This window comes from Citrobacter sp. Cpo069, from assembly GCF_030332785.1.
GTDB classification, from domain to species: domain Bacteria; phylum Pseudomonadota; class Gammaproteobacteria; order Enterobacterales; family Enterobacteriaceae; genus Citrobacter; species Citrobacter portucalensis.
This window is the reverse complement of sequence record NZ_JAOWHD010000042.1, coordinates 345851-401862: the sequence shown is the minus strand read 5'-3', so window position 1 is coordinate 401862 and position 56012 is coordinate 345851. Positions and strand designations below refer to the sequence as shown.

57 protein-coding genes and 6 tRNA genes (2 of these 63 running past the window's edge) are annotated in these 56012 nt (G+C 52.8%); 40 read left to right on the top strand and 23 right to left on the bottom strand.

The window, feature by feature from the left end; translation table 11 throughout:
- The 10 genes from OGY08_RS06400 to eutR all read left to right on the top strand — a co-directional run.
- On the top strand, nucleotides 1-806 hold the 3' portion of the coding sequence (locus OGY08_RS06400; protein WP_003835050.1) for an aldehyde dehydrogenase family protein. 598 nt of this gene lie to the left of the window's left edge; only the last 806 of its 1404 coding nucleotides appear in the window; its start codon lies off the left edge, out of view; it ends in the stop codon at nucleotides 804-806.
- A 12-nt stretch (nucleotides 807-818) separates the two neighbouring features.
- Nucleotides 819-1658, top strand: a complete 840-nt coding sequence (eutJ, locus tag OGY08_RS06395) for an ethanolamine utilization protein EutJ (RefSeq protein WP_048234757.1) — start codon at nucleotides 819-821, stop codon at nucleotides 1656-1658.
- Entirely contained in the window at nucleotides 1648-2835 is a 1188-nt protein-coding gene (eutG, locus tag OGY08_RS06390) for an ethanolamine utilization ethanol dehydrogenase EutG (protein WP_125363146.1), read from the top strand. The genes eutJ and eutG overlap by 11 nt, the downstream gene beginning before the upstream one ends.
- A gap of 119 nt (nucleotides 2836-2954) precedes the next feature.
- Nucleotides 2955-4187 (top strand): ethanolamine utilization protein EutH, encoded by a 1233-nt coding sequence (gene eutH, locus OGY08_RS06385; protein ID WP_003835043.1) that lies wholly within the window; start codon nucleotides 2955-2957, stop codon nucleotides 4185-4187.
- Nucleotides 4184-5587: an ethanolamine ammonia-lyase reactivating factor EutA gene (eutA, locus tag OGY08_RS06380; RefSeq protein ID WP_219013484.1), complete on the top strand. Its 1404-nt coding sequence runs from the start codon at nucleotides 4184-4186 to the stop codon at nucleotides 5585-5587. The genes eutH and eutA overlap by 4 nt, the downstream gene beginning before the upstream one ends.
- A gap of 11 nt (nucleotides 5588-5598) precedes the next feature.
- On the top strand, nucleotides 5599-6960 hold the full coding sequence (gene eutB / locus OGY08_RS06375) for an ethanolamine ammonia-lyase subunit alpha (protein WP_003038029.1): 1362 nt from the start codon (nucleotides 5599-5601) through the stop codon (nucleotides 6958-6960).
- A 20-nt stretch (nucleotides 6961-6980) separates the two neighbouring features.
- Nucleotides 6981-7877 carry an ethanolamine ammonia-lyase subunit EutC gene (gene eutC / locus OGY08_RS06370; protein WP_008785418.1) on the top strand — a complete coding sequence of 299 codons (897 nt, stop codon included), beginning with the start codon at nucleotides 6981-6983 and terminating at the stop codon, nucleotides 7875-7877.
- Between the two features lie 9 nt (nucleotides 7878-7886).
- Nucleotides 7887-8546, top strand: a complete 660-nt coding sequence (gene eutL, locus OGY08_RS06365) for an ethanolamine utilization microcompartment protein EutL (RefSeq protein ID WP_003838537.1) — start codon at nucleotides 7887-7889, stop codon at nucleotides 8544-8546.
- An 11-nt stretch (nucleotides 8547-8557) separates the two neighbouring features.
- Entirely contained in the window at nucleotides 8558-9088 is a 531-nt protein-coding gene (eutK, locus tag OGY08_RS06360; protein ID WP_003835033.1) for an ethanolamine utilization microcompartment protein EutK, read from the top strand.
- A gap of 48 nt (nucleotides 9089-9136) precedes the next feature.
- A complete protein-coding gene (gene eutR, locus OGY08_RS06355; protein ID WP_008785417.1) occupies nucleotides 9137-10189 on the top strand; it encodes an HTH-type transcriptional regulator EutR in 1053 nt (350 codons plus the stop codon).
- Between the two features lie 95 nt (nucleotides 10190-10284).
- Here eutR and hemF read toward each other — a convergent pair whose 3' ends face one another.
- Entirely contained in the window at nucleotides 10285-11184 is a 900-nt protein-coding gene (hemF, locus tag OGY08_RS06350) for an oxygen-dependent coproporphyrinogen oxidase (protein WP_057066925.1), read from the bottom strand.
- Nucleotides 11185-11186: 2 nt separating this feature from the next.
- Nucleotides 11187-12056, bottom strand: coding sequence for an N-acetylmuramoyl-L-alanine amidase AmiA (amiA, locus tag OGY08_RS06345; protein WP_003038046.1), 870 nt, complete (start codon nucleotides 12054-12056; stop codon nucleotides 11187-11189).
- Nucleotides 12057-12268: 212 nt separating this feature from the next.
- On the opposite strand from amiA, the gene OGY08_RS06340 reads away from it, so the two are divergent.
- The 10 genes from OGY08_RS06340 (at nucleotide 12269) to cysM (ending at nucleotide 20671) form a co-directional block, all read left to right on the top strand.
- Nucleotides 12269-12694, top strand: a complete 426-nt coding sequence (locus OGY08_RS06340; RefSeq protein WP_003038048.1) for a GNAT family acetyltransferase — start codon at nucleotides 12269-12271, stop codon at nucleotides 12692-12694.
- Nucleotides 12681-13130, top strand: a complete 450-nt coding sequence (locus OGY08_RS06335) for a DUF2919 domain-containing protein (protein ID WP_008785415.1) — start codon at nucleotides 12681-12683, stop codon at nucleotides 13128-13130. Before OGY08_RS06340 ends, OGY08_RS06335 begins: the two co-directional genes overlap by 14 nt.
- A 59-nt stretch (nucleotides 13131-13189) precedes the next feature.
- Nucleotides 13190-13765 (top strand): RpoE-regulated lipoprotein, encoded by a 576-nt coding sequence (locus OGY08_RS06330; protein WP_032944164.1) that lies wholly within the window; start codon nucleotides 13190-13192, stop codon nucleotides 13763-13765.
- A gap of 93 nt (nucleotides 13766-13858) precedes the next feature.
- Nucleotides 13859-14758 (top strand): porphyrinogen peroxidase, encoded by a 900-nt coding sequence (yfeX, locus tag OGY08_RS06325; RefSeq protein WP_003835022.1) that lies wholly within the window; start codon nucleotides 13859-13861, stop codon nucleotides 14756-14758.
- 172 nt (nucleotides 14759-14930) lie between these two features.
- Nucleotides 14931-15722: an SDR family oxidoreductase UcpA gene (gene ucpA / locus OGY08_RS06320; protein WP_003835020.1), complete on the top strand. Its 792-nt coding sequence runs from the start codon at nucleotides 14931-14933 to the stop codon at nucleotides 15720-15722.
- A 157-nt stretch (nucleotides 15723-15879) separates the two neighbouring features.
- Nucleotides 15880-16896: a sulfate ABC transporter substrate-binding protein gene (locus tag OGY08_RS06315; protein ID WP_286565844.1), complete on the top strand. Its 1017-nt coding sequence runs from the start codon at nucleotides 15880-15882 to the stop codon at nucleotides 16894-16896.
- Complete coding sequence (cysT, locus tag OGY08_RS06310) at nucleotides 16897-17730, top strand: sulfate/thiosulfate ABC transporter permease CysT (protein ID WP_003038061.1); 834 nt, start codon at nucleotides 16897-16899, stop codon at nucleotides 17728-17730. It abuts the gene before it with no gap.
- Nucleotides 17730-18605 (top strand): sulfate/thiosulfate ABC transporter permease CysW, encoded by an 876-nt coding sequence (cysW, locus tag OGY08_RS06305; protein ID WP_003038064.1) that lies wholly within the window; start codon nucleotides 17730-17732, stop codon nucleotides 18603-18605. Before cysT ends, cysW begins: the two co-directional genes overlap by 1 nt.
- Nucleotides 18595-19692, top strand: coding sequence for a sulfate/thiosulfate ABC transporter ATP-binding protein CysA (cysA, locus tag OGY08_RS06300; RefSeq protein WP_100272048.1), 1098 nt, complete (start codon nucleotides 18595-18597; stop codon nucleotides 19690-19692). Before cysW ends, cysA begins: the two co-directional genes overlap by 11 nt.
- 67 nt (nucleotides 19693-19759) lie before the next feature.
- The gene (gene cysM / locus OGY08_RS06295; RefSeq protein WP_048215810.1) at nucleotides 19760-20671 is read left to right on the top strand and encodes a cysteine synthase CysM; all 912 of its coding nucleotides are present in this window, start codon (nucleotides 19760-19762) and stop codon (nucleotides 20669-20671) included.
- Between the two features lie 81 nt (nucleotides 20672-20752).
- On the opposite strand, the gene OGY08_RS06290 is transcribed toward cysM, so the two are convergent.
- Together OGY08_RS06290 and ptsJ are read right to left on the bottom strand one after the other, a co-directional pair.
- Nucleotides 20753-21469, bottom strand: a complete 717-nt coding sequence (locus OGY08_RS06290; protein ID WP_071446817.1) for a type 1 glutamine amidotransferase — start codon at nucleotides 21467-21469, stop codon at nucleotides 20753-20755.
- Between the two features lie 13 nt (nucleotides 21470-21482).
- Nucleotides 21483-22775 (bottom strand): MocR-like B6 salvage transcription factor PtsJ, encoded by a 1293-nt coding sequence (gene ptsJ / locus OGY08_RS06285; RefSeq protein ID WP_125363148.1) that lies wholly within the window; start codon nucleotides 22773-22775, stop codon nucleotides 21483-21485.
- Nucleotides 22776-22857: 82 nt separating this feature from the next.
- On the opposite strand from ptsJ, the gene pdxK reads away from it, so the two are divergent.
- Both pdxK and OGY08_RS06275 read left to right on the top strand, forming a co-directional pair.
- Nucleotides 22858-23724, top strand: a complete 867-nt coding sequence (gene pdxK / locus OGY08_RS06280; RefSeq protein WP_125363149.1) for a pyridoxine/pyridoxal/pyridoxamine kinase — start codon at nucleotides 22858-22860, stop codon at nucleotides 23722-23724.
- Nucleotides 23721-23960 carry a hypothetical protein gene (locus OGY08_RS06275; protein ID WP_008785406.1) on the top strand — a complete coding sequence of 80 codons (240 nt, stop codon included), beginning with the start codon at nucleotides 23721-23723 and terminating at the stop codon, nucleotides 23958-23960. Before pdxK ends, OGY08_RS06275 begins: the two co-directional genes overlap by 4 nt.
- A 148-nt stretch (nucleotides 23961-24108) precedes the next feature.
- Here OGY08_RS06275 and crr read toward each other — a convergent pair whose 3' ends face one another.
- From crr to cysZ, 5 genes are all read right to left on the bottom strand, one after another.
- Entirely contained in the window at nucleotides 24109-24618 is a 510-nt protein-coding gene (gene crr / locus OGY08_RS06270; RefSeq protein ID WP_000522253.1) for a PTS glucose transporter subunit IIA, read from the bottom strand.
- 40 nt (nucleotides 24619-24658) lie between these two features.
- Nucleotides 24659-26386, bottom strand: a complete 1728-nt coding sequence (gene ptsI, locus OGY08_RS06265; protein WP_008785405.1) for a phosphoenolpyruvate-protein phosphotransferase PtsI — start codon at nucleotides 26384-26386, stop codon at nucleotides 24659-24661.
- 45 nt (nucleotides 26387-26431) lie between these two features.
- Nucleotides 26432-26689 (bottom strand): phosphocarrier protein Hpr, encoded by a 258-nt coding sequence (gene ptsH / locus OGY08_RS06260; protein WP_002913505.1) that lies wholly within the window; start codon nucleotides 26687-26689, stop codon nucleotides 26432-26434.
- A 383-nt stretch (nucleotides 26690-27072) separates the two neighbouring features.
- Nucleotides 27073-28044, bottom strand: a complete 972-nt coding sequence (gene cysK / locus OGY08_RS06255) for a cysteine synthase A (protein ID WP_003038091.1) — start codon at nucleotides 28042-28044, stop codon at nucleotides 27073-27075.
- Nucleotides 28045-28207: 163 nt separating this feature from the next.
- Nucleotides 28208-28969, bottom strand: coding sequence for a sulfate transporter CysZ (gene cysZ / locus OGY08_RS06250; RefSeq protein ID WP_057066948.1), 762 nt, complete (start codon nucleotides 28967-28969; stop codon nucleotides 28208-28210).
- Between the two features lie 230 nt (nucleotides 28970-29199).
- Here cysZ and zipA point away from each other — a divergent pair, with 230 nt between their 5' ends.
- The 3 genes from zipA to OGY08_RS06235 all read left to right on the top strand — a co-directional run bounded on the left by zipA (nucleotide 29200) and on the right by OGY08_RS06235 (nucleotide 32520).
- On the top strand, nucleotides 29200-30213 hold the full coding sequence (gene zipA, locus OGY08_RS06245; RefSeq protein WP_219013483.1) for a cell division protein ZipA: 1014 nt from the start codon (nucleotides 29200-29202) through the stop codon (nucleotides 30211-30213).
- A gap of 71 nt (nucleotides 30214-30284) precedes the next feature.
- Nucleotides 30285-32300: an NAD-dependent DNA ligase LigA gene (gene ligA / locus OGY08_RS06240; RefSeq protein WP_125363151.1), complete on the top strand. Its 2016-nt coding sequence runs from the start codon at nucleotides 30285-30287 to the stop codon at nucleotides 32298-32300.
- Between the two features lies 1 nt (nucleotide 32301).
- Entirely contained in the window at nucleotides 32302-32520 is a 219-nt protein-coding gene (locus tag OGY08_RS06235; protein ID WP_003038102.1) for a DUF3820 family protein, read from the top strand.
- Here the strand turns inward: OGY08_RS06235 and OGY08_RS06230 are convergent.
- A complete protein-coding gene (locus OGY08_RS06230) occupies nucleotides 32517-33515 on the bottom strand; it encodes a bile acid:sodium symporter family protein (RefSeq protein ID WP_003038103.1) in 999 nt (332 codons plus the stop codon). The genes OGY08_RS06235 and OGY08_RS06230 overlap by 4 nt on opposite strands.
- An 89-nt stretch (nucleotides 33516-33604) precedes the next feature.
- Here OGY08_RS06230 and OGY08_RS06225 point away from each other — a divergent pair, with 89 nt between their 5' ends.
- The 8 genes from OGY08_RS06225 (at nucleotide 33605) to OGY08_RS06190 (ending at nucleotide 41895) form a co-directional block, all read left to right on the top strand.
- A complete protein-coding gene (locus OGY08_RS06225) occupies nucleotides 33605-34531 on the top strand; it encodes a LysR family transcriptional regulator (protein WP_125363152.1) in 927 nt (308 codons plus the stop codon).
- A 428-nt stretch (nucleotides 34532-34959) separates the two neighbouring features.
- Nucleotides 34960-36051, top strand: coding sequence for a YVTN family beta-propeller repeat protein (locus OGY08_RS06220; RefSeq protein ID WP_020996699.1), 1092 nt, complete (start codon nucleotides 34960-34962; stop codon nucleotides 36049-36051).
- A 77-nt stretch (nucleotides 36052-36128) separates the two neighbouring features.
- Nucleotides 36129-36524 (top strand): DUF302 domain-containing protein, encoded by a 396-nt coding sequence (locus OGY08_RS06215; protein WP_008785397.1) that lies wholly within the window; start codon nucleotides 36129-36131, stop codon nucleotides 36522-36524.
- Nucleotides 36525-36754: 230 nt separating this feature from the next.
- Nucleotides 36755-37024 (top strand): YdgH/BhsA/McbA-like domain containing protein, encoded by a 270-nt coding sequence (locus tag OGY08_RS06210; protein WP_008785396.1) that lies wholly within the window; start codon nucleotides 36755-36757, stop codon nucleotides 37022-37024.
- A 325-nt stretch (nucleotides 37025-37349) separates the two neighbouring features.
- Nucleotides 37350-38183 carry a xanthosine phosphorylase gene (xapA, locus tag OGY08_RS06205; RefSeq protein WP_008785395.1) on the top strand — a complete coding sequence of 278 codons (834 nt, stop codon included), beginning with the start codon at nucleotides 37350-37352 and terminating at the stop codon, nucleotides 38181-38183.
- A 56-nt stretch (nucleotides 38184-38239) separates the two neighbouring features.
- Entirely contained in the window at nucleotides 38240-39496 is a 1257-nt protein-coding gene (locus tag OGY08_RS06200; protein ID WP_286565843.1) for a nucleoside permease, read from the top strand.
- A gap of 98 nt (nucleotides 39497-39594) precedes the next feature.
- Nucleotides 39595-40479, top strand: coding sequence for a LysR family transcriptional regulator (locus OGY08_RS06195; RefSeq protein ID WP_125363154.1), 885 nt, complete (start codon nucleotides 39595-39597; stop codon nucleotides 40477-40479).
- 435 nt (nucleotides 40480-40914) lie between these two features.
- On the top strand, nucleotides 40915-41895 hold the full coding sequence (locus OGY08_RS06190; RefSeq protein ID WP_125363155.1) for an IS110 family transposase: 981 nt from the start codon (nucleotides 40915-40917) through the stop codon (nucleotides 41893-41895).
- 218 nt (nucleotides 41896-42113) lie between these two features.
- On the opposite strand, the gene OGY08_RS06185 is transcribed toward OGY08_RS06190, so the two are convergent.
- The 4 genes from OGY08_RS06185 to OGY08_RS06170 all read right to left on the bottom strand — a co-directional run bounded on the left by OGY08_RS06185 (nucleotide 42114) and on the right by OGY08_RS06170 (nucleotide 42514).
- Nucleotides 42114-42189, bottom strand: a tRNA-Lys gene (locus OGY08_RS06185).
- A 4-nt stretch (nucleotides 42190-42193) separates the two neighbouring features.
- Nucleotides 42194-42269 (bottom strand) — tRNA-Val (locus OGY08_RS06180).
- A 47-nt stretch (nucleotides 42270-42316) separates the two neighbouring features.
- Nucleotides 42317-42392, bottom strand: a tRNA-Val gene (locus OGY08_RS06175).
- Nucleotides 42393-42438: 46 nt separating this feature from the next.
- A tRNA-Val gene (locus OGY08_RS06170) sits at nucleotides 42439-42514 on the bottom strand.
- A 258-nt stretch (nucleotides 42515-42772) separates the two neighbouring features.
- Here OGY08_RS06170 and gltX point away from each other — a divergent pair.
- A complete protein-coding gene (gene gltX / locus OGY08_RS06165) occupies nucleotides 42773-44188 on the top strand; it encodes a glutamate--tRNA ligase (RefSeq protein ID WP_008785393.1) in 1416 nt (471 codons plus the stop codon).
- 56 nt (nucleotides 44189-44244) lie between these two features.
- Here the strand turns inward: gltX and OGY08_RS06160 are convergent, their stop codons facing one another.
- Nucleotides 44245-44637, bottom strand: coding sequence for a MerR family transcriptional regulator (locus OGY08_RS06160; protein ID WP_125363395.1), 393 nt, complete (start codon nucleotides 44635-44637; stop codon nucleotides 44245-44247).
- Between the two features lies 1 nt (nucleotide 44638).
- A complete protein-coding gene (locus OGY08_RS06155; RefSeq protein WP_003028277.1) occupies nucleotides 44639-45001 on the bottom strand; it encodes a YfeC-like transcriptional regulator in 363 nt (120 codons plus the stop codon).
- Nucleotides 45002-45222: 221 nt separating this feature from the next.
- On the opposite strand from OGY08_RS06155, the gene OGY08_RS06150 reads away from it, so the two are divergent.
- Both OGY08_RS06150 and OGY08_RS06145 read left to right on the top strand, forming a co-directional pair.
- Nucleotides 45223-45298 (top strand) — tRNA-Ala (locus OGY08_RS06150).
- Between the two features lie 42 nt (nucleotides 45299-45340).
- Nucleotides 45341-45416: transfer RNA gene (locus OGY08_RS06145), tRNA-Ala, on the top strand.
- Nucleotides 45417-45566: 150 nt separating this feature from the next.
- On the opposite strand, the gene nupC is transcribed toward OGY08_RS06145, so the two are convergent.
- Nucleotides 45567-46769, bottom strand: coding sequence for a nucleoside permease NupC (nupC, locus tag OGY08_RS06140; RefSeq protein ID WP_125363393.1), 1203 nt, complete (start codon nucleotides 46767-46769; stop codon nucleotides 45567-45569).
- Between the two features lie 273 nt (nucleotides 46770-47042).
- Between nupC and OGY08_RS25285 the strand changes: the two genes are divergently transcribed.
- Both OGY08_RS25285 and OGY08_RS06135 read left to right on the top strand, forming a co-directional pair.
- On the top strand, nucleotides 47043-47117 hold the full coding sequence (locus OGY08_RS25285) for a hypothetical protein (RefSeq protein WP_418219455.1): 75 nt from the start codon (nucleotides 47043-47045) through the stop codon (nucleotides 47115-47117).
- Nucleotides 47114-48352 carry an Nramp family divalent metal transporter gene (locus OGY08_RS06135; RefSeq protein WP_125363392.1) on the top strand — a complete coding sequence of 413 codons (1239 nt, stop codon included), beginning with the start codon at nucleotides 47114-47116 and terminating at the stop codon, nucleotides 48350-48352. Before OGY08_RS25285 ends, OGY08_RS06135 begins: the two co-directional genes overlap by 4 nt.
- 32 nt (nucleotides 48353-48384) lie before the next feature.
- On the opposite strand, the gene ypeC is transcribed toward OGY08_RS06135, so the two are convergent.
- Together ypeC and mgrA are read right to left on the bottom strand one after the other, a co-directional pair.
- The gene (ypeC, locus tag OGY08_RS06130) at nucleotides 48385-48711 is read right to left on the bottom strand and encodes a DUF2502 domain-containing protein YpeC (protein WP_003834889.1); all 327 of its coding nucleotides are present in this window, start codon (nucleotides 48709-48711) and stop codon (nucleotides 48385-48387) included.
- Nucleotides 48712-48848: 137 nt separating this feature from the next.
- On the bottom strand, nucleotides 48849-49838 hold the full coding sequence (gene mgrA / locus OGY08_RS06125; RefSeq protein ID WP_048234784.1) for an L-glyceraldehyde 3-phosphate reductase: 990 nt from the start codon (nucleotides 49836-49838) through the stop codon (nucleotides 48849-48851).
- A 182-nt stretch (nucleotides 49839-50020) separates the two neighbouring features.
- On the opposite strand from mgrA, the gene OGY08_RS06120 reads away from it, so the two are divergent.
- Complete coding sequence (locus tag OGY08_RS06120) at nucleotides 50021-51673, top strand: alpha-keto acid decarboxylase family protein (RefSeq protein WP_174771267.1); 1653 nt, start codon at nucleotides 50021-50023, stop codon at nucleotides 51671-51673.
- On the opposite strand, the gene OGY08_RS06115 is transcribed toward OGY08_RS06120, so the two are convergent.
- Complete coding sequence (locus tag OGY08_RS06115) at nucleotides 51674-52909, bottom strand: ion channel protein (RefSeq protein WP_008785389.1); 1236 nt, start codon at nucleotides 52907-52909, stop codon at nucleotides 51674-51676.
- Nucleotides 52910-53113: 204 nt separating this feature from the next.
- Between OGY08_RS06115 and glk the strand changes: the two genes are divergently transcribed.
- Nucleotides 53114-54079, top strand: a complete 966-nt coding sequence (glk, locus tag OGY08_RS06110) for a glucokinase (protein WP_286565842.1) — start codon at nucleotides 53114-53116, stop codon at nucleotides 54077-54079.
- Nucleotides 54080-54081: 2 nt separating this feature from the next.
- Here glk and OGY08_RS06105 read toward each other — a convergent pair whose 3' ends face one another.
- The 3 genes from OGY08_RS06105 to OGY08_RS06095 form a co-directional block, all read right to left on the bottom strand.
- Nucleotides 54082-55128, bottom strand: a complete 1047-nt coding sequence (locus tag OGY08_RS06105) for a hypothetical protein (protein ID WP_125363390.1) — start codon at nucleotides 55126-55128, stop codon at nucleotides 54082-54084.
- A gap of 123 nt (nucleotides 55129-55251) precedes the next feature.
- A complete protein-coding gene (locus OGY08_RS06100; RefSeq protein ID WP_003834866.1) occupies nucleotides 55252-55986 on the bottom strand; it encodes a LytR/AlgR family response regulator transcription factor in 735 nt (244 codons plus the stop codon).
- Nucleotides 55987-56000: 14 nt separating this feature from the next.
- Nucleotides 56001-56012: the final stretch of a sensor histidine kinase gene (locus OGY08_RS06095; RefSeq protein WP_008785387.1), read on the bottom strand. 1686 nt of this gene lie beyond the right edge of the window; 12 of the gene's 1698 nt are visible here — the last part of the coding sequence; its start codon lies off the right edge, out of view; its stop codon occupies nucleotides 56001-56003.

Here is a 56012-nt window from a genome sequence, read left to right as displayed (position 1 = left end):
CCCAGCGTCTGTTCAAGTACCCAGGCATCGGCCTGCTGGTCGTCACCGGTGGCGAAGCCGTAGTGGATGCCGCGCGTAAGCACACCAACAAACGTCTGATTGCCGCTGGTGCGGGTAATCCACCAGTGGTGGTTGATGAAACGGCTGACCTGGCACGCGCGGCGCAGTCGATAGTCAAAGGTGCATCGTTTGATAACAACATCATCTGCGCCGACGAAAAAGTGCTGATCGTGGTCGATAGCGTCGCTGATGAACTGATGCGTCTGATGGAAAGCCAGCATGCGGTGAAACTGACCGCGGCTCAGGCCGAACAGCTGCAGCCGGTGCTGCTGAAAAATATCGATGAGCGCGGTAAAGGCACAGTCAGTCGTGACTGGGTCGGGCGCGATGCCGGAAAAATCGCTGCGGCGATTGGTCTGAACGTACCGGAGCAAACCCGTCTGTTATTCGTCGAAACCTCCGCGACGCATCCGTTTGCCGTTACCGAACTGATGATGCCGGTGCTGCCGGTCGTGCGGGTTGCCAACGTCGATGAAGCCATTGAACTGGCGGTCAAGCTGGAAGGCGGCTGCCACCATACGGCGGCGATGCACTCACGCAATATCGAAAATATGAACCGTATGGCAAACGCCATTGATACCAGCATCTTCGTTAAGAACGGGCCGTGCATTGCCGGTCTTGGACTGGGCGGTGAAGGCTGGACCACGATGACCATTACCACACCAACCGGGGAAGGGGTGACCAGTGCGCGTACGTTTGTGCGCCTGCGTCGCTGTGTGTTGGTAGACGCCTTCAGAATTGTATAAGGAGTAAATGAGATGGCGCACGACGAACAACGTTGGTTGACACCCAGACTGCTAAAAGCGGCAACGCTATGTAACCAGACGCCCGCAAAGAGCGATTCACCGCTGTGGTTGGGCATTGATTTGGGGACGTGTGATGTGGTGTCGATGGTTGTGGACAGTGACGGACAGCCGGTCGCGGTTTGCCTGGACTGGGCCGATGTCGTGCGCGATGGCATCGTCTGGGATTTCTTTGGTGCGGTGACCATCGTTCGTCGCCATCTCGATACGCTCGAACAACAACTGGGTTGCCGTTTTACCCATGCGGCAACCTCGTTTCCACCGGGAACTGACCCACGCATCTCTATTAACGTGCTGGAGTCTGCCGGGCTTGAAGTGAGCCATGTCCTCGACGAACCAACCGCGGTGGCGGATCTGTTGCAGCTTGATAACGCCGGCGTGGTGGATATTGGTGGTGGCACTACCGGGATTGCGATTGTTAAACAGGGCAAAGTGACTTACTCCGCTGATGAAGCGACTGGCGGGCACCATATCTCTCTGACGCTGGCCGGGAACCGTCGTATCCAGTTGGAAGAAGCCGAGCAGTACAAGCGCAGCAATGGCAAAGAAATCTGGCCGGTGGTGAAGCCTGTCTACGAAAAGATGGCGGAAATCGTGGCGCACCATATTGCCGGACAGGATGTCGCTGATTTGTGGCTGGCGGGTGGCTCCTGTATGCAGCCAGGCGTTGATGAACTGTTCCGTAAGCGTTTCCCGGAACTGCAGGTGCATTTACCCCAGCACAGCCTGTTTATGACTCCGCTGGCGATTGCAAACAGCGGAAAAGAAAAAGCGGAAGGAATCTATGCAAGCTGAATTGCAGACCGCGCTCTTTCAGGCATTCGATACCCTGAATCTGCAACGCGTAAAAACGTTTAGCGTTCCCCCGGTTACGTTATGTGGACTGGGAGCGCTTAGTACCTGCGGACAGGAAGCACAAACGCGCGGACTGACGCATATGTTCGTCATGGTTGACAGCTTTCTGCATCAGGCGGGGATGACCGCCGCACTGGAGCGCAGCCTGGCGATGAAAGGCGTGGCGATGACGCTGTGGCCATGTCCGGTAGGTGAACCGTGCATTACGGACGTCTGCGCGGCAGTCGCGCAACTGCGTGAATCAAAGTGCGACGGTGTCGTGGCTTTCGGCGGCGGTTCCGTGCTGGATGCCGCCAAGGCAGTGGCGTTGCTGGTGACCAATCCTACCCAGACGCTGGCTGACATGGACGAGCGTAGCGTGTTACGCCCGCGTCTGCCGCTGATTGCCGTACCGACTACCGCCGGAACGGGCTCAGAAACCACGAACGTCACGGTGATTATTGACGCCGCGACCGGACTCAAAAAAGTGCTGGCCCACGCAACCCTGATGCCGGATGTGGCGATCCTTGACGCCGCATTGACGGAAGGTGTGCCTGCGCACGTAACGGCGATGACCGGGATTGATGCACTGACGCACGCCGTTGAAGCGTATAGCGCACTGAACGCGACGCCGTTTACCGACAGCCTGGCGATTGGTGCGATAGCGATGATCGGTAAATCGCTGCCGAAGGCCGTCGGCTACGGTCAGGATCTGGCGGCGCGCGAAAGCATGCTGCTGGCTTCCTGTATGGCCGGGATGGCGTTTTCCAGCGCTGGGCTTGGCCTGTGCCATGCGATGGCGCACCAGCCGGGGGCGACGTTGCACATTCCACACGGACAGGCTAACGCCATGCTGCTTCCCACGGTAATGGGGTTCAACCGCATGGTGTGTCGTGAGCGCTTTAGCCATATCGGACGCGCGTTAACCAACAAGAAATCGGACGATCGTGATGCTATCAACGCGGTCAGCGAGTTGATTAGCGAAGTGGGCCAGGCCAAACGACTCTCTGACGTTGGGGCAAAGCCCGAGCAGTACAGCGCATGGGCTCACGCCGCGCTGGAGGATATTTGTATTCGCAGTAACCCACGCACCGCCACGCAGGCACAGATCATCGACCTGTACGCGGCTGCCGGGTAATGCCTGTAGGCCGGATAAGGTGCTCGCACCACCATCCGGTAATAACACGGCGTTAATGCCGGAGGCGACGTAAACGTCTTATCCGGCCTACAAATCACAAATGACAGGGAGTAGGGGCTATGGGAATTAACGAAATCATCATGTACATCATGATGTTCTTTATGCTGATTGCCGCCGTGGACAGGATCCTGTCGCAGTTCGGCGGTTCGGCACGCTTCCTCGGTAAGTTCGGTAAGAGTATTGAGGGATCGGGCGGCCAGTTTGAAGAAGGTTTTATGGCGATGGGCGCGCTGGGTCTGGCGATGGTCGGTATGACCGCGCTGGCACCGGTTCTGGCGCATGTGCTCGGGCCAGTAATTATTCCGCTGTATGAAATGCTGGGCGCGAACCCGTCGATGTTTGCCGGAACGCTGCTGGCGTGCGATATGGGCGGCTTCTTCCTGGCGAAAGAACTGGCGGGCGGCGACGTTGCGGCGTGGCTGTACTCTGGCCTGATCCTCGGGGCGATGATGGGGCCGACGCTGGTCTTCTCCATTCCGGTTGCGCTGGGGATTATTGAACCGTCTGACCGTCGTTATCTGGCGCTGGGCGTGCTGGCGGGTATTGTCACCATTCCGATTGGTTGTATTGCGGGCGGTTTGATTGCGATGTACTCCGGCGTCGAAATCAACGGACAGCCGGTGGAATTCACCTTCGCGCTGATCCTGATGAATATGATCCCGGTGCTGATCGTGGCTGTGCTGGTGGCGCTGGGACTGAAATTCATCCCGGAAAAAATGATCAACGGCTTCCAGATCTTCGCGAAATTCCTGGTAGCGCTGATCACCATCGGCCTGGCAGCAGCAGTGGTCAAATTCCTGCTCGGCTGGGAGCTGATTCCGGGTCTTGATCCCATCTTTATGGCGCCGGGCGACAAGCCGGGTGAAGTGATGCGCGCCATCGAAGTTATCGGTTCTATCTCCTGCGTGCTGCTTGGTGCGTACCCGATGGTGCTGCTGCTGACCCGCTGGTTTGAAAAACCGCTGATGAGCGTCGGTAACCTGTTAAAAATCAATAATATTGCGGCTGCCGGTATGGTTGCGACGCTGGCGAACAACATCCCAATGTTCGGCATGATGAAGAATATGGATACCCGCGGCAAAGTGATCAACTGCGCCTTTGCGGTCTCCGCGGCCTTTGCACTGGGTGACCACTTAGGCTTCGCCGCTGCCAACATGAACGCGATGATCTTCCCGATGATTGTCGGCAAGTTGATTGGCGGCGTGACGGCGATTGGTGTGGCTATGCTGTTGGTACCGAAAGATGAAGATGTGCCAGCAGAAGTAGAAACCAACCCGGAGGCGCAATCGTGAATACTCGCCAGCTACTGAGCGTCGGTATCGATATCGGCACCACTACCACTCAGGTGATTTTCTCGCGCCTTGAGTTAGTCAACCGTGCGGCAGTGTCGCAGGTGCCGCGCTACGAATTCATCAAACGCGAAATTAGCTGGCAAAGCCCGGTGTTCTTTACCCCCGTTGATAAGCAGGGCGGGTTGAAAGAGGCCGAACTTAAGGCGCTGATCCTCGCCCAGTATCAGGCGGCGGGTATTGCGCCTGAGACTGTCGATTCCGGCGCGATCATCATCACCGGAGAAAGTGCCAAAACCCGTAATGCGCGTCCGGCGGTGATGACGCTCTCTCAGTCGCTGGGGGATTTTGTTGTGGCCAGCGCCGGTCCGCATCTGGAATCGGTGATTGCCGGTCACGGTGCGGGGGCACAAACCCTGTCCGAGCAGAAGTTGTGCCGCGTACTGAACATCGATATCGGTGGCGGTACGTCGAACTACGTTCTGTTTGATGCTGGAAAGGTCAGCGGTTCGGCTTGCCTCAACGTCGGCGGGCGACTGCTGGAAACGAACGGCCAGGGACGAGTAGTACATGCGCATCAGCCGGGGCAGATGATTGTTGATGACGTATTTGGTCCGGGCACCGACGCCCGAACCCTCAATGCGGCGCAGCTTGTTCAGGTAGCCCGACGGATGGCGGCGCTGATTGTGGAGGTGATTGACGGCACGTTATCACCGCTGGCGCAGGCGCTGATGCAAACCGGCCTGTTACAGGCGGGTGTGAAACCGGAAGTGATTACGTTGTCCGGCGGGGTGGGCGAGTGCTACCGCAACCAACCAGCCGATCCGTTCTGTTTTTCCGATATTGGCCCGCTGTTAGCGACGGCGCTGCATGAACATCCGCGCCTGCGTGAGATGAACGTGCAGTTCCCGGCGCAAACCGTGCGTGCCACGGTGATTGGCGCCGGTGCGCATACGCTGTCGCTTTCGGGCAGCACCATCTGGCTGGAAGGCGTGGCGCTTCCGCTGCGCAATCTGCCGGTGGCGATTCCGGTTAATGAGGCTGATTTGGTGGCCGCCTGGCAACAGGCGCTAATGCAACTCGATCTGGACCCGCAAACGGACGCCTACGTGCTGGCGCTGCCCGGTTCGCTGCCGGTGCGCTATGCCGCGCTGTTAACGGTGATTGATGCGCTGCTGGCCTTTGTCGCGCGCTATCCGAATCCGCATCCCCTGCTGGTGGTAGCCGAGCAGGATTTTGGTAAGGCCCTGGGCATGCTGTTACGCCCACAGTTACAGCAACACCCGCTGGCAGTCATCGATGAGGTGGTTGTCCGGGCGGGGGACTATATCGACATTGGTACGCCTCTTTTTGGCGGATCGGTTGTGCCGGTGACGGTGAAATCACTCGCATTTCCTTCCTGAGGGAACGACTTATGAAACTAAAGACCACATTGTTCGGCAATGTTTATCAGTTTAAGGATGTTAAAGAGGTGCTGGCAAAAGCCAACGAACTGCGTTCGGGGGATGTGCTGGCAGGAGTGGCCGCAACCAGTTCGCAGGAGCGCGTGGCGGCCAAGCAGGTACTGTCGGAAATGACGGTGGCGGATATCCGCAATAACCCGGTGATTTCCTATGAAGAGGACTGTGTTACCCGTCTGATTCAGGATGACGTCAACGAGACGGCCTATAACCGTATCAAAAACTGGAGTATCAGCGAGCTGCGCGAGTACGTGCTGAGCGATGAAACCTCCGTTGATGACATTGCGTTTACGCGCAAAGGGTTAACGTCGGAAGTGGTCGCTGCGGTAGCAAAAATCTGCTCTAACGCGGACCTGATCTACGGCGGTAAGAAAATGCCGGTGATCAAAAAGGCCAATACCACCATCGGTCTGCCGGGCACCTTCAGCTGCCGTTTGCAGCCGAACGACACCCGTGATGACGTGCAGAGTATTGCCGCACAAATCTACGAAGGGCTGTCCTTCGGAGCGGGCGATGCGGTGATTGGTGTTAACCCGGTAACGGATGACGTGGAAAACTTAAGCCGCGTACTGGATACCGTGTACGGCGTTATCGACAAATTCAACATCCCGACCCAGGGCTGCGTACTGGCACACGTGACTACCCAGATCGAAGCGATTCGTCGCGGTGCGCCGGGCGGGCTGATTTTCCAGAGTATCTGCGGTAGCGAAAAAGGCTTAAAAGAGTTTGGCGTTGAGCTGGCCATGCTGGATGAAGCGCGCGCAGTGGGCGCTGAGTTCAACCGTATCGCCGGGGAAAACTGCCTGTACTTCGAAACCGGGCAAGGGTCTGCACTTTCCGCGGGCGCGAACTTCGGCGCCGATCAGGTGACGATGGAAGCGCGTAACTACGGGCTGGCACGCCACTATGATCCGTTCCTGGTGAACACCGTGGTGGGCTTTATCGGGCCGGAGTATCTCTACAACGACCGTCAGATTATTCGCGCGGGTCTGGAAGATCACTTTATGGGCAAGCTGAGCGGCATCTCAATGGGCTGCGACTGCTGCTACACCAACCATGCTGATGCTGACCAGAACCTTAACGAAAACCTGATGATTCTGCTCGCCACCGCTGGCTGCAACTACATCATGGGCATGCCGCTCGGTGACGACATCATGCTCAACTATCAGACCACCGCCTTCCATGACACCGCGACCGTGCGTCAGCTGCTGAACCTGCGTCCGTCGCCGGAGTTTGAACGCTGGCTGGAAACCATGGGCATTATGGCAAACGGTCGCCTGACCAAACGGGCGGGCGATCCGTCACTGTTCTTCTGATGACGCGGGGATGACACACGATGGATCAAAAACAGATTGAAGAAATTGTACGCAGCGTAATGGCGTCAATGGGTGAGTCTCAACCGCAGGCTCAAGAACCGTCAGCACCAGCAAAATGCAGCACCACGCAGTGCGCCGCGCCGACCGGTGAAAGCTGCGCGATGGACTTAGGCTCAGCCGAAGCCAAAGCGTGGATTGGCGTTGAGAATCCGCACCGTGCAGAGGTGTTGACTGAACTTCGCCGTAGCACCGCTGCGCGTGTATGTACCGGTCGTGCCGGTCCTCGTCCGCGTACCCAGGCGCTGCTGCGTTTCCTGGCTGATCACTCGCGTTCGAAAGATACGGTATTGAAAGAAGTGCCGGAAGAGTGGGTAAAAGCCCAGGGGCTGCTGGAAGTGCGCTCGGAAATCAGCGACAAAAACCTGTATCTGACGCGTCCGGATATGGGGCGTCGTCTGAGTGCGGAAGCCATTGAAGCACTGAAATCACAGTGTGTAATGAATCCGGATGTGCAGGTGATTATTTCTGATGGCCTGTCTACCGACGCGATTACCGCTAACTATGAAGAGATCCTGCCGCCGCTGTTGTCGGGCTTAAAACAGGCCGGATTGAAGGTCGGGACGCCGTTCTTTGTTCGCTATGGGCGCGTGAAAATCGAAGATCAGATCGGCGAACTGCTGGGTGCAAAAGCGGTGATCCTGCTGGTTGGTGAACGTCCGGGCCTCGGCCAGTCGGAAAGTCTTTCTTGCTATGCCGTCTATTCGCCGCGTGTGGCGACCACCGTTGAGGCTGATCGTACCTGTATCTCGAACATTCACCAGGGCGGTACGCCACCGGTTGAAGCGGCGGCGGTGATTGTGGATTTGGCCAAGCGCATGCTGGAGCAAAAAGCATCCGGCATCAATATGACCCGTTAAGGAGGCATCATGCCAGCATTAGATTTAATTAGACCTTCAGTCACCGCAATGCGTGTGATTGCCTCGGTAAATGACGGTTTTGCCCGCGAACTTAAATTACCGCCACATATACGTAGCCTCGGACTCATCACAGCAGATTCTGATGACGTGGCGTATATTGCCGCAGACGAAGCGACAAAACAGGCAATGGTCGAAGTGGTTTATGGCCGCTCGCTGTATGCCGGTGCGGCGCACAGTCCCTCTCCAACATCGGGCGAAGTGCTGATTATGCTCGGTGGACCAAACCCGGCCGAAGTTCGCGCGGGTCTGGACGCGATGGTGGCCAATATTGAAAGCGGGGCGGCATTCCAGTGGGCGAATGACGCAGAAGATACCGCCTTCCTGGCGCATGTGGTTTCGCGTACCGGTTCGTATCTCTCCGCAACCGCGGGATGCCGACTGGGCGATCCGATGGCGTATCTGGTAGCACCACCGCTGGAAGCGACATTTGGTATTGATGCCGCGCTGAAATCTGCCGATGTACAACTGGTGACCTATGTACCACCGCCGTCAGAAACCAACTATTCAGCCGCGTTTTTGACCGGTAGCCAGGCCGCTTGTAAAGCCGCATGCAACGCCTTTGCCGATGCCGTTCTGGATATTGCCCGTAATCCAATCCAGCGCGCGTAAGAGAGGTAGTGATGATCAATGCACTGGGATTACTGGAAGTGGATGGCATGGTGGCTGCCGTGGACGCGGCCGATGCCATGCTGAAAGCCGCGAACGTGCGTCTGCTTAGCCACGAAGTGCTCGATCCTGGTCGACTGACGCTGGTGGTGGAAGGCGATCTGGCGGCATGCCGCGCAGCGCTGGATGCTGGCAGTGCAGCCGCAGCGCGTACGGGCCGTGTTATCAGCCGTAAGGAAATAGGCCGGCCGGACGATGACACCCAGTGGCTGATCGGCGGTTTTAAACGCCAGCCGAAGAAACCTGAACAGAAGCCAGAAGCGAAAACAGAAGTGAAACCAGAGAAGACACAGGACGCCCCAGTGACGTCTGAATCCTCTGCCCAACTTCTGACGCTGTTAGCATCGGTCCGTCAAGGAATGACGGCAGGGGAAGTGGCGGCCCACTTTGGCTGGTCACTTGATGAAGCCAGAAATGCGCTGGAACAGCTCTTTTCTGATGGAGCGTTGCGTAAACGCAGTAGTCGCTACCGCTTAAAAAATTAACCTGTCGGAGGGCCGGGGGCTTCGTTGAAGCTTCCGGCTTAAAAGATCATGAAAAAGAACCGTTCTGCAAACTTGCACCATCTTTATCATGAAGTATTACCCGAAGACGTTAAACTGACGCCGAAAGTGGAAGTGGACAACGTTCACCAACGGCGAACAACGGATGTGTATGAGCACGCGCTGACGATTACCGCCTGGCAGCAGATCTACGACCAGCTGCATCCGGGAAAATTTCATGGCGAGTTCACGGAAATCCTGCTCGATGATATTCAGGTGTTCCGTGAATACACTGGACTGGCGCTGCGTCAGTCGTGCCTTGTCTGGCCAAACTCATTTTGGTTTGGCATTCCGGCCACGCGCGGCGAGCAGGGATTTATTGGTACCCAGTGTTTGGGTAGCGCTGAAATTGCCACCCGCCCAGGCGGGACGGAGTTTGAACTGAGTACCCCGGATGATTACACCATTTTGGGTGTCGTCATTTCGGAAGAGGCCATTGCTCGTCAGGCCAACTTCCTGCATAACCCGGAAAGGGTGCTACATATGCTGCGCAATCAGTCGGCGCTGGAAGTTAAAGAACAACACAAAGCCGCGCTATGGGGCTTTGTGCAGCAGGCGCTGGCGACGTTTAGTGAGAATCCTGAAAACCTTCACCAACCCGCGGTGCGTAAAGTGTTGGGGGATAACCTGCTGCTGGCGATGGGCACCATGCTTGAAGAAGCGCAGCCGATTATGACTGCGGAGAGCATCAGCCATCAGAGCTATCGTCGCTTGCTGTCACGTGCGCGCGAATATGTGCTGGAAAATATGTCAGAGCCGCTGACCGTGCTCGACTTATGCAATCAGCTGCACGTTAGCCGCCGGACGTTGCAAAACGCCTTTCACGCGATCCTCGGTATTGGCCCGAATGCCTGGTTGAAACGTATTCGCCTGAACGCCGTTCGCCGTGAGTTGATAAGCCCATGGTCGCAGAGTGCGACGGTGAAAGACGCCGCCATGCAGTGGGGATTCTGGCATTTAGGGCAGTTTGCCACCGACTACCAGCAGCTGTTTGCGGAGAAACCGTCGTTGACGCTGCATCAGCGTATGCGCCAGTGGGCATGATGAGATTATTGTGCCGGATGCGACGCTAACGCGTCTTATCCGGCCTACGGGTTTGCCGTTGTTGTAGGCCTGATAAGCGTAGCGCCATCAGGCAATTACACCCAGTCGCGGACCTGAATAAACTCGCTAAGGGCAGCTTCCGGGCTGTTCGCTTCTGGCTGCCAGTCATACTCCCAGCGTACCAGCGGCGGCATCGACATCAGAATCGATTCCGTGCGCCCGCCGGTTTGCAAACCGAACAACGTGCCGCGATCCCACACCAGATTAAATTCCACATAGCGCCCACGACGATACAGCTGGAAATTACGCTCGCGCTCGCCCCAGCTCATCATTTTGCGGCGTTCGACGATGGGCAGATACGCCTCGGTGTATCCTTGACCTACCGCCTGCATAAAAGCGAAGCAGTGGTCGAAATCAGGGGTATTCAAATCATCGAAAAACAGCCCGCCAATTCCGCGTTGCTCGTTGCGGTGCTTGAGGAAGAAGTAGTCATCGCACCACTTCTTGTAACGTGGATAAACGTCATCGCCAAACGGCTGGCACAGGTCCCGCGCCGTGCGATGCCAGTGAACCGCATCCTCATCAAAGCCGTAGTAGGGCGTTAAGTCAAAGCCACCGCCAAACCACCACACGGGATCGGCCCCCGGTTTTTCCGCGATAAAAAACCGTACGTTGGCATGACTGGTTGGAATGTAGGGATTCTGCGGGTGCACCACCAACGAGACGCCCATGGCTTCAAAACTGCGCCCGGCAAGCTCCGGGCGATGCGCGGTAGCCGAGGCCGGCATTGCATCGCCGTGGATGTGGGAGAAGTTGACGCCTGCTTGCTCGAAAATACCGCCGTTACGCAACACCCGACTGCGCCCGCCGCCGCCCGCTTCGCGTTGCCAGTTATCCTCAACAAATTCGCTGCCGTCTACGGTGGATAACTGCTGACAAATTTCATCCTGCAGGCTGAGCAGGAACTGTTTTACGCGCTGTGCATCGGGCTTCATGGTTAACGTTTCTTCGAGTGTGCTTTCTGGTTATCAAACCAGTGGAAATAGCTGATGATGCCATTGGCGATAGCGGTGGCGATTTTCTGACGAAACGCCGCCGTACCCAGCAATCGTTCTTCTTCCGGGTTGGTGATGAACGAGGTTTCGACCAGGACCGACGGAATCGAAGGTGATTTTAGCACCACGAAGGCGGCCTGTTCCGTACTGCGACTGTGCAGACGGTGTACCGGCTTGATCTTCTTAAGAATATGCGAGCCTAACGTCAGGCTGTTTTTTATGGTGTCAGTTTGCACCAGATCGAACAGCACCTGCTGCAACAAATGATCTTTGTCAGTGGCCTTCTTTCCGGCGACTTCATCGGCCCGGTTTTCACGATCGGACAGATATTTCGCCATGGCGCTACTGGCGCCGCGATTGGATAAGGCAAAGACCGAAGCACCCGCAGCGCTCGGATTGGTAAAACCGTCGGCGTGGATCGACATGAACAGATCGGCACCATGTTTGTGGGCGATCTCGACGCGATCGTAGAGCGGAATAAACGTATCGCCGGAGCGGGTCAGGCGTGCATCAATCCCCTGGTTACGTAGGATCGAGCGCACATTTTTGGCAATCGCCAGTACCACGTGCTTTTCTTTCGACCCGTTGCGACCAATTGCGCCGGTATCAATCCCTCCGTGCCCCGGATCAAGGACAACAACGCGCTTAGCACCGGATTTTTTCGCTTTCGGTTTGCTGTGTCCATTGCTGGTCTTTAGCGCTTCTTCTTTAGCGATGGCTTGTGACATGCCTGACAGCGTCAGGGCGGCCAGCCCGGCTTTCAGCACCTGGCGGCGCGATGTGAGTGTTTTTAGTGGTTTAAAAGTGCTCATACGGCCTGAGTTGTAAAAAAAAGGTTCTAAACGTTATATCGTATCGCGTAGTCCGTTGCGACGGATCGAGATAAGAATTGTTTTACTTTTCATTTCAATACGTGACAATTCCGTATTATGCCATTTTTTCCGCCGCTTCGCGTCAGATATTGGCTAAATCAGCCGTTCGCGCCATAATCGCTTTTTAACGTCCTGAAAAGGTACCCAATACCATGGAAATACGCGTTTTTCGCCAGGAAGATTTCGAAGAGGTGATCACCCTCTGGGAGCGTTGTGATTTGCTGCGTCCATGGAACGACCCTGAAATGGACATCGAACGTAAAGTCAATCATGACGTCAGCTTGTTCCTCGTTGCTGAAGTGAACGGCGAGGTGGTCGGTACGGTGATGGGCGGATACGACGGGCATCGCGGTTCCGCCTATTACCTGGGCGTGCATCCTGAGTTTCGCGGTCGCGGCATCGCCAATGCGCTGCTCAACCGGCTGGAGAAAAAGCTCATTGCCCGCGGTTGTCCGAAGATTCAAATCATGGTGCGTGACGATAACGACGTCGTACAGGGCATGTATGAACGTTTGGGCTATGAACATGCGGATGTACTCAATCTGGGCAAGCGTTTGATCGAAGATGAAGAGTACTGAGTTTCATCCGGCCGACTATGACGGTCATGGGCGTCTGCGCCTGCCTTTTCTCTTCTGGTGCGTACTGCTGTTGCAGGCACGCACCTGGGTTTTGTTTGTGATTGCCGGTTCTTCCCGTGAGCAGGGCAACACCTTGCTGAATCTGTTTTATCCCGATCATGACGCATTCTGGCTTGGGTTGCTTCCCGGCGTTCCCGCCGTGTTGGCGTTTTTACTCAGTGGGCGACGCTTTGCGTTTCCGGTGCTCTGGCGCTGGCTGCGCGGATTATTGATTCTCGCTCAACTGGTGCTGCTGTGCTGGCAGCCGGTGATGTGGCTGGCAGGCGATCCTCTCAATGGCGTCGGGCTGGCGCTGTTGGTGGCGGATATTGTCGCGCTGATCTGGCTGTTAACCAATCAACGTCTGCGCGCCTGTTTTTCCCTTGAGAAAGAATAACGGCACTTTTTGGGGAAACCGGACTCCAAGCAACGTTGATAAATAAGGAAGGAAGTGAAATGAAATCACTGCGTTTGACTTTATGCGCGATGCCGCTGCTACTGGCCGGGTGTTCAACGTTGTCCTCGGTGAACTGGTCTGCCGCCAATCCGTGGAACTGGTTTGGTTCTTCAACGCAGGTCACAGAGCAGGGCGTAGGAGCGTTAACGGGCGCTACGCCGCTGGATGAAAAAGCCATTGCTGATGCGCTGGACGGTGATTACCGCCTGCGTAGCGGAATGAAGACCGATAACGGTAATGTGGTGCGCTTCTATGAAGCGATGAAAGACGACAAGCTGGCGATAGTCATCAACGGCAGCCAGGGAACCATCAGTCGTATTGATGTATTAGATCACGATATTTCGTCAGCCGCGGGTGTCGAAATAGGTACACCGTTTAGCGACCTTTACACTAAAGCTTATGGTAATTGCCAAAAAGCAACCGGCGATGACAGCGCGGGCGTTGAGTGTAAAGCTGAGGGAAGTCAACATATTAGCTATATTTTTTCCGGTGAATGGAGCGGACCTGAGGATATAATGCCGTCTGACGACACGCTGAAAGCGTGGAAAGTAAGCAAAATTATCTGGCGGCGTTAATTTGCGTCTGAACAAATCGGCTTGTTAAAAAAACAGGTAGAATAGCGCCCATCAATGCCACGATGTCGTGGCATCTTTTTTTCAGGAGGAACAATGTCTCAGGTTCAGAGTGGCATTTTGCCAGAACATTGCCGTGCGGCGATTTGGATTGAAGCCAATGTTAAAGGCGACGTTGATGCCCTGCGTGCGGCCAGCAAAACCTTCGCCGATAAGCTGGCGACCTTTGAAGCTAAGTTCCCGGATGCGCATCTGGGCGCGGTTGTCGCTTTTGGCAACAACACCTGGCGTGCATTGAGTGGCGGCGTCGGTGCTGAAGAGTTAAAAGACTTTATCCCTTACGGTAAAGGTCTGGCACCAGCAACCCAATATGACGTGTTGATCCATATTCTCTCTTTGCGTCATGACGTGAATTTCTCTGTTGCGCAGGCGGCAATGGAAGCATTTGGCGACTGTATTGAAGTTAAAGAAGAAATCCATGGTTTCCGTTGGGTCGAAGAGCGCGATCTCAGCGGCTTTGTTGACGGTACGGAAAACCCGGCAGGCGAAGAAACGCGCCGTGAAGTTGCCGTTATCAAAGATGGTGTGGATGCCGGTGGCAGCTATGTGTTTGTGCAGCGTTGGGAACATAACCTGAAGCAGCTTAATCGCATGAGCATCCATGACCAGGAAATGATGATTGGTCGCACCAAGGAAGCCAACGAAGAGATCGACGGTGATGACCGTCCGGTCACCTCTCACCTGAGCCGTGTTGACCTCAAAGAAGACGGTAAAGGGCTGAAAATTGTGCGCCAGAGCCTGCCATACGGTACTGCCAGCGGCACGCACGGTCTCTATTTCTGCGCCTACTGCGCTCGTCTGCACAACATTGAACAACAATTGCTGAGCATGTTTGGTGACACCGACGGTAAGCGTGATGCGATGCTGCGCTTCACCAAACCGGTAACCGGCGGCTATTACTTTGCACCGTCGCTGGACCGTTTAATGGCGCTGTAATGGCGAGCTGATCCTGTTATCGGCCACGAAATAGACATCCCCGCATCGTCGGGGATTTTTTTTACCTGAGATTAACCTGATTTAGTGAGCTATTCCTCAGCACTAATTTGTTATTGCTGTATCTTCTGCGTGAATGAAGCGAAGGCTTCATATTCAAAAGGAGAATATTGAAATGGGAAAACTCACGGGCAAAACAGCATTGATTACGGGCGCATCTCAGGGTATTGGCGAGGGTATCGCCAGAACGTTTGCCCGCCATGGTGCGAACTTAATCCTGCTGGATATCTCCGATGAGATTGAAAAACTGGCGGATGAGTTGGCTGGGCGAGGGCACCGTTGCACAGCTGTTCACGCTGACGTCAGAGATTTTGCGTCGGTCAAGGAAGCGGTGACGCGCGCGAAGCAGATTGAAGGCAAAATCGATATTCTGGTCAACAATGCCGGCGTATGCCGCCTCGGCAACTTCCTTGATATGAGCGATGAAGATCGCGATTTTCACATTGATATCAACATTAAAGGCGTCTGGAACGTGACGAAAGCCGTTCTGCCGGAGATGATTGCGCGCAAAGATGGGCGCATCGTGATGATGTCATCGGTGACCGGCGATATGGTTGCTGACCCGGGCGAAACGGCCTACGCGCTGTCGAAAGCCGCGATCATCGGTTTGACCAAATCCCTGGCGGTAGAATATGCGCAGTCCGGCATTCGCGTGAATGCCATTTGCCCTGGCTACGTTCGTACGCCGATGGCGGAAAGCATTGCGCGTCAGTCTAACCCGGAAGATCCTGAATCCGTTTTAGTCGAAATGGCGAAAGCGATCCCGATGCGTCGTCTGGCCTGCCCGCTTGAGGTCGGTGAACTGGCGGCGTTCCTGGCATCGGATGAGTCCAGTTATTTAACTGGCACGCAAAACGTGATTGATGGCGGCAGCACTTTGCCTGAAAGCGTAAGCGTCGGCGTCTGATTGATGCCGGTCTCCTCCCCATGTGCTGGGGAGGAGGTACCCCTTATTCTCTTTTCAACTTTCAAATCATCAAACGGTATATAAAACCGTTACTCCTTTAGCACTGGTTATAAATATGATGACCATAAGAAAGTCATTTAATTTATAAGGGTGCGCAATGGCCGTTAACTTACTGAAAAAAAGAACACTGACGCTGGCAGCCATGCTGTTGCTGGTGGGGCAGGCGCAGGCAACGGAACTGCTGAACAGTTCATACGATGTTTCCCGCGAGCTGTTTGCCTCCCTTAATCCGCCGTTTGAACAGCAATGGGCGAAAGATAACGGCGGCGACAAACTGACGATTAAACAATCTCATGCCGGGTCATCAAAACAGGCGTTGGCGATTTTGCAGGGGCTGAAAGCTGACGTCGTGACCTATAACCAGGTGACCGACGTGCAGATCCTGCATGACAAAGGCAAGCTGATCCCTGCCGACTGGCAAAGCCGCCTGCCGAATAACAGTTCGCCATTCTATTCCACCATGGCGTTTTTGGTGCGTAAGGGCAACCCGAAGAATATCCACGAATGGAACGATCTGGTTCGCCCGGACGTGAAGCTGATTTTCCCGAACCCGAAAACCTCCGGTAACGCACGCTATACCTATCTGGCAGCGTGGGGCGCGGCAGATAAAGCGGACGGTGGGGATAAAGCCAAAACCGAACAGTTCATGACCCAGTTTCTGAAAAACGTGGAAGTATTTGATACCGGCGGTCGTGGTGCAACTACCACCTTCGTGGAGCGCGGTCTGGGCGACGTACTGATTACCTTTGAATCGGAAGTGAACAATATCCGTAAACAGTACGAAGACCAGGGCTTCGAAGTGGTGGTGCCGAAGGTCAACATTCTGGCGGAGTTCCCGGTGGCCTGGGTAGATAAAAATGTGCAGGCCAACGGTACTGAAAAAGCGGCGAAAGCTTACCTGAACTGGCTGTACAGCCCGCAGGCGCAAACCATCATTACCGATTTCTATTACCGCGTGAATAACCCGCAGGTAATGGACAAGCTGAAAGATAAATTCCCGCAGACCGAATTGTTCCGTGTGGAAGATAAGTTTGGCTCGTGGCCTGAAGTGATGAAAACGCACTTTGTCAGCGGCGGTGAGCTGGACAAATTGCTGGCGGCGGGGCGTAAGTAAATGTTTGCTGTTTCTTCCCGACGTGTGCTGCCCGGCTTCACTTTGAGCCTGGGCACCAGCTTACTGTTTGTCTGCCTGATATTGCTGCTGCCGCTGAGCGCGCTGGTGATGCAACTGGCGCAAATGAGCTGGGCGCAATACTGGGATGTGATTACCAATCCGCAGGTGGTGGCGGCTTATAAAGTGACGCTGCTGTCGGCGTTTGTGGCGTCGATTTTTAACGGCGTGTTCGGTTTGCTGATGGCGTGGATCTTAACACGCTATCGCTTTCCGGGCCGTACGCTGCTGGATGCGCTGATGGACCTGCCGTTCGCACTGCCTACGGCGGTGGCAGGTCTGACGCTGGCGTCACTGTTTTCGGTTAATGGCTTCTACGGCGAGTGGCTGGCGAAGCTGGATATCAAGGTGACCTACACCTGGCTCGGTATCGCGGTAGCGATGGCCTTTACCAGCATTCCGTTTGTGGTGCGTACCGTGCAACCGGTACTGGAAGAGTTAGGCCCGGAATATGAAGAAGCAGCTGAAACGCTCGGTGCTACGCGCTGGCAAAGTTTCCGTAAAGTAGTGCTGCCGGAGCTGTCTCCTGCGCTGGTGGCAGGCGTTGCGCTGTCGTTTACCCGCAGCCTCGGTGAGTTTGGCGCGGTTATTTTTATCGCCGGAAACATCGCATGGAAAACGGAAGTGACCTCGCTGATGATTTTTGTTCGCTTGCAGGAGTTTGACTACCCGGCCGCCAGCGCGATTGCTTCTGTGATCCTCGGGGCTTCGTTGTTGCTGCTGTTTTCAATTAACACTCTGCAAAGTCGCTTTGGTCGACGTGTGGTAGGTCACTGATGGCAGACATTACCCAATTGAAACGCTATGGCGCACCCCGCATCAACTGGGGGAAATGGTTTCTGATCGGCACGGGCATGCTGGTCTCCGCGTTTATTTTGCTGGTGCCGATGATTTACATCTTCGTGCAGGCGTTCAGCAAGGGATTAATGCCGGTATTACAGAACCTGGCGGATCCGGACATGCTGCATGCCATCTGGCTGACAGTGCTGATTGCGCTGATTGCGGTCCCGGTGAACCTGGTGTTTGGTGTGTTGCTGGCCTGGCTGGTGACCCGTTTTAACTTCCCCGGACGCCAACTACTACTAACGTTACTGGATATTCCATTTGCTGTCTCGCCGGTGGTCGCCGGTCTGGTCTATCTGCTGTTTTACGGCTCTAACGGCCCGCTTGGTGGGTGGCTGGATGAGCATAACCTGCAAATTATGTTTGCCTGGCCGGGGATGGTGCTGGTGACAGTGTTCGTGACCTGTCCGTTTGTGGTGCGTGAGCTGGTGCCGGTGATGTTAAGCCAGGGCAGCAATGAAGATGAAGCGGCTGTGTTGCTGGGTGCATCCGGCTGGCAGATGTTCCGCCGCGTTACGCTGCCGAATATCCGTTGGGCATTGCTGTACGGTGTGGTGTTGACCAACGCCCGTGCGATTGGTGAGTTTGGCGCGGTGTCAGTGGTTTCCGGCTCGATTCGCGGCGAAACCTTATCGCTGCCGCTACAGATTGAATTACTGGAGCAGGACTACAACACGGTCGGCTCTTTTACCGCCGCGGCGCTATTAACGCTGATGGCGATTATTACCCTGTTTTTGAAGAGCATGTTGCAATGGCGTCTGGAGAACCAGGAAAAACGCGCGCAGCAGGAGGAAAATCATGAGCATTGAGATTGCCAATATTAAGAAGTCTTTTGGTCGCACCCAGGTGCTGAACGATATCTCGCTGGATATTCCTTCAGGTCAGATGGTCGCGCTGTTGGGGCCATCCGGCTCGGGCAAAACCACGCTGCTGCGCATTATTGCCGGGCTGGAGCATCAGTCCAGCGGGCATATCCGTTTTCACGGTACCGACGTCAGCCGATTGCACGCCCGCGACCGTAAGGTGGGGTTCGTGTTCCAGCACTATGCGCTGTTTCGTCATATGACCGTTTTCGACAATATCGCGTTTGGTCTGACGGTCCTGCCACGGCGTGAGCGCCCGAGTGCGGCGGCCATCAAAGCAAAAGTGACCAAACTGCTGGAAATGGTTCAACTGGCTCATCTGGCGGACCGTTTCCCGGCACAGCTCTCCGGCGGGCAAAAACAGCGCGTGGCGTTGGCGCGTGCGCTGGCGGTAGAGCCGCAGATCCTGCTGCTCGACGAACCGTTTGGCGCGCTTGATGCGCAGGTGCGCAAAGAGCTGCGTCGCTGGCTGCGTCAGTTGCATGAAGAGTTGAAATTTACCAGCGTGTTTGTTACCCACGACCAGGAAGAAGCAACGGAAGTCGCAGACCGCGTGGTGGTGATGAGTCAGGGTCATATCGAACAGGCTGATGCGCCGGATCAGGTATGGCGCGAACCGGCTACTCGTTTCGTCCTGGAATTTATGGGTGAGGTTAACCGCCTGCAGGGGACGATTCGTGGCGGCCAATTCCATGTGGGCGCACACCGCTGGCCGCTGGGTTATACGCCTGGCTATCAGGGACCGGTGGATCTGTTCCTGCGCCCGTGGGAAGTGGACGTGAGCCGTCGTACCAGCCTGGATTCGCCGTTGCCGGTACAAGTGCTGGAAGCCAGCCCGAAAGGACACTACACCCAATTAGTTGTGCAACCCCTGGGGTGGTATAACGAACCGTTGACGGTAGTCATGCAGGGCGATGATTCCCCTGGCCGCGGCGAACGTCTGTTTGTCGGGCTGCAAAATGCACGCTTGTATAACGGCGACCAGCGTATTGAAACGCGTGAAGAGGAACTTGCCCTGGCGCAATCAGCCTGATAGGTTAATTTGCATAGTTATCGCCCGGTGGCGCTACGCTTACCGGGTTTTTTTACGAGCTGAAAACGTGAACACATTAGAAAAAACAATTGGCAATACGCCTCTGGTGAAATTACAACGTCTGGCGCCGGATAACGGTAGTGAAATTTGGGTCAAGCTGGAAGGCAATAATCCCGCAGGTTCGGTGAAAGACCGCGCCGCGTTGTCGATGATCGTCGAAGCGGAAAAACGCGGAGAAATTAAGCCAGGCGACGTGCTGATTGAGGCGACCAGCGGTAATACCGGAATTGCGCTGGCAATGATCGCCGCGCTGAAGGGCTATCGCATGAAGCTGCTGATGCCAGACAACATGAGCCAGGAGCGCCGTGCGGCGATGCGCGCCTATGGTGCCGAGCTGATTCTGGTCACCAAAGAGCAGGGGATGGAAGGCGCGCGCGATTTAGCCCTTGAGATGGCGCAGCGGGGAGAAGGCAAGCTGCTGGATCAGTTTAATAATCCGGATAACCCGTACGCGCATTACACCACCACCGGACCGGAAATCTGGCAGCAGACGTCAGGTCGTATTACCCATTTTGTCTCCAGTATGGGAACGACAGGCACCATTACCGGTGTGTCGCGTTTTCTGCGTGAGCAAGAAAAAGCGGTCACTATCGTTGGCCTGCAGCCGGAAGAGGGCAGTAGTATTCCGGGAATTCGCCGCTGGCCTGCGGAGTATATGCCAGGCATTTTTAACGCCTCGCTGGTGGATGAGGTGCTGGATATTCATCAGAATGATGCGGAAAACACCATGCGTGAACTGGCCGTGCGTGAAGGAATTTTCTGCGGTGTCAGCTCTGGCGGCGCGGTCGCGGGCGCGTTACGCGTTGCACGTGCTACGCCCGGCGCGGTAGTTGTGGCGATCATCTGCGATCGCGGCGATCGCTACCTTTCAACCGGCGTGTTTGGCGAAGAGCACTTTAACCAGGGGCTGGGAATTTAACTTTTTGGCCTGATAAGCGCAGCGCCATCAGGTAACTGCCTGGCACGATGGCCGGATAATGTTTTATCCGGCCAGGGATGATTAATCGTTACGTTTTTCCACAAGCTTATCAAGGAATTGCCACAGTTTCTCATTCATCTGCTGATAATCCCATGCTCGCATCTCTTCAACGGAACGGATGAAACGCTTGCCTTTAGCTTCCGCCAGTTCTTGTTCGGAGTGTTGAATAAGCCCTTCTATAGCATCAGCCGTAAACTCCATATGGCACTGAAAACCATAAACAAAATTACCGTATTGCACGATTTGTCGTGGGCAGCCCTCGCTGGCAGCAAGAATGGTCGCCTGGTCGGTTAATCCTGGCATGTCGTTGTGCCAGTGACCGACGGTAAGCGGTGAGCCGAAATGGCTGAACAGCGGGTGCTGTTGACCGGCTTCGGTCAGAACGATGGGGTAGTGACCAATTTCTTTTTCCGGACTCTGGCACACCTTCGCACCCAGCGCTTCGCCGATTAACTGTGAACCCAGGCAGATCCCCACCACAATTTTACGTGCCGCAATCGCCTGGTTGATCAGATGCTGCTCGGCCTGAGAATCAAAGTACGGGCACTCTGCCAGCGTGGTTCGTGGTGACTGTGGACCGCCAAACACCACCAACATATCGAAATCATCGGCGTTCGCAGGGACTGCTTCTCCGGCATAAACGCGCGACCAACTGACGCTATAGCCGCGTGATTCGGCCCACGGCAGATACGCGCCAGCAGATTCAAAAGACTCATGAATAACAAAATGAACTCGCACTTTTTCTCTCCTGTTAGCGCTTTAGCGCCTGATGAATATCAACCGCCAGCTTATCAATGTCGCTGTCTTCTAATGTTGACAGCGTAATGCGTAAACCGTGTGCAGGCGTATTGACGCCGAACACTTCGCCTTCCCGAACCAGCCAGCCGGACTTTGCCAGCGCAAAAGCGATCTCCTGACTGTGATCTGACAGCGGTAACCACAGATTCAGACCGTCACCGACGGGCAGTTCAATGCCATGTTGGCGCAGAGCCGTATTCAGCTTTTGCTGCTGGACGGCGTAAAACTGCTGCGTTTGTGCCAGTGTGTGTTGATATGTCTCGTCACTCAGGCACGCGCAGGCTAAATCCTGCAGCAGATGGCTGACCCACTGACTACCGGAGTTGAGCCGTAAACGCAGTTTCCCGGATGTGACGGGATCGCTGGCCACAATGGCCAGGCGTAAATCCGGGCCTAAGGTTTTCGACATCGAACGGACAATCGCCCAATGCGTGGTTTCCTTCGCAATCACCGGATACCAGTGGCAAGCAGATAGCAGCGCAAAGTGGTCGTCGACGATCACCAGAGTCTGCGGATAGCGGGCCAGGATTTCCTGCAATTGCGCCGCGCGTGAAGCGCTCAGGCTGCATCCTGTCGGGTTATGCGCGCGCGGTGTCAGAATCACTGCCCGCGCACCATTCTGTAGCGCGAGTTCCAGTTGGTCCGGCAGCATGCCTTCGTGGTCAACATTGGCCGGACTGGCGGAGAAACCAGCATAACGCAGCATGTTGATGCTGCTCAAAAAGCATGGATCTTCTACGACAACGCTATCTCCAGGCAGTAAATGGGCGCACAGTAGCCGTTCGATAGCATCAATGGCGCCGCTGGTGATATCAATTTCCCCCTTGCCGGGCATTGCATTTTGCATCCATTGTGATGCCCATACCTTAAGCCCTGGTGACACAGCGGCATCGCCGTACAAACGCGGATTCTTATTTATCTTCGCGAAATAACTACTCAGGTCAGGAAGACGCGAGGGCGCTGGATTACCGCCGGAAAGATCGATAAGCGGGGTATCCGGATTACCACCTTCCAGCGCAACAGGGGCAGTAATCCCCTTAATCACCGTGCCGTTGCGTCCCAGGCTCTGCGCCAACCCGGAGGTGACCAGGCGTTTGTAAGCCGCCGCGACAGTATTGCGGTTCACGTTTAATGCCGTTGCCAGTTCCCGCACTGGCGGCAACGTTTCGCCTGCTGCCAGCGTGCCTGTAGTGACATGTTGACGGATACTGTCAAAAATTTCGTTAGCGGTTTTTCCGTCGATCATTATTGACCTATGACAAAATGAATTTTAGCATATGACGATAATAGTGAGGCGTAGGCCCGCTGTCCAGCGAGAGGAGAAATTTATGGAGCAGGAGAGTGATATCCAGTCAGTGCTCTTTGACGACACGAATCGGGCGTTACAGACCGATATCGTCGCCGTCCAGTCACAGGTGGTGTATGGCAGCGTAGGTAACAGCATCGCCGTCCCGGCCATTAAAGCGCAGGGGTTACGCGTGACGGCAGTACCCACGGTGCTGTTCAGTAATACCCCGCATTATGAAACCTTTTACGGCGGCGTTATTCCGTCTGACTGGTTTAGCGGCTATCTCCGCGCCTTAAGCGAGCGTGATGCCTTGCGTGAGCTAAAGGCGGTGACTACAGGTTACATGGGCAGCGCGGAGCAAATCGCCTTGCTGGCACAGTGGCTGGAAACCGTTCGGGCCACGCATCCGGACCTATGCATTTTGGTCGACCCCGTGATTGGCGATACGGATAGCGGCATGTATGTGAAAGCCGAAATCCCGGAAGCTTATCGTCAGCACCTGCTGCCGTTGGCACAGGGGCTGACGCCGAACGTGTTCGAGCTGCAAATGCTAAGCGGAAAGCCGTGTCGTACGCTTGATGAAGCCATTACGGCGGCACAATCACTGCTCACTGACACCCTGAAATGGGTGGTAATAACCAGCGCGCCGGGGGATACCGAAGAGATTATTAACGTTGCGGTGGTGACGGCTGAAACGGTTGAGGTGTTAGCCCATCCGCGAGTGAAAACGGATCTGAAGGGGACTGGCGATCTGTTTTGTGCAGAGCTGGTGAGCGGCCTTGTACTGGGGAAAGCGCTGACGGCCGCGACGCACGACGCCGCGCAGCGGGTGCTGGACGTGATGACGTGGACGCACCTGTGCGGTTGTGATGAATTAATTCTGCCACCGGCAGGGGAGGCGCGATGAAGAGTTACCGGCTGGTAGTTCGCCAGAATGGGCGTATGGTTGGACATTTTGACACCAACGGGGCAGCAGCGCTGGAAGATATCTGTGTAGCGCGGGCCATGTTTGGTATTGCGGGTGGCTACGACTGTGAATTGTTAGTGGCAGACTCGGAGCGAAGGATGCTGGAAAGCGGGCCGGAAGGGATGAAGATTCTGATGCGCGAGGCGTGTTACCGACCGGTCACCTCACAGATTTAATGCCGGATGGCGACGAGAACGTCTTATCCGGCCTACGTTACGGAGTTTGCTGTAGGCCGGATAAGCGTAGCGCCATCCGGCAGGGTTTTGATATCCATCAGATAAAAAAAATGGCGCCTGATGGCGCCATCTTTCTCTGCAAAAAGAATTACTTCTTGATGCGGATAACCGGAGTCTCACCCACTGTCACGCTACCGGACAGTTTGATCAGCTCTTTGATTTCGTCCATGTTGGAGATAACAACCGGAGTCAGGGTAGACTTGGCTTTTTCTTCCAGCAGCGGCAGATCGAATTCAATAACCGGGTCGCCCACTTTCACGCGCTGACCTTCTTCAGCGATGCGTTTGAAGCCTTCGCCTTTCAGTTCAACGGTATCAATACCGAAGTGAACAAACAGCTCAATGCCGCTGTCGGATTCGATAGAGAAAGCGTGGTTGGTTTCAAAGATTTTGCCGATGGTGCCATCAACAGGAGCAACCATTTTGTTACCGGTTGGTTTGATAGCAATGCCATCCCCAACGATTTTTTCAGCAAAAACTACATCCGGCACGTCTTCGATGTTGACGATCTCGCCAGAGAGCGGAGCAACGATCTCAATAGTTCCGGTGTCTTTCTTATCATCAGAAACCAGAGATTTCAGTTTATCGAACAAACCCATGATCTTCTCCTAAGCAGTAAATTGGGCCGCATCTCGTGGATTAGCAGATTGTTTTTTCTTCAATGAACTTGTTAACCAGCGTCATTAACTCGTCCGTTGTCGGTTGAGCAAGAGCCTGCTCTGCTAACACCTTCGCATCTTCGAAGTTCGTGTTACGGATAATCTTCTTAATGCGCGGGATAGAAATGGCGCTCATAGAGAATTCGTCCAGACCCATCCCCAGCAACAGAAGTGTAGCACGTTCGTCGCCTGCAAGCTCACCACACATGCCAGTCCATTTGCCTTCAGCATGAGAAGCATCAATAACTTGCTTGATCAGCGTCAGCACAGATGGCGACATCGGTTGGTAAAGGTGTGAAATCATATCATTACCACGGTCAACTGCCAGGGTGTACTGCGTTAAATCATTGGTGCCGATACTAAAGAAATCAACTTCTTTGGCTAAATGACGCGCAATTGTTGCCGCAGCTGGTGTTTCCACCATCACGCCAATCTCAATGCTCTCGTCAAATGCTTTACCTTCGTCGCGCAGTTCCTGTTTGTAGATTTCGATCTCTTTGCGCAGTGCACGCACTTCTTCAACAGAGATGATCATTGGGAACATGATACGCAGTTTGCCGAAAGCAGAGGCGCGCAGGATAGCGCGAACCTGGTCACGCAGGATCTCTTTACGATCCATGGCGATACGCACGGCACGCCAGCCCAGGAACGGGTTCTCTTCTTTCGGGAAGTTCATGTACGGCAGTTCTTTATCGCCGCCGATGTCCATGGTACGGACGATGACCGCCTGAGAGCCACAGGCTTCAGCAACGGCTTTATACGCAGCAAACTGTTCTTCTTCAGTTGGCAGCGATTCACGGTCCATGAACAGGAATTCGGTGCGGTACAGACCCACACCTTCAGCGCCGTTACGCTCGGCGCCTTCAACGTCACGAACGGTACCGATGTTGGCGCAAACTTCAACCTGATGTCCGTCCAGCGTGATAGCCGGCAGATCTTTCAGCTTAGCGAGTTCCGCTTTCTCGGTTGCAACCTGCTCCTGAACGGCACGCAGTTGCTCAATAACGTCGTTGGTCGGATTGACGTAAACCTGATTGTTTACGGCATCCAGAATCAGATAGTCGTCGTTTTTCACCTGAGAGGTGACGCTACCCGTACCTACGATGGCAGGCAGTTCCAGAGAACGCGCCATGATAGAGGTATGAGAGGTACGTCCGCCCGCGTCAGTGATGAAACCCAGCACCTTGTTCAGGTTCAGCTGTGCGGTTTCTGACGGGGTCAGGTCTGCGGCAACCAGGATAACTTCGTCCTGGATAGCGCTCAGATCAATAATTGCCAGACCCAGAATGTTACGCAGCAGGCGTTTACCGATGTCACGTACGTCAGCCGCACGTTCTTTCAGGTATTCATCATCCAGCTCTTCCAGGGCTGTGGCCTGACCTTCGATAACTTCATGCGCAGCTGCATCAGCCGTCATGTGCTTATCTTTAATCAGGGCTATGATTTCCTGCTCCAGCTCCTCATCTTCGAGCAGCATGATATGCCCTTCAAAGATGGCTTCTTTTTCTTCACCGAACGTTTCACCAGCTTTGGTTTTGATCGCTTCCAGTTGCGCAGATGCCTTGGCACGACCGCTCAGAAAACGTTCAACTTCCTGATCAACCTTGTCGGCAGAAATTTTTTTCCGGTCAATGACGATTTCGTCTTCTTTCAGCAGCAGTGCTTTGCCGAAAGCGATACCCGGGGATGCTAAAATGCCTGAAATCATAACCCTACCTTACTTGTGACTGATATTTAAAAGAACTCGTTGAACTTACTCGAGTTCAGCCATCAGTTTAACCAGATGCTCAACTGCTTTCTGCTCGTCTTCACCTTCTGCGGACAGGGTGACAACGGTACCCTGAGTCAGGCCCAGAGTCTGCAGTTTAAACAGGCTTTTGGCGCTAGCGCTTTTGCCGTTGGAAGTCACAGTAATTTCAGAAGTAAAGCCTTTTGCTTCTTTAACAAACTGAGCAGCAGGGCGAGTATGCAGACCGTTCGGAGCGGTAATGGTAACTTCTTGCTGGAACATTATATTTCCCCAACTTATAGGTTTAGTGTTGTGGAACTAAAGTCTAGCCTGGCGGCTCAACTTTAGCCTGTATTGTTAGCATCGGCGTAAACTGGACGCGACACAAAAGGAGTTCGGTGCAATCCGTTGCTGGCAACTTCTTGCCGCTGACGTTTCGTTCGTCATTAAACATTATGCCGCGAAAGGAAGAGTTGAACCAAATCATAAAATCGATTCAGCTAGCGCTTTTCCTGTAACGATTAATTTCGCGCATCAAAATAATTAGTTTGGTTAAATACCAGTTCCGGCGGGCTGAATCAATGCCAGGCGAGTTGAAACTTTGAAGCAGGCCACAAAAAAGCACCCAAAAGGGTGCTTTTTTACGTGTTTTTAACATGCTGGCACTACTGTTGCAGTTCTTTCTCTGTAAAGAGATCGGCAAACAGTGCAGTGCTCAGATAACGCTCACCCGATGACGGTAGAATAACCACTATATTCTTGTTGGTAAAGGTTTCATCTTCCTGGAGCTTAAGCGCGGCAGCAACCGCAGCACCGGAAGAGATCCCAGCCAGAATACCTTCTTCTTCCATCAGACGACGCGCAGTAGAAATAGCTTCATCATTAGTGATGGCAACGACTTTATCGATAAGCTTCAGATCAAGGTTACCCGGAATGAAGCCTGCGCCAATGCCCTGAATTTTATGCGGGCCTGGTTTGAGTTCTTCACCTGCCAGCGCCTGGGCGATAACAGGGGAGTCGGTAGGTTCAACCGCGACGGTGATCAGATCGGTTTTGCCTTTAGTGCCTTTAATGTAACGGGTCACACCAGTCAACGTACCGCCGGTACCAACGCCAGAAATAAAGACATCAACCTGGCCATCGGTATCTTCCCAGATTTCCGGGCCGGTAGTTTTTTCGTGGATTTCCGGGTTTGCCGGGTTGCTGAACTGCTGCAGCAGCAGGAATTTTTCCGGATCGCTGGCCACAATTTCTTCCGCTTTCTGAATCGCGCCCTTCATACCTTTTGCGCCTTCGGTCAGCACCAGGTTCGCGCCCAGCGCTTTTAAGAGCTTGCGGCGCTCAATGCTCATGGTTTCAGGCATGGTCAGAGTCAGTTTGTAGCCGCGAGCTGCGGCAACGTAGGCCAGCGCAATCCCTGTGTTGCCGCTGGTTGGTTCGACCAGCTCTACACCCGGTTTCAGTACACCACGTTTTTCGGCATCCCAAATCATGTTGGCACCGATACGGCATTTGACGCTAAAGCTTGGGTTGCGTGATTCCACCTTCGCCAGAATGCGTCCGTTACCGATACGGTTCAGTCGAACCAGCGGCGTATGACCGATAGTCAGCGAGTTGTCTTCAAAAATCTTACTCATGGCCTGTCCTTAACTGTATGAAATTGGGATACCGCTTCAGCATACCTGTTGAGAAAGTATGGGGAAGTAAGGAATTCGTATATCTATATGCCACCAAGAAATAATGCGTTGCAGTATGGAATAAGAGCGGGCATAAGCCAGCCCGCTTTTACACATTTTTGCATTACTTCCATAACGCGTGCTTAGCACGATAGCAGTCTACCCACATCGCCGTGGCACCACAAACCGCGACCGGCATGATGAACAGATTGAGCACCGGAATCATGGTGAACAGGCTGGTCAATGCGCCAAATTGCATATTGGTGACCTTGCGTGTGCGCAGCGCGACGCGCATCTCCTTAAAAGGCACCTTATGGTTATCAAACGGATAATCGCAGTACTGAATGGCCAGCATCCACGCGCTGAACAGGAACCACAGCACCGGGGCTACGGTCTGACCAATACCCGGAATGAAATAGAGGATCAGCAACACGACGGCGCGCGGGAGATACCACGCCAGCTTTTGCCATTCACGTTTCATAATACGGGGAACATCTTTCATGATGCCGAGAACGCCGGTATCAGGCGGTGTTGCGCCCGTTAAGCGTGCTTCCAGTTGTTCAGCCAGCAGACCGTTAAACGGCGCGGCAATCCAGTTGGCTATGGTGGAAAACAGGTAGCCGAACACCAGTAGTACGGAGATAGTGACAATCGGCCACAGCAAGTAGCTGAGCCACTGAAGCCAGTCAGGGACGTGACTCATCAGCGCGGGGATCCAGCTATCGAGTTGTGTGAATAGCCACCAGAATGCGCCGCCCATCAGCAGGATATTCACCAGCAAAGGCAGGATGACAAAGCGACGAATGCCCGGTTGGGTGATGAGCTTCCATCCCTGTGAAAAGTAATAAAGGCCGCTGCGAGGTACGACTGCAGATGATGAAACCATGGTCAGGACATACTCCTTGTTATATAAGCTCTGGTAAACTTTGCGTATCTTACCGGGTTGTTGAGCGTTAAGCTGTTCAGAAATGTTCGAAAAAACAGCAAAAAGCACAATTTTGTTCATCTTTATGCCGTGAAAGCCAAGAGTGCACTTGCACTTGGCGTAATCGACAAATACTCTTAGTGAGTAAATGTTTGCCGTGGTGGCAAGGTGTTAGAACAACAGAGAATATAATGATGCAGGATTTGCGTCTGATATTAATCATTGTTGGCGCGATCGCCATAATCGCTTTACTGGTACATGGTTTTTGGACTAGCCGTAAAGAGCGGTCTTCTATATTCCGCGATCGCCCACTGAAACGCATGAAGTCTAAACGTGAAGACGAGGATTCGTTCGACGACAACGTCGAGGAAGACGAAGGCGTGGGCGAAGTTCGCGTTCATCGTGTGAATCATGCTCCCGGTAACGCGCAGGAACATGGTGTTCCTCCTCAGTCGCCGCAACACCAGTACCAGCCGCCTTATGCGTCTGCTCAGCCGCGTCAACCCGCGCCGCAGCCTGCACAAGCGCCGGTACCGCCGCCGCATGCTCAGCAGCAGCCGCAGCCTGTACAACCGCAGCAGCCGGTGCAGCATCAGCCTGTTCAGCAACCACCTGTGCAGCAGCCGATTCAGCATCAGCCCGTTGCTCCGCAGGTTCAGCAGCCCGTGCAGCAAGCACCGCAACCTGCGCCGCAGGCTTTCCAGCCCGCAGAGCCTGCCGTTGAACATCAACCGCAGCCTGAGCCAGTAGTTGAAGAAGCGCCTGTTGCTGAAAAACCGCCGCGTAAAGAAGCGGTCATTATTATGAACGTTGCGGCGCATCACGGTAGCGAACTCAATGGTGAAGTGCTGCTCAACAGCATTCAGCAAGCCGGTTTTAAATTTGGCGATATGAATATTTTCCATCGTCATTTGAGCCCGGATGGCAGCGGTCCTTCGCTGTTCAGCCTTGCCAATATGGTTAACCCAGGAACGTTTGATCCCGAAATGACGGGTGATTTCAGCACCCCTGGCGTGACTATTTTTATGCAGGTTCCGTCCTACGGTGACGAGCTGCAAAACTTTAAGCTGATGCTGCAGTCCGCACAGCACATTGCCGATGAAGTGGGTGGTGTGGTGCTCGACGATCAACGTCGCATGATGACGCCGCAGAAACTGCGCGAGTATCAGGACCGCATCCGCGAAGTTAAAGAATCTCACGCCTGATTTTCCTCTGGCGTGACATATCCTTGCTAAACCCCCGCCTGTCGGGGGTTTTTTATCATTGATGGTGCGATATGGAATCAATCGAACAACAACTGACAGAACTGCGAACCACGCTTCGCCATCATGAGTATCTCTACCATGTGATGGATGCGCCGGAAATTCCCGATGCGGAATACGATCGCCTGATGCGTGAACTGCGCGAGCTGGAAGCGCAGCATCCAGACCTTATCACCCCCGACTCGCCAACCCAGCGTGTTGGCGCCGCCCCGTTAGCAGCGTTCAGCCAGATTCGCCATGAAGTGCCAATGCTGTCACTGGATAACGTGTTTGATGAAGAGAGTTTTCTCGCCTTCAACAAGCGCGTGCAGGACAGACTGAAGAGTACGGACAAACTAACCTGGTGCTGCGAACTGAAGCTGGACGGGCTGGCGGTCAGTATCCTGTATGAAAACGGTGTGCTGGTCAGTGCCGCAACGCGTGGTGATGGTACTACGGGTGAGGATATTACCTCGAACGTGCGCACCATCCGTGCGATCCCGTTAAAACTGCGAGGCGATAACATTCCGACGCGTCTGGAAGTGCGCGGTGAAGTGTTCCTGCCGCAGGCCGGATTTGAAAAAATTAACGAAGAGGCCCGCCGCACTGGCAACAAAGTGTTTGCTAACCCGCGTAACGCAGCGGCCGGGTCATTGCGCCAGCTCGATCCGCGTATCACAGCGAAGCGACCGCTTACTTTCTTCTGCTATGGCGTTGGTGTGCTGGAAGGTGGTGTGCTGCCTGATACCCACCTGGGCCGTCTGCTGCAATTTAAAGAGTGGGGATTGCCGGTGAGCGACAGAGTTACGCTTTGCGACTCTCCGGAGGAAGTACTTGCTTACTATCACAAGGTTGAAGAAGACCGACCGACGCTGGGATTCGATATCGACGGTGTAGTGATCAAAGTCAACTCTATGGTGTTGCAGGAACAACTGGGTTTTGTTGCCCGCGCGCCGCGCTGGGCTGTGGCCTTTAAGTTCCCGGCGCAAGAGCAGATGACCTTCGTACGTGATGTTGAGTTTCAGGTTGGACGCACCGGGGCGATTACGCCTGTCGCCCGCCTTGAGCCAGTTCAGGTTGCCGGGGTGTTGGTCAGTAACGCCACCTTGCACAATGCGGATGAAATTGAGCGTCTTGGTTTGCGTATAGGCGATAAAGTCGTCATTCGCCGTGCGGGCGATGTCATCCCGCAGGTAGTGAATGTCGTGCTTTCCGAGCGCCCGGACGATACGCGTGAAATTGAGTTTCCCACCCACTGTCCGGTATGCAACTCAGACGTTGAGCGTGTGGAAGGCGAAGCGGTTACTCGCTGTACCGGTGGTTTAATCTGCGGAGCGCAGCGTAAGGAATCGCTGAAACACTTCGTTTCCCGCCGTGCGCTGGACGTTGACGGCATGGGCGACAAAATTATCGATCAATTGGTCGAGAAGGAGTATGTCCACACACCAGCGGATCTCTTCACACTGACCGCAGGTAAGCTGACCGGTCTTGATCGTATGGGGCCGAAATCGGCACAAAACGTGGTAAATGCGCTGGAAAAAGCGAAAGAAACGACGTTTGCCCGTTTCCTCTACGCGCTGGGTATTCGCGAAGTCGGTGAAGCCACGGCGGCTGGTCTGGCGGCGCATTTTGGCACCCTTGAGGCGCTGGAAGCGGCTTCCATTGAAGAGCTGCAAAAAGTGCCGGATGTCGGCATTGTGGTAGCGACCCACGTGTTTAATTTCTTTGCTGAAGAGAGTAACCGCGAGGTGATCGTCCAACTGCTGGCGCAGGGGATTCACTGGCCAGCGCCGGTGGTCATCAACGCTGAAGAAATCGACAGCCCCTTCGCGGGGAAAACGGTGGTGCTGACCGGGAGCCTGAGCCTGATGTCACGCGATGACGCCAAAGCGCGACTGACTGAGTTGGGTGCAAAAGTGGCCGGCAGCGTATCGAAGAAAACCGACCTGGTGATTGCCGGTGAAGCGGCGGGTTCGAAGCTGGCAAAAGCGCAGGAACTGGGTATTGCCGTGATCGATGAAGCTGAAATGATCCGCTTACTGGGTGCCTGAGATGGAAAAAGAGCAGCTGGTTGAAATCGCCAATACCGTGATGCCCTTTGGCAAATATAAAGGGCGTCGGCTGATTGATGTACCGGAAGAGTATCTGCTGTGGTTTGCCCGTAAAGATGAATTCCCGCCGGGTAAACTGGGCGAGCTGATGCAAATCACGCTGCTGATTAAAACTGAAGGGCTGACGCAACTGGTGCAGCCCCTGAAACGCCCGCTCTAAGCCTTTGCGGCGCGGCTTTTCTGCTGCGCCTGCAATGCGTCTGTTTGTTGCTTGTAGCGACGTGCCAGCACGGCACACACCATCAGCTGAATTTGATGGAAGATCATCAACGGCAGCACCATCATTCCTATCACTGACGTCGGGAACAGAATATTTGCCATTGGGATCCCATTCGCCAGGCTCTTTTTCGATCCGCAAAAGACAATGGTGATCTCATCGGCTTTGTTGAAGCCGCATTTCCGCGCAACAAAGACGTTGATGCCAATCACGATTGCCAGCAATACGATGCTGACCACCACGATAAACAGCAGCGAACCAATCCCCACTTTGTGCCAGATCCCGTTAACCACGGCTTCACTGAAGGCGGAGTACACCACCAGCAAGATGGAGGATTGGTCCGTTTTGGCGATCCATTTTTTATGTCGGGACACCCAGTTACCAATCCACGGACGTGAAAGATGTCCCAGTACGAACGGCAGCAGCAGCTGCAGCATGATTTTCCCCACCTGCTCCAGACTGCCTTCTGCGCCATGCATATTCATTACCAGGCCAACCAGTAACGGCGAGAGAAAAATACCCAGCAGGCTGGAGGCCGAAGCGGAACACACGGCGGCAGCAACGTTACCCCCCGCCAGCGACGTAAAAGCGATTGCCGACTGCACCGTGGCCGGCAAAATACACAGGTACAGGAAACCGGTGTACAGCATCGGGTCAACATTTACCGGTGCCCACCAGGCGAACAGAACGCCCAGCACCGGGAAAACAACAAACGTGCTGCACATCACCCACAGATGTAAACGCCAGTGACTACCGCCGGCAATAATGGCTTCACGCGAAAGCTTCGCCCCGTGCATAAAAAACAGTAGGGCAATGGCAGCGGTGGTTAAGCCTTCAAAGAAAGGTACAAAGCCACCCTCGGCCGGGAAAAAGGACGCCAGTAAAACGACCGTAATCAACGTTATCGTGAACGGATCAAGGATACGAAAAAGTTTCATAAAAGCTCCTGAAATTCGGTAGGAACATTTTGCGTTTTTCTGTTTGAGAAATAAAATTGATTTATTGCATCCATATATGAATCGAATAGATGAATTACTCTCTGCGTCAGCTCCGTATTTTTGTTACCGTCGCTCAGGCCAAAAGCTTTAGCCGGGCGGGGGATATCATTGGCTTAAGCCAGTCTGCGGTCAGCCACAGCGTTAAAGAGCTGGAAGGGCAGACGGGTGTGCGGTTGTTAGATAGAACAACGCGGGAAGTGGTGCTGACAGAAGCAGGGCACCAGTTGGCGGCGCGACTGGAACGTATTCTGGATGAACTGCACAGCACGCTGCGTGAAGCAGGCCAGGTGGGAACGCAGTTAACCGGAACGGTGCGCGTTGCCGCCAGCCAGACAATATCTGCTCACCTTATTCCACAGTGTATTGCCCAGAGTAATCAGCTTTATCCAGCAATCGATTTTGTGCTGCACGATCGTCCGCAACAGTGGGTGCTGGAGAGTATTCGTCAGGGCGAGGTAGATTTTGGCATTGTGATAGATCCAGGTGCTGTGACCGATCTACAGTGTGAAGCGGTGTTATCCGAACCGTTCCTGCTGTTGTGTCGAGAGGATCATCTGCTAGCCCAACGCGAATGGGTAAATTGGCAGGATTTATATCATGAGCGCCTGGTATTACAGGATTACGCTTCCGGCAGTCGACCGTTGATCGATGCGGCACTGGCTCACTTTTCCATTGAGGCCAATATCGTTCAGGAGATAGGTCACCCTGCCACGCTTTTCCCGATGGTTGAGGCGGGGATTGGTATCAGCGTGCTGCCTGCGCTGGCGCTTCCTCTGCCACAGGGCAGCCATTTGCAGGTTAAACGCCTGACGCCGGTTGTGGAACGACAATTGATGCTGGCACGACGTAAAAATCGTTCTTTATCGACTGCGGCTCAGGCGCTGTGGGACGTAGTACGGATGCAGGCCAGTGAATTAACCGCCGGTCGGGCACGGGATCCTTTGTACCAGCTTTAACGATATGGCTGGTGTTTGTCATGTCGTTAAGTTTGGCTTTCAGTATCGATGAACTGATCGTTAACTTTTATATTTTTACCCGGCACCGGACTACCTCTTTATATTTATAAATTCTCCTGCGATATTCTTAGGCAATTGCTTAGCTTGCGGATTTGTAAGGCTATTTTAAATTATTACTTTTTTTCTTGACCTTCCACTTGCTGGAAGGTTGATACTCTTTATACGCAAGTACGGATAGCAGTATCTAATACAATGATGTATAGCGATTGATTAATGAAATGACTAAGCAATTTATACAGTAACTCGTTATAGGTAGAATTAACACGATCCCGATGGAGTAATATTAGTGACATGTTAAATAATCCTACAATAGCTGGTTGCTGAAACTAATCCGGTAAATATATTTAACTAATGGGGTATTGGCGGCGATGATAAGAAAAAATAAAATTTTAATTGCAATGCAAATTAGTATGCTGGCATGGTCTGGTTATACGTTTGCAGCAGACAGAGTGTATGTAGCAAATGAAGGTGCAGATTCAGTTAATGTACTTGATGCTGCGTCTTTAAAGACTGTAGATAAAGTACATGTTGGTAAAATGCCGCATAACGTTCAGGTGTCACCAGACAATAAAACAGTTTGGGTAACCAACCTTGGTGCTAACGGGACACATTCATCAGGCTCTGAACATATGGATATGAGTAAAGATGCTCATTCTGAGAAAATGGATATGGGCAAAGATTCACATGCTGGTAAAAAGGAACATGGAGAAGTTTGGGTTATTAATGCGGAAAATGATACGGTTATTGCAAAACTTCCGGTTGGCGCACATCCTGCGCATGTTGTCGTCACCCCTGATGGGAAAATGGCGTATATCTCAAATAGTGCAGATAACACCATCAGCGTGATTGATGCAGAACATTTGAAAAATTTAACGACAATTAATGTAGGTAAGTTCCCTCATGGCCTCAGAGTGAGCCCTGACGGTAAAGAAGTTTATATCGCGAATATGAAAGGGGGCTCGGTATCCGTTGTTGATACAGCCAGTAATAAAGAAGTCGCGCAGATCCCATTAGGTAAAATGCCAGCCCAGGTAGGTTTCTCACCGGACGGAAAACTGGTGTTTGTTTCCCTGTCTGGTGAAGACGCTGTAGCGGTGATTGATACAGCAACGCGTAAAGTTGTGAAGAAAATTAATGTCGGTACCGTACCAATCCAGCTGTTTGGCACTCCGGATGGTAAAAGCATGCTGGTAACCAATCAGGGCTCGAAGAGCAAGCCGGGTAACACAATAAACATGATTGATATCGCAAGCCTTACGGTAGCGAAAACTATCACCACTGGCAATGGGGCCCATGGCATGGTTGTCGATAAAAATGGCAAATATGCTTACGTAACTAACTCATTTGCAAACTCTGTCTCGATGATTGACATTAATGAGCGTAAGGTAGTGAACACGCTCCCGGTAGACAACAACCCAAATGGTATTAGCTGGGGCTCTGTTGACGTGACGCCTAAATAACTGTGCTAGCATTTATCAATACCCGTCATTCGCTGGCGGGTATTTTCATAAATATTCTATAAATAAAGGAACGACAGATGAGAAAGCCGGAGCGGACAAAAACGCTGCCTAGTAAGTTCAATTTTGATGATACTGTAAACAGACTCGTCAGCGTATTGAATGCTAAAAATATTCGTATTTTTGTGCAGGTTGATCAACAGCAAGCGGCAACGGATGTAGGTCTTGCTCTGCGACCGACGATGTTATTTCTGTTTGGTAACCCAAAGGGTGGTACTCCTGCCATGCAAGCAAATCCTCATGCGGCAATAGAGTTACCCCTACGGGTGGTTATTTGGCAGGATGACAATGGTGATACCCATATAGATTATCAGGATGCAAGTACTGTTCTGGAGTTTGACTATGGTGTTGCACATAATATTGTTGCTCCAGTTAGCATCCTGACAACCCTTCTTAACGAAGTGGCCGGTAATTAATTGCAAATAACACTAAATGCCTCGTGGATATTTAGTGTTATTTTTCTGCGTTTATTATGCAAATATTTAACCCGCTATAATAAACCTATTGAATAATACATATGATGTTCATTACTCTTCAATGTTTGTCGATTCGTCTATTTTATAAATAGAAGGTTTTTTGTTTGCAATATTATGTGAAGAGTATATCTTGATGCTCAAATATTAATATGTAAGTTATGAGGATAGTTATGAAAAAGACATTAGTCACATCATTGGCCGCTTCTTTGTGTTTTCTCAGTCTGTCTGCCTTTGCTGCTACAGAAATCTCGCAACAAGAAGCCAATAGTTTAAAACATGTCAAGTCAATCACCGTAACGGAAAATACGGTGAATCAATGTATGCACAAAATTTCGAAAATGGCAGATAAAGAAGGTGCTGATTTCTTTGTTATTAAGAACTTCTCTTCTATAGGCAATGGTTCTCAGGCTGTAGTGACCAGCGAACTCTATAAGAAGTAAACAGCTGTTTCCCCCGTTTTAATTATTGATTAGCGAAAGTGCGTTGTTGTACCTGCTTTCGCTTATTAATAATCAACAAATGTTTGTCAGTCATTCTCAGGGCGGGTTTTGTCAGCCCACTCGTCTAACGAATTCCTGATGTGTTGGTACTCCTTGCCATTTCTGGCAGAAAAAAAATGTGAGTTCAGGCCGATTTAGCACATGCCATCTATACCGATTTACTATCGGTTATCGGGATAAACGGTATTGGTAATCGATTGCGTAGTCTCGCTATAACAATGCGGTACGCTACGTTATTTCGATTACTCAGTATTAAGGACATCTCATGAGCCACTCTCTTTTCTCGCAAAATCCCTGGTATAGCGCTGATATCATTCGTGGTTACAAACCGGATTTTACGCCGCGCGTAGCCTTTATCCTCGGCTCAGGCCTGGGGGCGTTGGCGGATCAAATTGAGGATGCGGTTGCCATCTCTTACGAGAAACTACCAGGGTTCCCGGTGAGTACCGTACACGGTCATGCTGGTGAACTGGTGTTGGGAAATCTGGCGGGAATTCCGGTGGCCTGTATGAAAGGACGTGGACATTTCTATGAAGGTCGCGGTATGACGGTGATGACGGATGCCATTCGTACGCTGAAGCTGCTGGGCTGTGAGCTGCTGTTTTGCACCAATGCTGCAGGCTCTTTGCGTCCCGAAGTCGGACCGGGTAGCCTCGTTGCGCTTAGCGATCACATCAATACGATGCCGGGTACGCCGATGGTAGGGCCAAACGATGAGCGTTTTGGCGAGCGATTCTTTTCACTGGCGAATGCCTATGATGCTGACTACCGTGCGATCCTGCAAACTGTTGCCGCTGAGGAAGGATTCCCGCTGAGTGAAGGGGTTTTTGTCTCTTATCCGGGGCCGAACTTTGAAACCGCGGCAGAAATCCGCATGATGCAAATTATCGGTGGTGACGTGGTGGGGATGTCGGTGGTGCCTGAAGTTATCTCTGCGCGCCACTGCGGTTTGAAAGTGGTTGCGGTGGCGGCCATCACCAACCTGGCGGAAGGTCTGGGTGATGTTAAATTATCTCACGCGCAGACGCTGGCAGCGGCGGAACTCTCCCGGCAGAATTTCATCAATTTGATCTGCGGATTCTTGCGCAAACTGGCCTGAATAACTAAAAAATGACCCCGCTTGCGGGGTCTTACTTTATGGCAAGGAACGGAAAAATGGGTATCGCATCTCGCTTAAAGCTCATGTCGTTTTTGCAATATTTCATCTGGGGAAGCTGGTTGGTAACCCTGGGTTCCTACATGATTAATACCCTGGATTTTACCGGCGCGAACGTCGGTATGATTTACAGTTCGAAAGGGCTGGCGGCGATTATCATGCCGAGCATTATGGGCATCATTGCCGATAAATGGCTACGCGCCGAGCGCGCCTATATGCTTTGTCATCTGGTGTGTGCGGGCGTGTTGCTATATGCCACAACCGTTACCGATCCGCAGACCATGTTTTGGGTGATGCTGGTTAACGCAATGGCGTATATGCCGACGATTGCGTTATCGAATAGCGTCTCATACTCGTGCCTGGCGCAATCAGGTCAGGATCCGGTCACCGCGTTCCCGCCAATTCGTGTATTTGGCACCATTGGGTTTATTGTGGCGATGTGGACAGTCAGTTTGATGGGACTGGAACTGAGCAGCGCGCAGTTGTATATCGCTTCAGGCGCATCGCTGCTGCTGGCTCTGTATGCACTTACGTTGCCGAAAATCCCGGTTGCTGAGAAGAAAGCAAACACCACGCTTGCCAGCAGGCTCGGTCTGGACGCCTTTGTTCTGTTTAAAAAACCGCAGATGGCAATCTTCTTTTTGTTTGCGATGATGCTGGGGGCGGTGTTGCAAATCACCAACGTCTTTGGCAATCCGTTCCTGCATGATTTTGCCCGTAACCCGGAATTTGCCGACAGCTTTGTGGTGAAGTACCCCTCCATATTGCTTTCCGTTTCACAGATGGCGGAGGTGGGCTTTATTCTCACTATTCCGTACTTCCTTAAACGCTTTGGCATTAAAACGGTGATGCTGATGAGCATGCTGGCATGGACGCTGCGCTTTGGCTTCTTTGCCTTTGGCGATCCGTCGCCGTTTGGTTTTGTGCTGCTGCTGATGTCGATGATCGTCTACGGCTGTGCGTTTGATTTCTTCAATATCTCGGGATCGGTATTTGTCGAGCAGGAGGTTAGCTCTAACATTCGCGCCAGCGCGCAGGGGCTGTTTATGACGATGGTAAACGGCGTTGGCGCGTGGGTGGGATCAATTCTGAGTGGTATGGCGGTGGACTATTTTTCTGTCGATGGCGTCAAGGATTGGCAAACTATCTGGCTGGTGTTTGCCGCGTATGCGCTGGCTCTGGCGGTTATCTTTGCATTGTTCTTTAAATACAGGCATGAGCCTGAACGACTGGCACAGAAATCACCGGCACATTAATACTCCATTGGCGGCGGGTTCTGATACCCGCCGTTTCATTTTCTGCGAGGCAATGTGGTAACTTTGCGCATTATCCTTATTTCAGGAGCGCATTATCCATGGAACGCACGCACCGCATCGATCTGAAGTTACTGCGTTATTTTCTTGCTGTCGCAGAAGAACTGCATTTTGGACGTGCTGCTGCTCGCCTGAATATGTCGCAACCGCCGCTCAGTACCCATATTAAAGAGCTGGAGCAACAGCTCGGCACTTTGCTATTTATCCGTCATTCCCGCAGCGTAGCGTTAACTCACGCGGGAAAGATATTGATGGAAGAGTCGCGCCGACTGTTATCCAATGCTAATCAGGCGCTGGCGAGAGTGGAGCAAATTGGTCGTGGTGAGGCAGGGCGAATTGAGCTTGGCGTTATCGGTACAGCGATGTGGGGAAAAATGCGTCCGGTGATGCGGCGTTTTATGAAGGATAATCCCAATGTTGAGGTGCTGTTTCGCGAGAACATGCCCGCGATGCAGATGACGATGCTGGAACGGCGTGAACTGGATGCGGGAATTTGGCGGATGGCTACGGAGCTTTCTCCCGGGTTTACCAGTTTGCGTTTGCATGAGTCCTCTTTTCTGGTTGCCATGCCGGAAGAACATCCTCTTACTGCCTGTGAGTCCATACCGCTGGAGGCGTTGAGAAATGAATATTTTGTCACAATGCCTTCCATTCATACTGACTGGGCATTTTTGCAGCGAGTTTGCCTGAGTGCTGGATTTTCCCCGATGATTATTCGTGAGGTGAGGGAGCCGCAAACGGTGCTGGCGATGATCAGCATGGGGATTGGTATTACGTTAATTGCTGACAGCTATGCGCAGATGAATTGGCCTGGCGTGGTATTTCGACCGTTAGAGGAACGTATTCCGGCGGATTTGTATATTGTGTATGACCAACTGCAGGCGACACCCGCGCTGGAGAAACTGGTAGCGGCATTGACGATGTGATGTCTGTGCCGGATGGCGACTGACGTCTTATCCGGCCTACGTGTGTTGTGTTGTCTGTGCCGGATGGCGACTAACGTCTTATCCGGCCTACGCGTGTTGTGTTGTCTGTGTCGGATGGCGGCTGACGTCTTATCCAGCCTACGTGTGTTGTGTTGTCTGTGTCGGATGGCGGCTGACGTCTTATCCGGCCTACGCGTGCGGTATTGTCTGTGCCGGATGGCGACTAACGTCTTATCCGGCCTTGTATTATCCTCTCTGTGCAGAGAGGGCCGGCCAGTTCTCCCTGCCATGCCGTCCGCATGCCGTATCCGGCCTTAGGTTAACAACCTGTATTGTAGATTTATGCAGCGGACTGCCGTTCTCCACAAGTGACAAACCGGACAGTATCATGGACCGGTTTTCCCGGTAATCCGCATTCACAAGGTTGGTCTCACTATGGAACAGGAACTTCATTTTATCGGTATTGACGTCTCTAAAGCCAAGCTGGATGTCGATGTGCTGCGTCCCGATGGCCGTCACCGCAGTAAAAAATTTGCGAACACCCTGAAGGGCCACAATGAACTCCTCCACTGGCTCAACAGCCATAACGTGGCGCCGGCGCATATCTGTATGGAGGCCACCAGTACGTATATGGAAGACGTGGCCGCCCATCTCAGTGATGCCGGATTCACCGTCTCCATCATCAATCCTGCCCTCGGCAAAGCCTTCGCACAGAGCGAGGGGCTGCGCAGCAAAACCGATGCCGTTGATGCCCGCATGCTGGCAGAGTTTTGCCGTCAGAAGCGCCCGGCAGTCTGGGAAGCTCCGCATCCGGTTGAACGGGCGTTACGGGCACTGGTGCTGCGCCATCAGTCACTGACGGATATGCGTACGCAGGAACTGAATCGCCTGGAGACAGCACGTGAGGTACAGCGTCCGAGTATCGACGCTCATCTGCTGTGGCTTCATGCCGAAATTAAACGCATCGAAAAGCAGATAAAGGACCTGACGGATGACGACCCGGACATGAAACACCGCAGGAAGCTGCTGGAAAGTATCCCGGGTATCGGGGAAAAGACGTCGGCGGTGCTGCTGGCTTATGTGGGACTGAAGGACAGGTTCAGCCAGGCGAGACAGTTCGCCGCCTTTGCCGGTCTGACACCGCGCCAGCATGAATCAGGCAGCAGCGTGAGGGGAATGAGCCGGATGAGTAAAAGCGGCCATGTATCCCTGCGCAGGGCTCTGTACATGCCAGCGATGGTGGCAATAAGTAAAACGGAATGGGGGCGGGCGTTCCGCGACCGTCTGGCAGGAAACGGTAAAAAAGGGAAAGTGATAATAGGCGCAATGATGCGCAAGCTGGCGCATGTTCCTTACGGTGTACTGAAATCAGGTGAGCCGTTCGATGCGTCGAGACATGGGGTGATAACAGCCTGAAGGGAAGATGAATCAGGAAAAAACAGCGCCTGACGGCGCTGTGACTGGTCGTGCCTGCTATCCGTAACCGCGGAACCTGAAAAGGCTTGCAGGCGATAACAGTATCTACGTGTGGGGTATTGTCTGTAGGCCTGATAAGCGTAGCGCATCAGGCGATGCAGGTTCGAATCTATAAATCGCAGATAGCAAAAAGGCGCCTTTAGGGCGCCTTTTTACATTGGTGGGTCGTGCAGGATTCGAACCTGCGACCAATTGATTAAAAGTCAACTGCTCTACCAACTGAGCTAACGACCCGAAGTGGTGGGTGATGACGGGATCGAACCGCCGACCCCCTCCTTGTAAGGGAGGTGCTCTCCCAGCTGAGCTAATCACCCACTTCGGTACTTCAATTTTATTGTAAGAAATCCAGCTGGCGAGAAAGTGGTGGGTGATGACGGGATCGAACCGCCGACCCCCTCCTTGTAAGGGAGGTGCTCTCCCAGCTGAGCTAATCACCCACTTCTCAATTTCTTACTCTACACGGCGGAGACTACATAAAGTAGTTGGTGGGTGATGACGGGTTCGAACCGCCGACCCCCTCCTTGTAAGGGAGGTGCTCTCCCAGCTGAGCTAATCACCCCCGCTGTGTGGAGTCGCATTATAGGGAGAGTTGAAAATGAGTCAACGCATTTTCTAAAGAATTTGTTCGTTCGTCGTAAATTTAAACAAAACGATCGCAAATCAATCCATGCGGCATGATTTGTATACGAAAATGGCAAAGCGTGATGTTCCAACCTGAACAACATTGAGGAATCAGACCACAGTGATAGAATACGAGCCTGATAATCTTTCCAGGATTTGCCGGTTGTCGGCATCTTTATAAACGTAAGGCCATTTCATGAAAATCAAAACTCGCTTCGCGCCAAGCCCGACAGGTTACCTGCACGTCGGTGGTGCGCGTACTGCTCTATATTCCTGGCTTTTTGCACGTAACCATGACGGTGAGTTTGTGCTGCGTATTGAAGACACCGATCTCGAACGCTCCACTCCGGAAGCTATTGAAGCCATTATGGATGGCATGAACTGGCTGAATCTGGAATGGGATGAAGGCCCGTACTTCCAGACCAAACGTTTTGATCGCTACAATGCCGTGATTGATGAGATGCTGGAAGCCGGTACCGCGTATAAATGCTACTGCTCCAAAGAGCGTCTGGACGCACTGCGCGAAGAGCAGATGGCAAACGGTGAGAAGCCGCGTTACGACGGTCGCTGCCGTCACGGCCATGAACATCATGCTGCTGATGAACCCTGCGTGGTGCGTTTTGCCAACCCGCAGGATGGATCCGTTATTTTTGACGACCAGATCCGTGGGCCGATCGAATTCAGCAACCAGGAGCTGGACGATCTGATCATCCGCCGTACTGACGGTTCCCCGACCTACAACTTCTGTGTTGTGGTCGACGACTGGGATATGGAAATCACTCACGTTATTCGTGGTGAAGACCATATCAACAACACTCCGCGTCAGATTAACATCCTGAAAGCGCTGAATGCGCCGGTGCCGGTTTATGCACACGTGTCGATGATCAACGGCGACGACGGTAAAAAACTCTCTAAACGTCACGGTGCGGTCAGCGTTATGCAGTATCGCGACGACGGTTACCTGCCGGAAGCGCTGCTGAACTATCTGGTGCGTCTGGGCTGGTCCAGCGGCGATCAGGAAATCTTCACCCGTGAAGAGATGATCAAACTGTTCTCCCTTGGTGCGGTGAGCAAGTCTGCCAGTGCGTTCAACACCGAAAAACTGCAGTGGCTGAACCATCACTACATTAATTCGCTGGCACCTGAATATGTGGCAACGCATCTGCAATGGCACATTGAGCAGGAAAATATCGATACTCGCGTCGGCCCGCAGCTGTCTGAGCTGGTTAAACTGCTGGGTGAGCGCTGCAAAACGCTGAAAGAGATGGCGCAGAGCTGCCGCTACTTCTACGAAGACTTTGCTGAGTTCGACGCGGATGCAGCTAAGAAACACCTGCGTCCGGTAGCGCGTCAGCCGCTGGAAGTGGTTCGCGATAAGCTGGCTGCTATCAGCGAGTGGACGGCAGAAAACGTGCACCACGCGATTCAGGCAACCGCTGATGAGCTGGAAGTGGGTATGGGTAAAGTTGGGATGCCGCTGCGCGTAGCCGTAACCGGCGCGGGTCAGTCTCCGGCGTTAGACGTAACGGTGCATGCGATTGGTAAATCCCGCAGCATTGAGCGTATTAATAAAGCGCTGGCGTTTATTGCTGAGCGTGAAAGCCAGCAGTAAGACCGGTTGAGCGATGAAACAACGGCAGGAGCGCATCCTGCCGTTTTTTTTGCCTGTTATTCAGACTCATCAATACCCAGACGGGTAAGGAAAGTGCGAATACCTTCGCGCGAAATATACATTGCCAGCTTTTCTTGTTCCGTTGGGGACATGTTGTCCAGTGCGCTAATTATCTGGCGACAGGCGTGACTACGCACCACGTGGGTGTATTCTGCCAGCGGTTCCTCAGCCTGATAAATTTCAGGGGCTTTGCGAAAAGCCGGAATATTGAGCAGAAACGTACGGACGCTGGAGTCGATATGGATCAGTCTTGCACGACCCCCTTTAATGCCGGGAAACTTTTCGGTGGTCCAGTTTTGTTCTCTGATCCAACGATTGACGGTTTGTTTGGCAACCCCGAGACATTCCGCCAGTTCTTCGGTCGTCATTTTGCTGCGTAATTTTTTCATATTATTTGTTGTCGCGGATCCCTAAGCGTTGTAACAAACCCGTAATGCCTTCACGCAGGATCAGTGACGTAAACATTTTTTGTTCTGACGGAGTCATCTCTTTGGCGAGCCTAATCAGTAGAGCTTCGATAGAGGTATCGCCGGATAACGATAAATTATCTGATAAACCTTCGGCTGAACGCTCAGCACTGCGAATGTATTCACGAACTTGTTCGGTGACGTGAACCAGACGCGCTTTACCGCCCTGTACGCCTGGTTTTGGTGATGTAGCCCAACCCTCCTTGCGCACCCATTTATTGATGGTCTGTCGGCTGTATCCGGTCAGATTAGCAAGTTCTTCTGGCGTCATCCGTTCCTTGAACATAACGATTCCCTGAATAGTCGTGGGGTTAATTAGTGGCTCATTTTATAGCACCATTTTAGTAGAAACCGTGACGCGTTTAACTACTGAATGCGAGTTGTTACGCAATGTTCTTCATTTGACTGCTTTTTCAGCGATTGAATTCTATGAGTTAATTTTGCCGTTGACACACGCGAAGGGAATTCATATGATGCCGCCCGTCAACTCGACAAGCTTTACGTAATGGGGCTATAGCTCAGCTGGGAGAGCGCTTGCATGGCATGCAAGAGGTCAGCGGTTCGATCCCGCTTAGCTCCACCAAATTTAATCCCAATAAATTTGGTACGTACGTAATAGCATCGTGGGGCTATAGCTCAGCTGGGAGAGCGCTTGCATGGCATGCAAGAGGTCAGCGGTTCGATCCCGCTTAGCTCCACCAAAATTTAAACCCTCGCTGAAAAGCGGGGGTTTTTTGTTTCTGTATCCTACCTGTTCTTACCCTGTATCTCTTCGGTTTGCTGAATAGCAGGCATAAAAAAACCGGGGAGAAGAATCTCCCCGGTCTTATCAATACGATGTTGTCTTACGCTTACAGCACCAGTGCTGCGATAGATGCTGACAGTACGCTCACCAGCGTAGAGCCGTACACCAGCTTCAGACCGAAGCGGGAAACCACGTTACCTTGCTCTTCGTTCAGACCTTTAATCGCACCGGCGATAATACCGATGGAAGAGAAGTTAGCGAAGGAGACCAGGAACACGGACAGGATACCTTCTGCACGCGGAGAGAGCGTGGCGGCAATTTTCTGCAGATCCATCATCGCAACGAATTCGTTGGAAACCAGTTTGGTTGCCATGATACTGCCCACCTGCAGCGCTTCGCTGGACGGCACACCCATTACCCATGCAACCGGGTAGAAGATGTAGCCCAGGATGCCCTGGAAGGAGATGCTGTAACCAAACCAGCCGGTCACGGTGGCGAACAGGGCGTTCAGGGCTGCGATCAGCGCGATGAAACCAATCAGCATTGCCGCAACGATAATTGCCACTTTGAAACCTGCCAGGATGTATTCACCCAGCATTTCGAAGAAGCTCTGGCCTTCGTGCAGGTTAGACATCTGAATGTTTTCTTCGCTGGAATCAACGGTGTACGGGTTGATCAGCGACAGCACGATAAAGGTGCTGAACATGTTCAGAACCAGCGCCGCAACCACGTACTTCGGTTCCAGCATGGTCATGTACGCGCCGACGATAGACATGGAAACGGTCGACATCGCCGTTGCAGCCATGGTGTACATACGGTTGCGAGACATTTTGCCGAGAATATCTTTATAGGCGATAAAGTTCTCGGACTGACCCAGGATCAGGGAGCTGACGGCGTTGAAGGATTCCAGCTTGCCCATACCGTTCACTTTGGATAACAGGAAACCAATCGCGCGGATGATAACCGGCAGAACGCGGATATGCTGCAAAATACCGATAAGAGCGGAAATGAAGACGATTGGGCACAGCACTTTCAGGAAGAAGAATGCCAGGCCTTTGTCGTTCATGCTGCCGAAGACAAAGTTTGTCCCTTCATTAGCGAATCCGAGGAGTTTTTCAAACATCTCGGAGAAGCCTCTCACGAAGCCCAGACCGACATCAGAGTTCAGGAAGAACCATGCCAGTAACACTTCAATAACAAGCAATTGAATAACATAACGAATGCGGATTTTTTTACGGTCACTGCTTACCAGCAGTGCGAGTACCGCAACCACGGCAAGGGCCAGGACGAAATGAAGAACGCGGTCCATATTTGCTCCAAATATGAGGCAGGTTTAGTTTTCGTGCACATTCTATGTAACAACCATAAAGAAAACGAGATCAAACACACACTATAATAAGGACCTGTGACGAGATTCAAAATTAGTGATCGGTGATACACTTCTGTTATGTTTAGTATGGAAGTGAAAAGTTATGTCATTGTGCTAATCTCATAACAATAATTAAACATCTCACCGGTATTTCCAGAATCCTTATCGATCCATAGACAAACACTATCAGAGAAATCAACTTCACCCATTAAAATGAATTTGATAATCATTCTCAATAGGCGTAGCTTGAAACATAGCAAAGGCTATGTTTCTGAGGCACTAAAATGACTAACGATCGCGTTGAGAGTAGCAGTGGACGGGCAGCGCGCAAGTTGAAGCTCGCATTAATGGGACCTGCGTTCATCGCGGCGATCGGCTACATCGATCCGGGCAACTTCGCCACCAACATCCAGGCAGGGGCCAGCTTTGGCTATAAACTGTTGTGGGTGGTGGTCTGGGCAAATCTGATGGCGATGCTGATTCAGGTGCTGTCGGCAAAGCTGGGTATTGCCACGGGTAAAAACCTGGCGGAGCAAATTCGCGATCACTATCCTCGTCCGGTGGTGTGGTTCTACTGGGTGCAGGCCGAAATTATCGCCATGGCGACAGACCTTGCTGAATTCATTGGCGCCGCGATTGGTTTCAAATTGATCCTCGGCGTGTCGTTATTGCAGGGGGCCGTGCTCACCGGTATCGCGACTTTTTTGATTCTGATGTTGCAGCGCCGTGGGCAAAAACCGCTGGAAAAAGTGATTGGCAGCTTGCTGCTGTTTGTGGCTGCGGCTTACATTGTGGAACTGATCTTTTCCCAGCCGAACTTCGCGCAACTTAGCAAGGGAATGGTTATCCCGAGCCTGCCTAATTCCGAAGCGGTGTTCCTGGCGGCTGGCGTGCTCGGCGCGACTATCATGCCACACGTCATTTATCTGCACTCTTCCTTAACTCAGCATCTGCACGGCGGAACACGTCAACAGCGCTATGCGGCCACGAAATGGGATGTGGCAATCGCCATGACGATTGCTGGATTTGTCAATCTGGCGATGATGGCGACGGCTGCCGCTGCATTTCACTTTAGCGGGCATACCGGTATTGCCGATCTCGATCAAGCGTATCTGACACTTGAACCGCTGTTGAGTCACGCTGCGGCGACGGTATTCGGTTTAAGCCTGGTGGCTGCGGGACTTTCTTCTACCGTGGTCGGTACGTTGGCCGGGCAGGTGGTGATGCAAGGGTTTATCCGCTTTCACATTCCGCTTTGGGTACGCCGTACTGTCACTATGATGCCATCATTTATTGTGATTTTGATGGGACTGGATCCGACGCGTATTCTGGTGATGAGCCAGGTATTGCTCAGTTTTGGTATTGCACTGGCGCTGGTGCCGCTACTGATCTTTACCAGTGACGGTAAGCTGATGGGCGATTTGGTGAATACCCGTTGGGTAAAACAGTTAGGCTGGGTGATTGTTGTGCTGGTGGTGGCGCTCAATATCTGGCTGTTGGTAGGAACCGCACTCGGTTTGTAAAAACAAAAGGGCCCGTAGGCCCTTTTGTTACATTAATGATGATGTTTGTGGCCACGCCCGCGACCGCGGTGGTCGTCACGATCGTTCCAGCCTTCACGATAACCACGCTCATAAGCTTTGCGTTTGTCCCAGCCACGATGGTAGCCGTTGTCATGACGCCACCAGCGATTTTTGCGCCACTCATAGTTATGGTGCCAGTAATCCCGGTCGCGCCAGCGGCCGCCATCCCAGTAGTTACCGTAGTTATCGCGATCGCCAATTTGTAACTTTATTGATGGCAGCAGGGTGATTTCGCCAGCGTTCGCGGCCAGCGGTGTAAAAGCCAATAAGACTGCCGCCAGAATCAGTGACCTGAACATGTTTTCTCTCCTTCACGAACGAGCCGTAGCCGGCCTGTTAACGTAATATTACGGGGCAGTAAAGCCCCGTTTCATCGCCTTAACTCTTAAATCGCAAGTGAGAGCACTTTTTGTTAATAAATGTGTCTTTATTTCAATCAACTCAGGATAGCATCAATCTCCGCGCACTCTTCAGACGTAAAGTGACGGTTTGCCAGCATACCGACAGCGTCTTCAATCTGCGCCGTTTTACTCGCGCCAATCAGCACGGACGTGACTTTGTCATCCCGTAACACCCATGCTAGCGCCATTTGGGAAAGCTTTTGCCCGCGTCGTTCTGCCAGCACATTCAGCGCCCGCACTTTTTCCAGTTTTTGTGGAGTGATCTGGTCCGGATTCAGAAAGCGACTGGTGCTTGCCGCACGAGAATCCGCAGGAATGCCGTTCAGATAGCGGTCGGTTAACTGTCCGCCAGCCAGCGGTGAGAAGGCGATACTGCCGACACCTTTTTCCTGTAATAGCGACAGCAAGCCGCCTTCGACCCAACGTTCAAACATGGAATATTTGGGCTGGTGAATAAGGCATGGCGTACCTAAATCGTCGAGTATTTCAATCGCCTGCCTGGCAAGATCTGCTGGATAGTTAGACAACCCGACGTACAGCGCTTTGCCCTGACGGACGATGTGATCCAGCGCGCGCATGGTTTCTCTGAGCGGTGTTTCAGGGTCGGGGCGATGGTGGTAGAAGATATCGACATACTCCAGCCCCAGACGCTTCAGGCTTTGATCGAGACTGGCAATCAGATATTTGCGTGAACCCCAGTCACCGTAGGGACCTTCCCACATGGTGTAGCCCGCTTTTGTGGAGATAATAAGCTCATCTCGCCACGGTAAAAAATCTTCCTGCAGGATCCGACCAAAATTCCGTTCTGCCGAACCCGGCGGTGGACCATAGTTATTTGCCAGATCAAAATGGTTAATCCCCAGATCGAATGCGCGCTGTAGCAATGCGCGACTGTTCTCGACCTGCGTGGTATCGCCAAAATTGTGCCACAAACCCAGAGAGACAATCGGGAGCTTAAGGCCGCTTTGACCGCAGCGGCGGTACTCCATTGTCTGATAACGATTTTCATCTGCGTGATAAACCATGTCACCTCCCTTCCACAATGCGTGTGTCTTTCAGTGTATACGGTTACACCGTCGATTCTTCAATGAATTTTAACCGCCAAAACTGTAAATCCTGCTTTCCACCCTTTCACAGCGACTTTCCTGGACAGTCATCACAGTTCTTCGATACTCAACATGAGGTTACCGTCAGAAGGATAGCTGTCATGCAAACCCCGTATTCCGTTGCTGATTATCTGCTGGACAGGCTGGCAGGCTGTGGCGTCGGCCATCTCTTTGGTGTGCCGGGCGATTATAATTTGCAGTTTCTTGACCACGTGATTGAACATCCCAACGTATGTTGGGTCGGGTGTGCGAATGAATTGAATGCGGCTTATGCGGCAGATGGCTATGCCCGGGTATCCGGGGTTGGGGCGCTGCTCACCACGTTTGGTGTGGGGGAGTTAAGCGCAATTAACGGTATCGCGGGTAGCTTCGCGGAATATGTTCCTGTTTTGCATATTGTCGGCGCACCCTGTCGCGGCGCGCAGCGTCGCGGAGAGTTGATGCATCACACTTTGGGTGACGGTGACTTTCAGCATTTTTACCGCATGCAGCAGGCAGTAACAACGGCCAGCGCGATACTGGATGAACAAAATGCCTGCTATGAAATTGACCGTGTGTTGCGAATGATGCTCAGCGAGCGCAGGCCGGGCTATCTGATGCTACCTGCTGATGTGGCTAAACAGCCTGCTACGCCACCGAATGATATTATGAGAGTTCCTCTGAGCGAGCCGGAAAGCAGCGTGATAGAGGCGTTTCGCTACCATGCTCGTGAACGATTGCTGGACAGCCCACGCGTAGCGTTGCTGGCCGACTTCCTCGCGCTGCGTTTTGGTCTGCAGCCGGTTTTACAGCGCTGGATGGCAGAAACGCCGATGGCTCATGCCACGTTGTTGATGGGCAAAGGACTGTTTGATGAGCGTCACCCGGCGTTTGTTGGCACGTACAGCGCTGGAGCCAGCAGCGATTATGTACGTCAGGCGATAGAAGATGCCGATACGATAATGTGTGTCGGCACACAATTTGTCGACACCCTGACAGCTGGGTTTACACAACAGCTACCGCTGGATCGCACCATTGACGTTCAGCCCCATGCGTCACGAATTGGATCCCACTGGTTTAACATCCCGATGGAGCAGGCGGTCACCACATTACGTGAGCTGTGCCTGGAAATGTCGTTTTCTCTACCGCCAGAACGTCCGCCAATTAGGCGTGTTCAGGTTGAGAAGGGCCCACTGACGCAGGAAAACTTCTGGCACACGGTACAGCAGTTTCTGAAGCCTGATGACATTATCCTCGTCGATCAGGGAACCGCCGCCTTTGGCGCGGCTGCGCTCTCACTACCTTGCGGGGCGGAAGTACTGGTTCAACCGTTGTGGGGATCTATCGGCTACGCGCTCCCGGCGGCATTCGGCGCGCAAACGGCCTGTCCGGACCGTCGGGTGATCCTGATTATTGGTGATGGCGCGGCGCAGCTCACCATTCAGGAGCTGGGCTCCATGCTTAGAGACGGGCAATCGCCGGTTATTTTACTGCTCAACAATGACGGTTATACCGTGGAGCGGGCCATACACGGGGCAAATCAGCGCTATAACGACATCGCTGCCTGGAGCTGGACGTCGGTGCCGCAGGCGTTTAGTCGTGAATGTCAGGCCGAATGTTGGCGGGTGAAGCAGGCGGTACAGCTGGAAGAGGTGCTGGCCCGGTTGTCCCATCCGCAACGACTGTCGTTAATTGAGGTGGTGCTACCGAAAGCCGATCTTCCTGAATTATTGCGCACGGTGACCCGTGCGCTGGAATCTCGCAACGGCGGATAGCTATTTATCAGGGCGCTCAGCGACCATCATCGGTTTGCCTGCCAGCAGCAGCCAGGCGGGCAGCATGACGATGCACAGCAGTGGCAGCAGGGTGGAATCTGGCACCACCACTGCTGCCATAAACAGGCTCAGCCAGGCGTCACGGGTGACGACCAGCACCAGCCCGAGAATAGAGCAAGAAACCGTGATGGCAGCCGGCACCGCTTCAACATGGGCGTGCAGCATCAGGCCAAGCGCGACGCCAACGAATACCGCCGGGAAGATTCGTCCGCCGCGAAAACCACTCGCCGCTGCAACCACTAATGCCGTTAGTTTGATCACGGCGAGCATGAAATAATCTGATGTCCCCAGCGTTTGGCTAAACGCCATCTGCTGCATTTCGTCCAGTCCCTTAAACAAGGTAAGCGGCCCGCCGATAACACCCAAAATGCCAAGGATAAAACCGCCTGCCCCGAGGATCAGCACCGGGTGTTTTAATCGATGCATTAAATGGTGCAAACGCGGCAGACACCAGACGGCAACCATCCCAGCGGCAATGGCGATGGCAGCAACAACCGCGCCGCTGAGGATATCGATCAGATGCATCTGCGTGTAGTGCGCGATGGGTAGTGAAAAATGGGGGTGAAAAAACAGGCTGGTGGTTAGCGAACCCGCGGCGGCGGCCATTAACGGTGCAAACAGGCGATCCCACAAGGGCACATCGTTTGAGCTATTCAGCGTTTGCGAAAATATCAGCGCGGCGGCAACGGGGGTACCAAATAGCGCGCCGATGGTACCGGCAGAGGCGAGAATGGTCCAGTCCAGCTTCGCAATGCGCGGAAACATGCGGCTACCAAGTGCCACTGCCAGAGCGATATTTACGGTCATGATGGGGTGTTCCGGACCCAGACTGACGCCACCCGCGAGGCCGAGGATTAGTGCTGCCAGCAGGCCCGGTATTGCTGACGTTGGCACCGGCATACCAATTAACGGTTCACAGGCCGGATCCGGGCCTGCGTGGCCATGGCTGTAACGGATTACTAACCCGACCATGATCCCCGTGAGTGTCAGCATACCGATAATCCAGACCGGAGAGTCCTGGGCTATACCTATGCTAACAGGCAGACGTTCCCACAAAAACTGCTGTAAAACGGAAGCCACTTTCATCACAACGATCAACACCAGGCTGGACGCTATGCCAATGATTAGCGCTGGGGTTGATAGCAAGAGCATCGTTCTGGCTCGCGGATGGAGCATTTTCTATTCCTTAAAACAGAGTCATAGACATAGTTTGCACAGCCTGCCTGACGACATCGCTGCAAATGGTGCTGAAACGATAAAGTAATTGTGTGATCTGGATCGATTTTCCACGGGCATCAGCCTTCAGACCGTTGTTGTTATGTCCCCATGAATTTACAGTGTGGCAAAGATTTATTCTGACTTTAGCGGAGCAGTGGAAGAATGACAAAATATGCTTTAGTAGGGGATGTTGGCGGCACCAACGCGCGTCTTGCTCTGTGCGATATTGCCAGCGGCGAGATTTCGCAGGCAAAAACCTATTCCGGGTTGGATTTTCCAAGTCTGGAGGCGGTGGTGCGCGTGTACCTGGATGAGCATAGCGTTAGCATTGAAGATGGTTGTATTGCCATTGCCTGTCCGATAACCGGCGACTGGGTGGCAATGACCAACCATACCTGGGCGTTCTCTATTGCTGAGATGAAAAAAAACCTGGGCTTCAGCCATCTGGAAATCATCAATGATTTCACCGCTGTGTCGATGGCGATCCCGATGCTGAAAAAAGAGCATTTAATCCAGTTTGGTGGTGCGGAACCTGTTGAAGGTAAACCTATTGCTGTTTATGGCGCAGGAACCGGGCTCGGCGTGGCGCATCTGGTCCACGTGGATAAACGCTGGGTAAGCCTCCCTGGTGAAGGCGGCCACGTGGATTTTGCGCCTAACAGCGAGGAAGAGGGAATTATCCTTGAGGTTCTGCGCGCGGAAATAGGTCACGTGTCCGCAGAACGCGTGCTGTCTGGTCCGGGACTGGTGAATCTGTATCGCGCGATCGTCAAATCTGACGGACGCCTGCCGGAAAATCTGCAGCCGAAGGATATCACCGCACGGGCGCTGGAAGATTCCTGCATTGACTGTCGTCGTGCGCTGTCGCTGTTCTGCGTCATCATGGGACGTTTTGGTGGCGATCTGGCGTTAACGCTGGGCACATTTGGCGGTGTGTACATCGCCGGCGGTATTGTGCCGCGCTTCCTCGACTTCTTTAAAGCGTCGGGCTTCCGCGGTGGTTTTGAAGATAAAGGCCGTTTTAAAGCCTACGTGCAGGATATTCCGGTGTATCTGATCGTGCACGATAATCCTGGACTACTTGGCGCTGGTGCGCATTTACGTCAGACGCTGGGCCATATTTTGTAAGGTCAGGGCCGGATGGCGCTCAGCGCTTCTCCGGCCTTGTCGTCCTGGCTGTTCATATTTTCTAAAATTATCTTGATCATCTGTTGTTCAAATAAATCGGCATGCAGGTATCTTGTGTTTTTATATTTTTTATCGGTATCCAGATAGGGTTGATGCAAACAAAATTCTGGTGGCGTGCATGAGATCAGGGTGTTAATAAGGTCAATTGGTTTAGGGTATTCTATAAATAGCGGGCCATGGCGATAGTTATGTTTATTTTGCCATTCCGCCAGATCGTCCATAAAACACTCTGCGGTTGGATTCGGCATCGCGCTGGCTTTATCTTTGCCCAACACAATATAAGCCAGGTTGTATAACCCGTGCGCGTATGGCCAGAACATTTTATGGAGCTTAGTGAGCCCAGGTTCTCTCAATGCAGACACGCTTTTACAATATAAATCGAGTTGTGTGCCTGCTTCTGTCACATCCTCATCCAGGAGCGCCATCAGATAGCTGAGGATGAACATATCGCTTGCTGTTTGCTTCGTGGTCAGTACCTTTTGCGCTCTTTTTCTGGCATCCACTGCAAAGTCTGCGCGTTTGTACCACAACGCCATCATTAAATTCGTCATGGCCAGGTTAACAGGGTGACCGTTATCACTCATGCCCAATTTTTCAGGCAATAAGAGCGGTACTCGGTCAAATAAACCCGCGGCAAGAATCTCTAGTGTCGTCCATACATTAATACTGTGATCGCAGCCTGAGTCCACACCCTGCGTCACATGTTTAATCATCGCAGACTGTCGCAAGGATAAGTGTAGAGATTCCATATCATTTGACTGTATCGCGGTTTTATATCCTAATAAATCCGGGCTGCGCTTCATGCGCAGCATAAAAAGCCATGAACTCAGCTGTTGTTGCAGTGAATAATCCAGATGGCATTGTTCATGAATATCCAGGCACTCAGCTAAATAATCGTCCGTACTTATCCAAATCAGGGCATTTTTTTCCGCTTCTTTTGCGTATTCGCGTAGATATGTACGTTGATATTTTTCGCTCAGCTTCGCCATGACATCACCTGTAAAAAATAGAGTGACGACCAATATACTACAAACTTAGTTCCGCTATCCCGTTCGTTGCGGGAACGACTGAAAGCGTGCGCTGTACTTTCCATTCGTCACGCTTTTTCAGCACTATAAATGCATTAATTGTCTGAATTCTTTCACTTTGCTCCGACTAACCGGGATTTCAAATTCCAGATCCTTTAAACGCAGAATATAAGTGTTGTTAAACCAGGGTTCGATCTCGCGGATTTTATTCAGATTTACGCAGAACGAGCGGTGGCAGCGGAAGAAATGCGAAGCCGGCAGTTTGCTGCAAAATTCGCTGATGTTCATCGGCATGACGTATGATTCTCGTCGCGTATAGACGAACGTCATCTTTTCATGCGCTTCAGCGTAGTAGATGTCGTTGATTGGGGTCACGATGATCCGCTCATCTTTGATCAAGTTGATCGTATCGTTTTCGCGGGCCACCGGACTTACAGGGGACGTTCCCGTTTGCTGTTGCTGCCAGGCGGCTTCCAGCTTTTGCAGCATGCTGACAATGCGTGATTCCTGGTACGGCTTCAGAATGTAGTCAAAAGCTTCCAGTTCGAAGGCTTCAACGGCATGCTCTTTCCACGCGGTAATAAACACAATAAAGGGTTTATGTGCGAACTGGCTGATATTTTGTGCCAGCAATACGCCGTCCAGCGAGGGAATATTAATATCCAGAAAAATGGCGTCAACGCGGTTGTGCTGGAGATATTTCAGCACGTCCAGACCATCGTCAAACGTGCCGACAATCTCCATCTGGCTGTGCTCTTTTATCAGCCAGCTCAGTTCCTGTTGGGCCAGGAATTCATCTTCAACAATGATGACTTTCACGATTTCACTCCTGGTTAAAGCAATAA

What these genes read in the sequence shown, in the direction of transcription:
- eutJ (WP_048234757.1), top strand. Translation starts at nt 819, where the DNA reads ATGGCGCACGACGAACAACGTTGGTTGACACCCAGACTGCTAAAAGCG.
- eutG (WP_125363146.1), top strand. Translation starts at nt 1,648, where the DNA reads ATGCAAGCTGAATTGCAGACCGCGCTCTTTCAGGCATTCGATACCCTG.
- eutH (WP_003835043.1), top strand. Translation starts at nt 2,955, where the DNA reads ATGGGAATTAACGAAATCATCATGTACATCATGATGTTCTTTATGCTG.
- eutB (WP_003038029.1), top strand. Translation starts at nt 5,599, where the DNA reads ATGAAACTAAAGACCACATTGTTCGGCAATGTTTATCAGTTTAAGGAT.
- eutC (WP_008785418.1), top strand. Translation starts at nt 6,981, where the DNA reads ATGGATCAAAAACAGATTGAAGAAATTGTACGCAGCGTAATGGCGTCA.
- eutL (WP_003838537.1), top strand. Translation starts at nt 7,887, where the DNA reads ATGCCAGCATTAGATTTAATTAGACCTTCAGTCACCGCAATGCGTGTG.
- eutK (WP_003835033.1), top strand. Translation starts at nt 8,558, where the DNA reads ATGATCAATGCACTGGGATTACTGGAAGTGGATGGCATGGTGGCTGCC.
- eutR (WP_008785417.1), top strand. Translation starts at nt 9,137, where the DNA reads ATGAAAAAGAACCGTTCTGCAAACTTGCACCATCTTTATCATGAAGTA.
- hemF (WP_057066925.1), bottom strand. Translation starts at nt 11,184, where the DNA reads ATGAAGCCCGATGCACAGCGCGTAAAACAGTTCCTGCTCAGCCTGCAG.
- amiA (WP_003038046.1), bottom strand. Translation starts at nt 12,056, where the DNA reads ATGAGCACTTTTAAACCACTAAAAACACTCACATCGCGCCGCCAGGTG.
- OGY08_RS06340 (WP_003038048.1), top strand. Translation starts at nt 12,269, where the DNA reads ATGGAAATACGCGTTTTTCGCCAGGAAGATTTCGAAGAGGTGATCACC.
- OGY08_RS06335 (WP_008785415.1), top strand. Translation starts at nt 12,681, where the DNA reads ATGAAGAGTACTGAGTTTCATCCGGCCGACTATGACGGTCATGGGCGT.
- OGY08_RS06330 (WP_032944164.1), top strand. Translation starts at nt 13,190, where the DNA reads ATGAAATCACTGCGTTTGACTTTATGCGCGATGCCGCTGCTACTGGCC.
- yfeX (WP_003835022.1), top strand. Translation starts at nt 13,859, where the DNA reads ATGTCTCAGGTTCAGAGTGGCATTTTGCCAGAACATTGCCGTGCGGCG.
- ucpA (WP_003835020.1), top strand. Translation starts at nt 14,931, where the DNA reads ATGGGAAAACTCACGGGCAAAACAGCATTGATTACGGGCGCATCTCAG.
- OGY08_RS06315 (WP_286565844.1), top strand. Translation starts at nt 15,880, where the DNA reads ATGGCCGTTAACTTACTGAAAAAAAGAACACTGACGCTGGCAGCCATG.
- cysT (WP_003038061.1), top strand. Translation starts at nt 16,897, where the DNA reads ATGTTTGCTGTTTCTTCCCGACGTGTGCTGCCCGGCTTCACTTTGAGC.
- cysW (WP_003038064.1), top strand. Translation starts at nt 17,730, where the DNA reads ATGGCAGACATTACCCAATTGAAACGCTATGGCGCACCCCGCATCAAC.
- cysA (WP_100272048.1), top strand. Translation starts at nt 18,595, where the DNA reads ATGAGCATTGAGATTGCCAATATTAAGAAGTCTTTTGGTCGCACCCAG.
- ptsJ (WP_125363148.1), bottom strand. Translation starts at nt 22,775, where the DNA reads ATGATCGACGGAAAAACCGCTAACGAAATTTTTGACAGTATCCGTCAA.
- pdxK (WP_125363149.1), top strand. Translation starts at nt 22,858, where the DNA reads ATGGAGCAGGAGAGTGATATCCAGTCAGTGCTCTTTGACGACACGAAT.
- OGY08_RS06275 (WP_008785406.1), top strand. Translation starts at nt 23,721, where the DNA reads ATGAAGAGTTACCGGCTGGTAGTTCGCCAGAATGGGCGTATGGTTGGA.
- crr (WP_000522253.1), bottom strand. Translation starts at nt 24,618, where the DNA reads ATGGGTTTGTTCGATAAACTGAAATCTCTGGTTTCTGATGATAAGAAA.
- ptsI (WP_008785405.1), bottom strand. Translation starts at nt 26,386, where the DNA reads ATGATTTCAGGCATTTTAGCATCCCCGGGTATCGCTTTCGGCAAAGCA.
- ptsH (WP_002913505.1), bottom strand. Translation starts at nt 26,689, where the DNA reads ATGTTCCAGCAAGAAGTTACCATTACCGCTCCGAACGGTCTGCATACT.
- cysK (WP_003038091.1), bottom strand. Translation starts at nt 28,044, where the DNA reads ATGAGTAAGATTTTTGAAGACAACTCGCTGACTATCGGTCATACGCCG.
- cysZ (WP_057066948.1), bottom strand. Translation starts at nt 28,969, where the DNA reads ATGGTTTCATCATCTGCAGTCGTACCTCGCAGCGGCCTTTATTACTTT.
- zipA (WP_219013483.1), top strand. Translation starts at nt 29,200, where the DNA reads ATGATGCAGGATTTGCGTCTGATATTAATCATTGTTGGCGCGATCGCC.
- ligA (WP_125363151.1), top strand. Translation starts at nt 30,285, where the DNA reads ATGGAATCAATCGAACAACAACTGACAGAACTGCGAACCACGCTTCGC.
- OGY08_RS06235 (WP_003038102.1), top strand. Translation starts at nt 32,302, where the DNA reads ATGGAAAAAGAGCAGCTGGTTGAAATCGCCAATACCGTGATGCCCTTT.
- OGY08_RS06230 (WP_003038103.1), bottom strand. Translation starts at nt 33,515, where the DNA reads ATGAAACTTTTTCGTATCCTTGATCCGTTCACGATAACGTTGATTACG.
- OGY08_RS06225 (WP_125363152.1), top strand. Translation starts at nt 33,605, where the DNA reads ATGAATTACTCTCTGCGTCAGCTCCGTATTTTTGTTACCGTCGCTCAG.
- OGY08_RS06220 (WP_020996699.1), top strand. Translation starts at nt 34,960, where the DNA reads ATGATAAGAAAAAATAAAATTTTAATTGCAATGCAAATTAGTATGCTG.
- OGY08_RS06215 (WP_008785397.1), top strand. Translation starts at nt 36,129, where the DNA reads ATGAGAAAGCCGGAGCGGACAAAAACGCTGCCTAGTAAGTTCAATTTT.
- OGY08_RS06210 (WP_008785396.1), top strand. Translation starts at nt 36,755, where the DNA reads ATGAAAAAGACATTAGTCACATCATTGGCCGCTTCTTTGTGTTTTCTC.
- xapA (WP_008785395.1), top strand. Translation starts at nt 37,350, where the DNA reads ATGAGCCACTCTCTTTTCTCGCAAAATCCCTGGTATAGCGCTGATATC.
- OGY08_RS06200 (WP_286565843.1), top strand. Translation starts at nt 38,240, where the DNA reads ATGGGTATCGCATCTCGCTTAAAGCTCATGTCGTTTTTGCAATATTTC.
- OGY08_RS06195 (WP_125363154.1), top strand. Translation starts at nt 39,595, where the DNA reads ATGGAACGCACGCACCGCATCGATCTGAAGTTACTGCGTTATTTTCTT.
- OGY08_RS06190 (WP_125363155.1), top strand. Translation starts at nt 40,915, where the DNA reads ATGGAACAGGAACTTCATTTTATCGGTATTGACGTCTCTAAAGCCAAG.
- gltX (WP_008785393.1), top strand. Translation starts at nt 42,773, where the DNA reads ATGAAAATCAAAACTCGCTTCGCGCCAAGCCCGACAGGTTACCTGCAC.
- OGY08_RS06160 (WP_125363395.1), bottom strand. Translation starts at nt 44,637, where the DNA reads ATGAAAAAATTACGCAGCAAAATGACGACCGAAGAACTGGCGGAATGT.
- OGY08_RS06155 (WP_003028277.1), bottom strand. Translation starts at nt 45,001, where the DNA reads ATGTTCAAGGAACGGATGACGCCAGAAGAACTTGCTAATCTGACCGGA.
- nupC (WP_125363393.1), bottom strand. Translation starts at nt 46,769, where the DNA reads ATGGACCGCGTTCTTCATTTCGTCCTGGCCCTTGCCGTGGTTGCGGTA.
- OGY08_RS06135 (WP_125363392.1), top strand. Translation starts at nt 47,114, where the DNA reads ATGACTAACGATCGCGTTGAGAGTAGCAGTGGACGGGCAGCGCGCAAG.
- ypeC (WP_003834889.1), bottom strand. Translation starts at nt 48,711, where the DNA reads ATGTTCAGGTCACTGATTCTGGCGGCAGTCTTATTGGCTTTTACACCG.
- mgrA (WP_048234784.1), bottom strand. Translation starts at nt 49,838, where the DNA reads ATGGTTTATCACGCAGATGAAAATCGTTATCAGACAATGGAGTACCGC.
- OGY08_RS06120 (WP_174771267.1), top strand. Translation starts at nt 50,021, where the DNA reads ATGCAAACCCCGTATTCCGTTGCTGATTATCTGCTGGACAGGCTGGCA.
- OGY08_RS06115 (WP_008785389.1), bottom strand. Translation starts at nt 52,909, where the DNA reads ATGCTCCATCCGCGAGCCAGAACGATGCTCTTGCTATCAACCCCAGCG.
- glk (WP_286565842.1), top strand. Translation starts at nt 53,114, where the DNA reads ATGACAAAATATGCTTTAGTAGGGGATGTTGGCGGCACCAACGCGCGT.
- OGY08_RS06105 (WP_125363390.1), bottom strand. Translation starts at nt 55,128, where the DNA reads ATGGCGAAGCTGAGCGAAAAATATCAACGTACATATCTACGCGAATAC.